The 57,671-nt window shown below is 35.0% G+C and carries 51 protein-coding genes and 1 rRNA gene (1 of these 52 running past the window's edge); 23 read left to right on the top strand and 29 right to left on the bottom strand.

Translation table 11 applies throughout. The annotated features are described in order from the left end of the window. The 4 genes in view from hemE to C8N37_RS08260 are tightly spaced (at most 6 nt apart) and all read right to left on the bottom strand, a layout consistent with a single transcriptional unit that may run on beyond the window. On the bottom strand, positions 1 to 953 hold the 5' portion of the coding sequence (hemE, locus tag C8N37_RS08275; protein WP_108158490.1) for a uroporphyrinogen decarboxylase. 85 nt of this gene lie to the left of the window's left edge; 953 of the gene's 1,038 nt are visible here — the first part of the coding sequence; the start codon lies at positions 951 to 953; the stop codon falls past the left edge of the window. Next, positions 953 to 1,471, bottom strand: coding sequence for a hypothetical protein (locus tag C8N37_RS08270; protein WP_244914370.1), 519 nt, complete (start codon positions 1,469 to 1,471; stop codon positions 953 to 955). Before C8N37_RS08270 ends, hemE begins: the two co-directional genes overlap by 1 nt. Positions 1,472 to 1,477: 6 nt before the next feature. Continuing rightward, the gene (locus C8N37_RS08265; RefSeq protein WP_045754389.1) at positions 1,478 to 2,185 is read right to left on the bottom strand and encodes a response regulator transcription factor; all 708 of its coding nucleotides are present in this window, start codon (positions 2,183 to 2,185) and stop codon (positions 1,478 to 1,480) included. Continuing rightward, positions 2,175 to 3,050, bottom strand: coding sequence for a sensor histidine kinase (locus C8N37_RS08260; RefSeq protein ID WP_108158489.1), 876 nt, complete (start codon positions 3,048 to 3,050; stop codon positions 2,175 to 2,177). Before C8N37_RS08260 ends, C8N37_RS08265 begins: the two co-directional genes overlap by 11 nt. 133 nt (positions 3,051 to 3,183) lie before the next feature. Here C8N37_RS08260 and C8N37_RS08255 point away from each other — a divergent pair, with 133 nt between their 5' ends. Next, entirely contained in the window at positions 3,184 to 3,888 is a 705-nt protein-coding gene (locus tag C8N37_RS08255; protein WP_108158488.1) for a YjjG family noncanonical pyrimidine nucleotidase, read from the top strand. 170 nt (positions 3,889 to 4,058) lie between these two features. Here the strand turns inward: C8N37_RS08255 and C8N37_RS08250 are convergent, their stop codons facing one another. From C8N37_RS08250 to C8N37_RS08240, 3 genes are all read right to left on the bottom strand, one after another. After that, positions 4,059 to 4,865 carry a 3-keto-disaccharide hydrolase gene (locus tag C8N37_RS08250; protein WP_108158487.1) on the bottom strand — a complete coding sequence of 269 codons (807 nt, stop codon included), beginning with the start codon at positions 4,863 to 4,865 and terminating at the stop codon, positions 4,059 to 4,061. 57 nt (positions 4,866 to 4,922) lie between these two features. Beyond that, positions 4,923 to 7,373, bottom strand: coding sequence for a TonB-dependent receptor domain-containing protein (locus tag C8N37_RS08245; protein WP_108158486.1), 2,451 nt, complete (start codon positions 7,371 to 7,373; stop codon positions 4,923 to 4,925). A gap of 105 nt (positions 7,374 to 7,478) precedes the next feature. Further along, positions 7,479 to 7,760 carry an ATP-dependent Clp protease adaptor ClpS gene (locus C8N37_RS08240; RefSeq protein WP_108158485.1) on the bottom strand — a complete coding sequence of 94 codons (282 nt, stop codon included), beginning with the start codon at positions 7,758 to 7,760 and terminating at the stop codon, positions 7,479 to 7,481. Between the two features lie 72 nt (positions 7,761 to 7,832). Here C8N37_RS08240 and C8N37_RS08235 point away from each other — a divergent pair, with 72 nt between their 5' ends. The 4 genes from C8N37_RS08235 to C8N37_RS08220 all read left to right on the top strand — a co-directional run bounded on the left by C8N37_RS08235 (position 7,833) and on the right by C8N37_RS08220 (position 11,680). Beyond that, entirely contained in the window at positions 7,833 to 8,879 is a 1,047-nt protein-coding gene (locus C8N37_RS08235) for a 3-oxoacyl-ACP synthase III family protein (RefSeq protein WP_108158484.1), read from the top strand. Between the two features lie 291 nt (positions 8,880 to 9,170). Then, positions 9,171 to 10,124, top strand: a complete 954-nt coding sequence (locus tag C8N37_RS08230) for a DUF2157 domain-containing protein (RefSeq protein ID WP_108158483.1) — start codon at positions 9,171 to 9,173, stop codon at positions 10,122 to 10,124. After that, on the top strand, positions 10,114 to 11,205 hold the full coding sequence (locus C8N37_RS08225; protein ID WP_108158482.1) for a DUF4401 domain-containing protein: 1,092 nt from the start codon (positions 10,114 to 10,116) through the stop codon (positions 11,203 to 11,205). The genes C8N37_RS08230 and C8N37_RS08225 overlap by 11 nt, the downstream gene beginning before the upstream one ends. Next, positions 11,192 to 11,680, top strand: coding sequence for a GDYXXLXY domain-containing protein (locus tag C8N37_RS08220; RefSeq protein ID WP_108158481.1), 489 nt, complete (start codon positions 11,192 to 11,194; stop codon positions 11,678 to 11,680). Before C8N37_RS08225 ends, C8N37_RS08220 begins: the two co-directional genes overlap by 14 nt. 54 nt (positions 11,681 to 11,734) lie before the next feature. On the opposite strand, the gene atpG is transcribed toward C8N37_RS08220, so the two are convergent. From atpG to C8N37_RS08175, 9 genes are all read right to left on the bottom strand, one after another. Further along, entirely contained in the window at positions 11,735 to 12,628 is an 894-nt protein-coding gene (atpG, locus tag C8N37_RS08215) for an ATP synthase F1 subunit gamma (RefSeq protein WP_108158480.1), read from the bottom strand. A 79-nt stretch (positions 12,629 to 12,707) separates the two neighbouring features. Continuing rightward, positions 12,708 to 14,282 carry a F0F1 ATP synthase subunit alpha gene (gene atpA / locus C8N37_RS08210; RefSeq protein ID WP_021188669.1) on the bottom strand — a complete coding sequence of 525 codons (1,575 nt, stop codon included), beginning with the start codon at positions 14,280 to 14,282 and terminating at the stop codon, positions 12,708 to 12,710. 49 nt (positions 14,283 to 14,331) lie between these two features. Further along, positions 14,332 to 14,877, bottom strand: coding sequence for a F0F1 ATP synthase subunit delta (locus C8N37_RS08205; protein WP_108158479.1), 546 nt, complete (start codon positions 14,875 to 14,877; stop codon positions 14,332 to 14,334). 31 nt (positions 14,878 to 14,908) lie between these two features. After that, positions 14,909 to 15,409: a F0F1 ATP synthase subunit B gene (locus tag C8N37_RS08200; RefSeq protein ID WP_108158477.1), complete on the bottom strand. Its 501-nt coding sequence runs from the start codon at positions 15,407 to 15,409 to the stop codon at positions 14,909 to 14,911. 92 nt (positions 15,410 to 15,501) lie between these two features. Further along, positions 15,502 to 15,690, bottom strand: coding sequence for an ATP synthase F0 subunit C (atpE, locus tag C8N37_RS08195; protein WP_021188666.1), 189 nt, complete (start codon positions 15,688 to 15,690; stop codon positions 15,502 to 15,504). Between the two features lie 36 nt (positions 15,691 to 15,726). Further along, positions 15,727 to 16,884 carry a F0F1 ATP synthase subunit A gene (gene atpB / locus C8N37_RS08190; RefSeq protein ID WP_244914369.1) on the bottom strand — a complete coding sequence of 386 codons (1,158 nt, stop codon included), beginning with the start codon at positions 16,882 to 16,884 and terminating at the stop codon, positions 15,727 to 15,729. A 32-nt stretch (positions 16,885 to 16,916) separates the two neighbouring features. Then, positions 16,917 to 17,321 carry a hypothetical protein gene (locus tag C8N37_RS08185; protein WP_108158476.1) on the bottom strand — a complete coding sequence of 135 codons (405 nt, stop codon included), beginning with the start codon at positions 17,319 to 17,321 and terminating at the stop codon, positions 16,917 to 16,919. Further along, positions 17,314 to 17,535, bottom strand: a complete 222-nt coding sequence (locus C8N37_RS08180) for an AtpZ/AtpI family protein (RefSeq protein ID WP_108158475.1) — start codon at positions 17,533 to 17,535, stop codon at positions 17,314 to 17,316. The genes C8N37_RS08185 and C8N37_RS08180 overlap by 8 nt, the downstream gene beginning before the upstream one ends. A 48-nt stretch (positions 17,536 to 17,583) precedes the next feature. Continuing rightward, complete coding sequence (locus C8N37_RS08175) at positions 17,584 to 19,824, bottom strand: helix-turn-helix domain-containing protein (protein ID WP_108158474.1); 2,241 nt, start codon at positions 19,822 to 19,824, stop codon at positions 17,584 to 17,586. 261 nt (positions 19,825 to 20,085) lie between these two features. Here C8N37_RS08175 and C8N37_RS08170 point away from each other — a divergent pair, with 261 nt between their 5' ends. The 4 genes from C8N37_RS08170 (at position 20,086) to C8N37_RS08155 (ending at position 23,737) form a co-directional block, all read left to right on the top strand. Then, positions 20,086 to 20,583, top strand: coding sequence for a cupin domain-containing protein (locus C8N37_RS08170; protein WP_108158473.1), 498 nt, complete (start codon positions 20,086 to 20,088; stop codon positions 20,581 to 20,583). Positions 20,584 to 20,851: 268 nt separating this feature from the next. After that, positions 20,852 to 21,595, top strand: coding sequence for an OmpH family outer membrane protein (locus tag C8N37_RS08165; protein ID WP_108158472.1), 744 nt, complete (start codon positions 20,852 to 20,854; stop codon positions 21,593 to 21,595). An 11-nt stretch (positions 21,596 to 21,606) separates the two neighbouring features. Then, complete coding sequence (locus C8N37_RS08160; RefSeq protein WP_108158471.1) at positions 21,607 to 22,716, top strand: hypothetical protein; 1,110 nt, start codon at positions 21,607 to 21,609, stop codon at positions 22,714 to 22,716. Between the two features lie 28 nt (positions 22,717 to 22,744). Continuing rightward, entirely contained in the window at positions 22,745 to 23,737 is a 993-nt protein-coding gene (locus tag C8N37_RS08155) for a hypothetical protein (RefSeq protein ID WP_108158470.1), read from the top strand. Between the two features lie 78 nt (positions 23,738 to 23,815). Here the strand turns inward: C8N37_RS08155 and C8N37_RS08150 are convergent, their stop codons facing one another. Both C8N37_RS08150 and C8N37_RS08145 read right to left on the bottom strand, forming a co-directional pair. Beyond that, entirely contained in the window at positions 23,816 to 24,925 is a 1,110-nt protein-coding gene (locus C8N37_RS08150; RefSeq protein WP_108158469.1) for a zinc finger domain-containing protein, read from the bottom strand. A gap of 9 nt (positions 24,926 to 24,934) precedes the next feature. Further along, the gene (locus C8N37_RS08145) at positions 24,935 to 26,065 is read right to left on the bottom strand and encodes an SPFH domain-containing protein (protein ID WP_108158468.1); all 1,131 of its coding nucleotides are present in this window, start codon (positions 26,063 to 26,065) and stop codon (positions 24,935 to 24,937) included. Between the two features lie 203 nt (positions 26,066 to 26,268). Between C8N37_RS08145 and C8N37_RS08140 the strand changes: the two genes are divergently transcribed. Both C8N37_RS08140 and C8N37_RS08135 read left to right on the top strand, forming a co-directional pair. Beyond that, a complete protein-coding gene (locus C8N37_RS08140; RefSeq protein ID WP_108158467.1) occupies positions 26,269 to 28,149 on the top strand; it encodes a DNA topoisomerase IV subunit B in 1,881 nt (626 codons plus the stop codon). Positions 28,150 to 28,387: 238 nt separating this feature from the next. After that, a complete protein-coding gene (locus C8N37_RS08135) occupies positions 28,388 to 30,169 on the top strand; it encodes a hypothetical protein (RefSeq protein WP_108158466.1) in 1,782 nt (593 codons plus the stop codon). Positions 30,170 to 30,256: 87 nt separating this feature from the next. Here the strand turns inward: C8N37_RS08135 and C8N37_RS08130 are convergent, their stop codons facing one another. The 3 genes from C8N37_RS08130 to C8N37_RS08120 are packed head-to-tail and all read right to left on the bottom strand — an operon-like array spanning position 30,257 to position 32,720. Then, on the bottom strand, positions 30,257 to 31,162 hold the full coding sequence (locus tag C8N37_RS08130) for a class I SAM-dependent methyltransferase (protein ID WP_108158465.1): 906 nt from the start codon (positions 31,160 to 31,162) through the stop codon (positions 30,257 to 30,259). Positions 31,163 to 31,216: 54 nt separating this feature from the next. Then, positions 31,217 to 31,969, bottom strand: a complete 753-nt coding sequence (locus tag C8N37_RS08125; protein WP_108158464.1) for an ABC transporter ATP-binding protein — start codon at positions 31,967 to 31,969, stop codon at positions 31,217 to 31,219. Between the two features lie 16 nt (positions 31,970 to 31,985). Beyond that, positions 31,986 to 32,720, bottom strand: a complete 735-nt coding sequence (locus tag C8N37_RS08120; protein WP_108158463.1) for an MlaE family ABC transporter permease — start codon at positions 32,718 to 32,720, stop codon at positions 31,986 to 31,988. Between the two features lie 293 nt (positions 32,721 to 33,013). Between C8N37_RS08120 and C8N37_RS08115 the strand changes: the two genes are divergently transcribed. Together C8N37_RS08115 and ispG are read left to right on the top strand one after the other, a co-directional pair. Next, on the top strand, positions 33,014 to 33,955 hold the full coding sequence (locus tag C8N37_RS08115) for a LiaI-LiaF-like domain-containing protein (protein WP_108158462.1): 942 nt from the start codon (positions 33,014 to 33,016) through the stop codon (positions 33,953 to 33,955). A 46-nt stretch (positions 33,956 to 34,001) separates the two neighbouring features. Beyond that, positions 34,002 to 36,014, top strand: coding sequence for a (E)-4-hydroxy-3-methylbut-2-enyl-diphosphate synthase (gene ispG / locus C8N37_RS08110; RefSeq protein WP_108158461.1), 2,013 nt, complete (start codon positions 34,002 to 34,004; stop codon positions 36,012 to 36,014). A 57-nt stretch (positions 36,015 to 36,071) separates the two neighbouring features. On the opposite strand, the gene C8N37_RS08105 is transcribed toward ispG, so the two are convergent. Continuing rightward, the gene (locus C8N37_RS08105; RefSeq protein WP_108158460.1) at positions 36,072 to 36,521 is read right to left on the bottom strand and encodes a T9SS type A sorting domain-containing protein; all 450 of its coding nucleotides are present in this window, start codon (positions 36,519 to 36,521) and stop codon (positions 36,072 to 36,074) included. A 256-nt stretch (positions 36,522 to 36,777) separates the two neighbouring features. On the opposite strand from C8N37_RS08105, the gene C8N37_RS08100 reads away from it, so the two are divergent. Then, positions 36,778 to 38,724: a KUP/HAK/KT family potassium transporter gene (locus C8N37_RS08100; protein WP_108159035.1), complete on the top strand. Its 1,947-nt coding sequence runs from the start codon at positions 36,778 to 36,780 to the stop codon at positions 38,722 to 38,724. 139 nt (positions 38,725 to 38,863) lie between these two features. After that, positions 38,864 to 39,775: a 23S rRNA (adenine(1618)-N(6))-methyltransferase RlmF gene (gene rlmF / locus C8N37_RS08095; RefSeq protein WP_108158459.1), complete on the top strand. Its 912-nt coding sequence runs from the start codon at positions 38,864 to 38,866 to the stop codon at positions 39,773 to 39,775. Positions 39,776 to 39,834: 59 nt separating this feature from the next. Here rlmF and C8N37_RS08090 read toward each other — a convergent pair whose 3' ends face one another. Further along, on the bottom strand, positions 39,835 to 41,529 hold the full coding sequence (locus C8N37_RS08090) for an amino acid permease (protein ID WP_108158458.1): 1,695 nt from the start codon (positions 41,527 to 41,529) through the stop codon (positions 39,835 to 39,837). Between the two features lie 78 nt (positions 41,530 to 41,607). Beyond that, the gene (locus tag C8N37_RS08085) at positions 41,608 to 42,291 is read right to left on the bottom strand and encodes an ACP phosphodiesterase (RefSeq protein ID WP_108158457.1); all 684 of its coding nucleotides are present in this window, start codon (positions 42,289 to 42,291) and stop codon (positions 41,608 to 41,610) included. 111 nt (positions 42,292 to 42,402) lie between these two features. Here C8N37_RS08085 and tyrS point away from each other — a divergent pair, with 111 nt between their 5' ends. Together tyrS and C8N37_RS08075 are read left to right on the top strand one after the other, a co-directional pair. Continuing rightward, the gene (gene tyrS, locus C8N37_RS08080) at positions 42,403 to 43,686 is read left to right on the top strand and encodes a tyrosine--tRNA ligase (RefSeq protein ID WP_108158456.1); all 1,284 of its coding nucleotides are present in this window, start codon (positions 42,403 to 42,405) and stop codon (positions 43,684 to 43,686) included. A 115-nt stretch (positions 43,687 to 43,801) separates the two neighbouring features. Further along, complete coding sequence (locus tag C8N37_RS08075) at positions 43,802 to 44,794, top strand: energy transducer TonB (protein ID WP_108158455.1); 993 nt, start codon at positions 43,802 to 43,804, stop codon at positions 44,792 to 44,794. A 72-nt stretch (positions 44,795 to 44,866) separates the two neighbouring features. Here the strand turns inward: C8N37_RS08075 and C8N37_RS08070 are convergent, their stop codons facing one another. Next, positions 44,867 to 45,565, bottom strand: coding sequence for a DUF4397 domain-containing protein (locus C8N37_RS08070; RefSeq protein ID WP_108158454.1), 699 nt, complete (start codon positions 45,563 to 45,565; stop codon positions 44,867 to 44,869). A gap of 131 nt (positions 45,566 to 45,696) precedes the next feature. Between C8N37_RS08070 and C8N37_RS08065 the strand changes: the two genes are divergently transcribed. Both C8N37_RS08065 and C8N37_RS08060 read left to right on the top strand, forming a co-directional pair. Continuing rightward, positions 45,697 to 48,405, top strand: coding sequence for an FtsK/SpoIIIE family DNA translocase (locus C8N37_RS08065; RefSeq protein WP_445009328.1), 2,709 nt, complete (start codon positions 45,697 to 45,699; stop codon positions 48,403 to 48,405). A gap of 4 nt (positions 48,406 to 48,409) precedes the next feature. Continuing rightward, the gene (locus C8N37_RS08060; RefSeq protein ID WP_108158452.1) at positions 48,410 to 49,063 is read left to right on the top strand and encodes a LolA family protein; all 654 of its coding nucleotides are present in this window, start codon (positions 48,410 to 48,412) and stop codon (positions 49,061 to 49,063) included. Positions 49,064 to 49,108: 45 nt separating this feature from the next. Here the strand turns inward: C8N37_RS08060 and C8N37_RS08055 are convergent, their stop codons facing one another. Further along, positions 49,109 to 49,915 carry a lytic transglycosylase domain-containing protein gene (locus C8N37_RS08055; protein ID WP_045753247.1) on the bottom strand — a complete coding sequence of 269 codons (807 nt, stop codon included), beginning with the start codon at positions 49,913 to 49,915 and terminating at the stop codon, positions 49,109 to 49,111. A 276-nt stretch (positions 49,916 to 50,191) separates the two neighbouring features. Here C8N37_RS08055 and C8N37_RS23075 point away from each other — a divergent pair, with 276 nt between their 5' ends. From C8N37_RS23075 to C8N37_RS08045, 3 genes are all read left to right on the top strand, one after another. Continuing rightward, positions 50,192 to 51,265 carry a hypothetical protein gene (locus C8N37_RS23075; protein ID WP_244914368.1) on the top strand — a complete coding sequence of 358 codons (1,074 nt, stop codon included), beginning with the start codon at positions 50,192 to 50,194 and terminating at the stop codon, positions 51,263 to 51,265. After that, positions 51,265 to 51,972: a pseudouridine synthase gene (locus C8N37_RS23070; protein ID WP_262508788.1), complete on the top strand. Its 708-nt coding sequence runs from the start codon at positions 51,265 to 51,267 to the stop codon at positions 51,970 to 51,972. Before C8N37_RS23075 ends, C8N37_RS23070 begins: the two co-directional genes overlap by 1 nt. 105 nt (positions 51,973 to 52,077) lie before the next feature. Continuing rightward, positions 52,078 to 52,548 (top strand): pyrophosphohydrolase domain-containing protein, encoded by a 471-nt coding sequence (locus C8N37_RS08045; protein ID WP_108158450.1) that lies wholly within the window; start codon positions 52,078 to 52,080, stop codon positions 52,546 to 52,548. 29 nt (positions 52,549 to 52,577) lie between these two features. Here the strand turns inward: C8N37_RS08045 and C8N37_RS08040 are convergent, their stop codons facing one another. Next, positions 52,578 to 53,525, bottom strand: a complete 948-nt coding sequence (locus C8N37_RS08040) for a TIGR01212 family radical SAM protein (RefSeq protein ID WP_108158449.1) — start codon at positions 53,523 to 53,525, stop codon at positions 52,578 to 52,580. A gap of 114 nt (positions 53,526 to 53,639) precedes the next feature. On the opposite strand from C8N37_RS08040, the gene C8N37_RS08035 reads away from it, so the two are divergent. Next, a complete protein-coding gene (locus tag C8N37_RS08035; RefSeq protein ID WP_108158448.1) occupies positions 53,640 to 54,665 on the top strand; it encodes a LacI family DNA-binding transcriptional regulator in 1,026 nt (341 codons plus the stop codon). A 685-nt stretch (positions 54,666 to 55,350) separates the two neighbouring features. Here the strand turns inward: C8N37_RS08035 and C8N37_RS08025 are convergent. After that, the gene (locus C8N37_RS08025) at positions 55,351 to 56,892 is read right to left on the bottom strand and encodes a sulfatase family protein (protein WP_108158446.1); all 1,542 of its coding nucleotides are present in this window, start codon (positions 56,890 to 56,892) and stop codon (positions 55,351 to 55,353) included. A 692-nt stretch (positions 56,893 to 57,584) separates the two neighbouring features. Beyond that, positions 57,585 to 57,671, bottom strand: a 5S ribosomal RNA gene (gene rrf / locus C8N37_RS08020); the annotation flags it as partial.

Here is a 57,671-nt window from a genome sequence, read left to right as displayed (position 1 = left end):
AAAATAAAACCATTTTCACCACGCATACGTTCAAATAATTGATGGATTTTATCCTTAATCACTTTTTTATCCGCATACAGTACAAACGGATCTAAATTTCCCTGAACTGCTATACCTGCAGATAAAGATTGTTTAATATTTTTCAAATCAGCATTCCAATCGACCGAAATTACATCTGGTTTTGCTTCAGCCATAATAGGCGCAAACACAGAAGAACCTTTACAGAAAGAAATTACAGGAACATCTTTACGGTTCAATCTCGAGATAATCTGGTTGTTATAATAATGAGCAAACTCTTTGTAGTCGTTCCAAGATAATGCCAAAGCCCAACTATCAAATAACTGAACAGCATTTACCCCTGCTGCAATTTGCATATTTAAATATTCAACTGTTACATCAGCGATCTTTTGAAGAATAGTGTGAGCCAATTTTGGTTCATTATTCAACATTAACTTAGTCAGCTTAAAATCTTTTGAAGAAGCTCCTTCTACCAAATAACTTAAAATGGTAAACGGTGCGCCAGCAAAACCAATTAGCGGAATACTTCCATTCAAACGTTGTTGAATAACTTTAATAGCATCAGCAACATATTCCAATTTAGGTAGACAATCCGTCGCTAATTTATCCGCATCGGCAAAAGAACGTACAGGATTTGCAAAACGAGGACCAACCCCTTGTTCAAAACTTAAATCTCCACCCATTGCTTCCGCCGTAACCAAGATATCCGAAAACAAAATTGCAGCATCAATGCCTAATAGATCAACAGGTAACATCGTTACATCCGCCGCAATCTCTGGAGTTTTGCACATTTCCAAAAAGGAATATTTATTTTTTATCGCCCAATACTCAGGCATAAATCTTCCCGCTTGACGCATCATCCATACAGGTGGGCGTTCTGTTTGCTGCGAAAGCGCAGCTCTAATCAATAAATCGTTTTGTAAAGTAGTAATCACTATATATGTTTTGAAATTTCGTTTTGTATTTTGCCAATTATACTTGCTTGACGTTCTGTCAAATTCAATTTTTTAGCAACATCAATATAAGTTTGAGCACGTTCATACTCTTCTTTCCTTAAACTGATATTGGACAAATTGATCAAGATCATTCCTTTTTCATTATCTTTTTTCCACGGTAATCGGGATGCTAACTGAAAATGATATTCTGCCTCATCGATCCGATCCTCATGTAATGAGATAGTGCCCATCATATATTCATAAATATTACGACGTCCTTTTCTCAATCGATCTGGATTCTTCACCTCAGCTAGTAATACTTTTGCTTTTGCATAATTCTGCTTATGAAAAGAATCACTAGCCATCGCAACAGAACTCTCACGTAGATGGCTCCAAACGAGATAACAAACTCCCCCAGCAATTAGGATCGAAGTCTGATAATGTCCCGCATATACACCATAACCAATTAACAATAATGCAATAATAATAACAGCTACGCGAGCCTTAAATGTCATCATAAAGTACTAGTGGTTATTATCCGTAAATTTATATCCAACACCACGAATGGAATGGAAATAAATAGGATGCTTTTGATCAGGCTCAAAATATTTACGGAAAGTCAGTATGAAATTGTCGATTGTACGAGTCGATGGATAAACATCATAATTCCATACCGTTTCTAATATTTGTTCACGAGAAACAGCTTCGTTGCGACGCTCTATTAACAGCTTCAACAACATCGTTTCTTTTTTCGTCAACGATGTAATGGTACCATCTGCATGGTGCAATTCGTATGAATTGAAATAAATGGTCTTATCACCGATTTGATACGAATTAATCTCTTTCAAATCATCGGGTTTCAAACTTCTTCTAACCAAATTACCAACTCTAAGAATCAGTTCTTCTAAATTAAAAGGTTTTATTAAATAATCGTCAGCTCCTTTTTTAAGACCTGTGATACGATCTTCACTACTGTTTTTAGCTGTTAAAAACATAATGGGAACTTCGGTATTTTGAAGTCGAATTGTTTCAGCAACTTGGAATCCATCGATCTCCGGAATCATGACATCCAAGATGATTAAATTAAAACGTTCTTCCTTGAATATTTTCAAAGCCTTTTTTCCGTCTGTAGCTGTTGTCACACGGTAACCTTCTAACTCCAAATTCAACTTGATAGCCTCTAACAAGTGTTCTTCGTCCTCTACGAGTAGTATGCGTTGTTTACTTTGCATTTTTATCAAATGTTACTTCAAAAATACTCCCCGAAGGAGTGTTATCTTTTACCTTAATAGACGCGTTATGCTTTTGCAAAACCGTCTTCACTATATACAACCCCAAACCAGTACCTTTAGTTTTACGTGTCGCTTCACTTCCAACACGATAAAATTTATTAAAGATAAGTTTTTTCTCCGCATCACTGATACCAATTCCATGATCAGCAACAGAAAAAATAATTCCCTGCGGCTCATTTGTTAATTTAACAACAACATTGGCGCATGGAGGAGAGTATTTAATTGCATTTTCGATCAAATTAGTCACCACATTACTAATGGCAAATTTATCCGCATACAACATGATATCAGCATCCAATTTTGGCTTCAGCACTTGTGTTCTACATGCATTTTTTTGAAGACGGTCGACGATCTGCTCTACCAATTCAGTTAAGTTAAACTTCTCCTTAGGCAGATTATAATTACGGCTTTCAAGCTTTGTGGTAATCAATACATTTTCAACTAGATCGTCTAAGCGTTCAATATCCTTTAAAGAATTTGTCAAAAATACCTGTTGTTGTTCTTTATCCAAATCTCTTTTCAAAATGGTTTGAATGTACAATTTCACAGAAGCCAGCGGAGATTTAAGTTCATGAGTGATAGCCAACAAGAAATTTTGCTGCTGTTGCTGCAATTTTTGTTCTCGTACAAAAAGCTTTTTTAACCGCAAAGCCCCCCATAAAAAGATCAGTAAGAAAAATATACCCTCACCAATAATCATCGACTTCCTTTGAGGTTGAAATCGAGCAAGCATAACCCCCCACCATATCAATTGAGAGGTAGCATAGAATACTAGAAAATAAAATAAAACAAGTGCTTTTTTCATACGATATATTGCAACGGAACAAAAATAACGATAATGGGATGTATAAAAAAATGTGTTAGACTTTATGACACTAAGAGGAAAATCGAATTGGTGATATTTCTTGCAATCAGTCCTATTACACTATATTTGTACTATGTTTCAACAAGAAAAAAAAGATATATTCTTCGATTTAGATCATACCATTTGGGATTTTGACAAAAATGCGGAAGAGACATTGGATGAACTCTATTACCACTACCAATTTGATCAACTCTTTCAACAAGAATCCTCTACGACATTTATTAAGACCTATACGATCAATAATCATCGACTATGGGACTTATACCATCACGGTAAAATCGATAAAGCAGAACTGCGCCGTGCGCGATTTGCAGACACCTTCACACAGCTTGGTGTAGACCCTTCCCTTTTCCCAAATGATTTTGAGGAAGAATATTTATTGATCTGTCCGCAAAAGACAAATCTATTTCCTCATGCACATGAAACATTAAGCTATCTGTATAATAATTATAACTTACACTTGATATCAAATGGCTTCAAAGAAGCTTGTGAAGTAAAACTTGCAACAAGTGATCTTCATAAATACTTTAAAAACATATTCATATCGGAAGTGGTGGGAGTCAATAAACCGGATCCCAGAATATTCAATTATGCACTAGATAAAGCCGATGCAAAAACTGATCATTCCATCATGATCGGTGATAATATCGATGCCGATGTTCGCGGAGCTATGCATGTAGGAATGGACGCGATATTCTTCAATCCAACACAAATTGAAAAACCACAGGATATCAACCATATGATCCATAATCTTAAAGAACTACAAGAAATCCTCTAGCAAGGATTGACCGCCTATCACTCGTTTCCGAAAACGGTTATAGCAATCAAAAGAGTGAAATAGCGACCAGCATGGCCAGCCTTACTCGAACTTAATATAGAAACGCGAAGTATATAAAAAGAGAGCGAGCTTAAAATTAAGCTCGCTCTCTTTTTATATCTAAAATGATATTATAGTTTTTTTACGGTTATATTTTTGAACCAAACATCATCACCATGATCTTGGAATCCAATCACACCTGATTTGGTTTTACCACCAACATTTTTCAAGAGCTCATACGCCAAAGGCCATTTGGTCTCACTAAATTTACTTTTCTGCAATAAGTCAATCCAAGATTGATCCCAAAGTGTATAGGTGACCACTTTGACACCATTCTGCCAATGTTCAACTTGACCATTATTAACAACAATTTTCACTTTGTTCCACTCACCAAATGGCTTGCCATTTTGTGGCTTCGCCGGAATCATGTCATACAAAGATGTTGATTTACGATTACCATCCACACCCATCTTCGCATCAGGATGATTTTCATTATCCAACACTTGACATTCAGGGCTTGAAATATAGATCGGTTGACCTTCAATTTCTTTCGCTAAAAAGAAAATACCCGAATTAGCCCCCTTCGCAACTTTCCATTCCAACTCCAATTCGAAATTTTTAAAATCATGAGCGAAAATTAAATCTCCACCTTCATCATTTCCAACATTTGCCTTACTATCAAACTTTATAGCACCTTCATCTACAGTCCATTTTTTAGGAACTAAGGTTTTGTTATAACCTCTCCATCCTGTCATGGAAGTACCGTCGAAAATGATATACGCACCTTGTTTATTTTTTTTAAATTTTTTCAAATCTACCTTTGGTAAATCCAAAACCTTATATGCAGGGACTTCTTTCTTCTGTTGTGCGACAGCAGTACCCACACTTGCAGTACCCGCGAGCATAGTAGCTGCTAAAACGATTGTTCTTAATTTCATATCTAGTATTTATATGGATTAAATTTAAAAAAAAATCATCGGAATCAAGAATATATCTTAATATTCTTCTCCGGATATTTCATTTGTATTGGTCTCCTTTTTCTTAGACTTTGTTAAATCCTGGCCTCCGAATCGATACGAAACTGACAAAGTAACCATCCTTTTCATCCAGCGTCTTTCAAAATTAGAAATCAACTTCGGTGTCTCCGTATACCCTTCCATTTTTCTAGAATTAAATACATCACGTACATTCAGCATAACAGAAGCTTTCTTATTAAAGACGTCTTTTTTCAAAGCTACATCTATACCTTTCATCGCATTCATCTTACCTTGAGCCATTACTCGAGAAGAATTATATTCGCCTCTAACCTGTGCAGAAAATGTTGGTGTCATCCTATAGTTCATGGTTAAATTAGAATTATAAGAAAATCCCTTCCTACTGGGCAACTGGTACAAGTCATTCGCTTTAAAATTGGTATTGATCAAGTTCAGGTTGAATGTAAAATCAAAATCTTTTGTTGCATTTACTTTAGCAATAAATTCAAGACCAGATAAATTACGGCTTGTTAAATTTTCCCATTTACTGTAAGTCACACTATTTGAATCCACAAAGAATACGTAAGGTTGAATCACTTCATTGGTATGGTTAAAATATGCTGAACTGACCAAGTTTACTTTACCAAAAGTTTTTGCATAGCTTAACTCAAAAGCATGTACATCTTCAGGTTTCAGATTTGGATTACCCTGGCGTTGGTTCATATTATCGGTCACATCAGGAAATGGATTGATCTGCCACCCTCTGGCGCGCTGCACTCTTCTAGAATAACTCAACTGCAACTTATTATCACCATTATCATCCAGATCGTACGTCAAGAAAACAGTCGGGTACAAGCGAAAGAAATCCTGATTAGCATTTGTTTCTTTATCAAGTACGTCAGGATCCTTTGAAAAGTAAGTTGATTTTAATTCAAACTGCTCGCCACGTAATCCCAATTGATAACCAATCCTTTTGCTTAATTTATTCTGATAATTCACATATAAAGCATGAACGGTACTTGTAAAGTCAAAATCATTACTGATCTTATAATCGGGCAGATAATCCCCATTACTTACAACCAACGTATCTGAAAACTGCGTATCAAAAGATTTTCTGATCTGCGTCCGGTATCCAGCTTCAAACTTACTGGTCTCAGAAAAAGGTAAAACATAATCAGCTTGTAAGTTGATCACCTTTCCGTTTTCAGAAGTCACATTTTTACGACCACTACCCAGAGTGGGACCACTAAACTCTTGTACGAAATCATTTGTTCCATCCTCTTTATCATTTCCGTAGCTAGCATTAGCCGTCAATTCTTCACCAGATCGCTTAAATTGATGTCTAAAATCAAAATTCAAGTCGTACGCAAAGTCATCTTCAAATTGACGTGAAGTACGATTACTAGTACCTATAAGTGTAGGGTGATTGAAATATTGATAATTCAGATCTTCAGAACGGTCATTATTACGGATGCTCATATTACCAGAAAGCCCCACGGTAGTATGATCCGTTATGTTATAATCCACTCCCGCTTTAACATTATGTCCCTTCCCTTTACGAGAAGACTCAGATTCATTATAGATGCGACTATTATTATCTAATAAAGTGTTATCCACCTTACCGCTACCCACCATATTACGGCGGTTAAAATTATAGCTTCCAAAATAATTAAACTTCTTGTCCCGGTAATTAAGTGTCAGACCAGCCATGTAGTTATCATAAGAACCTGCCGAAGCATTAACAGCACCATTCAGACCCGTCCGTATATTTTTTTTCAAGACAATGTTCACAATGCCCGTCTGTCCTTCGGCATCATATTTAGAAGAAGGATTCGTAATAATCTCCACTTTATCAATGGAATTCGCCGGTAAGCTCTGTAATAAGGCTGTCACATCATTTCCTGCCATGGCAGATTCCTTGCCATCAATTAAAATTTTAACACTCGAACCTCTGAGACTAACCGTACCATCTTGATCAACTTGCAAAGTAGGGACATTGGCCAATAAATCAGTCGCGGTACCTCCAGCACTCACTAAGCTCTCTCCTACATTAAATATCTTGCGATCAATCCCAATTTGCATCGCTGGAACCCTTCCTTCTACAACAACCTCACTCAACAATTCACCAGAAGACTTAAGCATCAATTTGCCAAGATCTAAATTTGAAGCATTTGAAACAATAATATTTGTTTTTATTAAATCAGAGTAGCCAACATAAGTAACACGCAAGGTGAAAGTACCATTCGGAACATCTTGGAAAGTGATAACACCTTTATCATCAGATTGGGTACCTTTTAAATAAGCTTGAGCTGCACCAGTTAGTAAAGAAGCACTTGCATAATTGACAGTAGCACCAGTTTTTTCATCTACAAGTATGGCAGATATTTTACTAGATTGAGCAAAAGTAAATATCGGAAAGAATAAAATTATAATTAAAAAAGCAGAGAAATAGGTGTGATTTTTAGAGAACATAATATAGTTATAAGCTGTAATGTTACAAAAATGTATTTTTTTGTTGAACTAAAACGACTCGTAACCACTTTATTACTTAATATGATCAGGAAATATTGATGACAATTACTCCACAGAAACAGTCAGACCCTCTGCCTTCAAAATTTTCCTGTACACTTCCATTTCAGTCATCGACCCTTCCAGAACAGCGCACTTACCCTCATTATGAACTTTAAATGCAATCCTTTCAGATTCAGGCTCTGAGTATTGCAGATGATGCATCATACAAAAAATAACATGATCGAACGTATTGATATCATCATTCCAGAGAATTAGTCGATTGGACTCTTTAACGGAAGCTAAAATTTCGGATAAGGAATAGGTTTCTTGTGCAGTTTCTGTACTCATGATACAAAAGTACTGTAATTTTCAAAAAATACGTAATTTTACTTAATTTGAACTTAACATAAATATAAGCAAATGTTTCAATCCAAAATTGCAGGTATAGGATACTATGTACCAAAGAATGTATATACCAACCAAGATTTAACTCGTTTTATGGATACGAGCGATGAATGGATTCAAGAAAGGACAGGTATAAAAGAAAGAAGATATGCCGATAGAATTGGCGAAACGACCACAACTATGGCTGTTGAGGCTTCAAAAATAGCGATTGAGCGTGCCAATACAACTGCTGAAGAAATTGATTTCATCATCTTTGCAACATTATCACCGGATTACTACTTTCCTGGTTGCGGGGTTTTACTTCAAAGAGAAATGGGAATGAAAGAAGTCGGTGCTTTGGATATTCGAAATCAATGCTCAGGATTTATATATGCATTATCTGTTGCCGATCAGTTTATTAAAACTGGAATGTATAAAAATATTTTAGTAGTAGGTTCAGAAAAACATTCATTTGCTTTAGATTACTCAACAAGAGGTCGCAACGTATCCGTTATATTTGGAGATGGAGCAGGAGCTGTTGTACTTCAACCGACAGAAGAAGCCAATAAGGGAATATTAAGTACCCATCTACACGCTGATGGTGCCGAGGCTGAAAAATTAGCGATGTATTATCCTGGTGCTTCAGGCGGTATTTGGCTAGATGAAAAACCAAAATGGCCTGAACAAGAACTCGGAGGAATGCTCATAACAGCAGAGATGTTGGAAGATGGAACTGCATTTCCAGTAATGGATGGTCAAGCTGTATTTAAAAAAGCAGTAGTAAAATTTCCGGAAGTAATTGGCGAAGCATTGACTAAAAATAACCTAACTACGCAAGATATTAACTTGTTAGTACCCCATCAAGCAAATTTGAGAATTTCACAGTTCATTCAAAAGACACTTAAACTCAGTGACGATCAAGTATTCAATAATATTCAAAAATATGGAAATACCACCGCTGCATCTGTTCCAATTGCATTATGCGAAGCATGGGAAGCTGGAAAAATAAAAGACGGTGATCTCATTTGTCTAGCAGCATTTGGTGCTGGATTTACTTGGGGGTCGGCTTTGATACGCTGGTAATGTTTTTTGCACACCCCCCCTATAAGTAAGAGCTCGTTTACTATAAAATAGCTGAGCTCTTTTCATTTTAAAGGATATTAACAATCTGCAGGCTTACTTATAGATCGTGTTGATTGTTCAATCATTTGAAATATCCACTTTTCCACATGAGTTATTAACATAATGTTGATAACTCATGTGGAAAACCTAATAGAACATCCTAATTAAGAAAGATTCCCCCTATCCCCTATGATTTAGTAAATCGTAAAAACGATATCTCCTAATTACCACTATTTATTATTAAATTTAATAATGGAAAAAATAGATCGAGAAGACATCGCTATTACGAGTAAACACAGTAATCGGTCAAGAAAACAAATCGAATATCTATTGGAACAGTATGTATATGCCAAACCAAAAGATTGGAAAAAATTTTTAGATCTATTTTTACTCGTCTTAGGGATAGGTTTTGTTGTATCCGGAATTATATTTTTCTTCGCATTCAATTGGGCTGAACTCAACAAATTTATCAAAATAGGCGTTATCCTCTTATTATTGATAATCTGTATAACCTGTTCGTTTCAATTAAAAATAAAGGAAATCTATAAGAAAATGTTAATAACCGCTGCAGCCATGCTGGTTGGGGTATTATTTGCAGTATTTGGCCAAATTTATCAAACGGGAGCTAATGCATATGACTTTTTTCTGGCCTGGACAATATTCATTACAATCTGGGTCATCACAACACATTTCTATCCCTTGTGGTTAATTTACATGGTACTGATCAATACCACGATTATATTGTTCAATGATCAAGTGCAAAATAACCTTAATTCGATAGCACTCTACACACTACTATTTTTCCTTAATGGCATTGTATGCACAGCATTATTAGCACTAACCAAGTATTATAAAACAGATATTCCTTTATGGTTTAGAAATACCTTAGTTCTTACAGTGACTTCAATAGCCACAGTAGGGATTTCCTTGTCGATATTCGATTCAAAATTACAACAAGGATTATTATTAATCATAGGTACTTTAGCTTTCTATGCGTATTGTATGAAATATGCACAAATAAATAAAAGCACATTTTTTATTGGAACCATAGGCTTTAGTTTATTAATCATCGTCAACAGCATCTTGATTCATATTTTTAATGAAGATTTCATATTCTTTTTCATTAGTATTTTTGTTATCATCACCGTGACAGCGCTCATCAAATTCCTATTGAACCTGCAAAGAAAATGGACAAATGAAAAATAGACAAGAAATAGTTGAAAAAATAGAAACGTTAAGCCGCGACAGTGATCCTGCTTTTCAAATTAATACGAATGAGGTATTAGCAACATACCAACATTTAGATGAAAATAGAACCAACATAACCATAAAAATTCTATCTATACTCGGCGTTATCATCAGTGTCTTGAGCTTTTTAGGAGCTTTATTTTCATTAAATCTTCTAGATGATAAGTTGAACTTAATCATATGTGGTAGCCTTTTTCTTATTATCGCCATATACTGTATCAAAAAATACAATAGCATTATCATAGATACGGCTAGTATTACCTCATATATCGTAGGCGGATGGATGTTGATATATGGTATAGATACTGACCATATAAACAATATACTCATCCTATGCCTCGTCATCAATTTATCTACATTAGCTATAGTACAGCGTTATCTTATTTCACTATTAAATATACTGTGTATAATCTACGCGTTGATCGCATTAATCAGTTACAATACCGATCATCTAGTATGGATCGCACTCATGAATATCGTGCTGATGGTGGCGTTAATGTATGTACTAATGCAAGAAGCACTTCTTCTTTCGAAAAGAAATATCATGAGTACAATTTATCAATCTCTAAGAATAGCACTCACCCTTTCAACCATAGCAACGACGGCCTATATTGTCCTATCACATTTCAAGACATATGAAACATATGACAATAATACAGCAATCGCACTGTATACACTATCTGTAGCATATTCAGTTGTAATACTGTACTTGGTCCGCAAAATCATACAAAAATTTGATAATAGAATGGCTAATAAAAGCATTCTAATTTATATACTCGTCATATTGATCCTCGTTTCAACAATTATTAATCCAGGAATATCTGGAGCCATAATCCTTATATTACTTTGCTTTTATTATCAATATAAATTTGGGCTTTCTATCGGCATCATTGCATTGCTGTTTTTTCTATGGCATTTTTACTACAACCTAAACTTTTCGTTATTAACCAAATCCATCTTTTTAATGCTATCTGGATTCGTATTTTTAGCTATTTATTATGTTATAAATTCAAAAAAGATCAACAATGAAAAAATATAAAAACTGGATTATCGCTGCTAATCTGATCGCCATAATTGCTTACTTTAGTTTCACGATAATTCAAAAAGAAAACATCCTTAAAAACGGAAAACTGATCCTTTTAGAATTATCTCCTATAGATCCAAGATCACTTATGCAAGGTGATTACATGCAATTAAGATATAGCATAGCAGATAGCCTTGATACACAAGAGGCTGCATTGAGAGGATATATTGTTGTCAAATTAAATGAAAAGAGCATAGCAAAAGGAGTACGCGTTCAACAGCATACGACACCATTAAATAACAATGAATTTTTAATTAATTATACAAAGTCCAACATCAATAATTTAAATATTGGTGCAGAGTCTTTCTTTTTTCAAGAAGGTCATGCTCAAAGATATGAATCGGCTAAATTTGGAGGAATTAAAGTCGATAATAAAGGAAATAGCTTATTAATTGGACTCTATAATGAAGATGAAAAACTCATTAAATAAAAAAGGCGATGAAAACTAATTCATCGCCTTTTTCTATATTGATATTAATCTTAATTATCCGTTTGATAATGCAGCTGCACCAGAAACAATCTCTGTTAACTCTGTCGTAATAGCAGCCTGACGAGCTTGGTTGTATGAAAGCTTTAATGCTTTTAACAAATCTCCAGCATTATCAGTTGCTTTATCCATTGCAGTCATACGGGCACCATGCTCAGAAGCATGAGAATCCAAAATAGCTTTGTATAATTGAATTTTAATAGCTTTAGGAATTAATTCCTCAATGATCTTCTCTTTCGAAGGTTCGATAATATAATCAACCTCAGCAGTTTTTTCCTTAGTCGAAAGGGTATCTTCCGTAGGAAGTAATGGTAAAATTTGCTCCGAAGTCAAGATTTGTACCGCTGCATTTCTGAATTGGTTATACACCACTTCTACACGGTCAAAGTTACCTTCTTTGAATTGTTCCATTACAAATTCAGTGATTTTTGAAGTATTTTCAAAATTCAAAGCACCGAATAAATCACTATGATTGGCAATAATATTATAAGCAGGCTTTTTAGCATAGAAATCATATCCCTTTTTACCAATGGTGATCATACTCACATCACCTTTACGTAATTGATCAGCATACTTTTCAGCAACTAACTTATTAGCAGTTTTGATTGCATTCGCATTAAAAGCACCAGCCAAACCTCTATTAGAAGAAACAACAATAATCAACACCTTATTTGGTTCACGATCTACCGTATAAGGAGAATTACTTCCTTCTACACTTGCAGATACATCTGCCAAAATTTCACGAAGTTTATTCGCATACGGACGCAATTGAACAATTGCATTAGTAGCACGTTTTAATTTCGCTGCAGATACCATTTTCATCGCCTTAGTAATCTGCTGTGTTGATGTTACCGATGCGATACGGATTCTTACTTCTTTTAAATTTGCCATATTTAATTTGAGATTTGAGTATTGAGTACTGTGTATTGAGTATAACTCGCTATACTCAATACTCTATACTCATATCTAATTAATATTTTGATGCTAAGTCTTTAGCTACTGTTTCTAATACTGAAGTTAACTCATCTGAGAATTTACCTGCTTTAAAAGCATTTAAAACCTCTGGATGACGTTGCTCTAACAACGTTAAGTATTCTTCTTCAAACTCTCTCACTTTATTTACAGGAACAGAACGGAATAAACCTTTAGTACCCGCATAAATAATTGCCACTTGTTTTTCAACAGAAACTGGAGAATATTGAGCTTGTTTCAAAATCTCAACGTTACGGATACCTTTGTCTAAAACTCCTTTAGTTGCTGCATCTAGATCTGAACCAAATTTCGCGAAAGCTTCTAACTCACGGTATTGTGCTTGATCTAATTTTAACGTACCTGCAACCTTTTTCATCGGTTTGATTTGTGCATTACCACCTACACGTGATACAGAGATACCTACGTTGATCGCTGGACGGATACCTGCATTAAACAAGTTAGACTCCAAGAAGATCTGACCATCAGTAATCGAGATTACGTTTGTAGGGATATAGGCAGAAACGTCACCCGCTTGAGTCTCAATAATAGGAAGAGCAGTCAATGAACCACCACCTTTTACTAAGTGTTTGATAGACTCAGGAAGATCATTCATATTTCTAGCAATCTCATCAGAAGCATTGATTTTCGCAGCTCTTTCTAATAAACGGCTATGTAAGTAGAAAACGTCACCTGGATATGCTTCACGTCCCGGAGGTCTTTTCAATAATAATGAAACCTCACGGTAAGCTACCGCTTGTTTTGATAAATCATCATATACGATCAAAGCCGGACGACCTGTATCACGGAAGAATTCACCGATAGCAGCACCCGCCATTGGCGCGTAGAATTGCAATGGAGCTGGATCAGCAGCTGAGGCAGCAACAACAACGGTATAAGCCATTGCACCACGCTCTTCTAAAGTACGAACGATATTCGCAACTGTAGAGTTCTTTTGACCAATTGCAACGTAGATACAAAATACCGGTTGACCTGCATCATAAAATTCCTTTTGGTTTAAGATAGTATCGATACATACAGCAGTCTTACCTGTTTGACGGTCACCGATCACTAACTCACGTTGTCCACGACCTACTGGAATCATGGCATCGATAGCTTTGATACCTGTTTGTAATGGCTCCGTTACCGGCTGACGGAACAATACACCTGGAGCTTTACGCTCGATTGGCATTTCGTATGTCTCACCTGTAATAGGTCCTTTACCATCAATTGGCTGACCTAATGTATTGACAACACGACCACACATACCTTCACCTACTTTAATAGATGCAATACGATTAGTACGTTTGATAGTATCACCTTCTTTTACGATGTCTGAAGGACCTAAAAGTACAACACCAACGTTGTCTTCTTCTAAGTTTAATACAATACCTTGTAATCCGTTATCAAATTCAACCAATTCACCGGACTGAACTTTAGTTAAGCCGTAAATACGAGCAATACCGTCACCAATACTAAGTACGGTACCAACTTCCTCTAGTTCGGCTTCTGATTTAAAGCCCGACAATTGTTCTCTTAAAACTGCCGAAACCTCATCTGGTCTTACCTCTATCATTGTTATTATTATAAGGGGTTCTTGATTTTGTTAAATGTTAAAATCAACACTATACGCGTTGACCTTCAAAATATCTTTCTAATCTATTTAATTTACCGGCAATACTTGCATCATATTGTTTGTCACCAATAGTAATTACAAAACCTCCGATCAAAGATTGATCAACTTTATTTGTAATCAATACCTGCGCATTAATTTGATTAGCAATTGTTGCTTTTAATTCTGATAAATTAGTATCAGAAAGTGGTGCTGCAGATATAACTGTAGCTTTTACAATTCCTTTTACTTCATTGTACTCACGGATAAATTCATGAGCAGCAGCCTCGATCACTTCAGCACGACCTTTTACGATCATGATTTTGAAGAATGATAAAATAGCAGGATTGATTTTATCTTTAAATAATGCCTCTAAGATATTTACTTTCTTATCTAATTTAATAATTGGATTAGACAATACTGCACGTAGCTCAGGATTAGCTTTCAAAACATCGATAAATTGATCCATATCTGTTTTGATAGCGTCCAGACTACCTTGTTCTTTTGCCAAATCAATTAATGATTTGGCGTATCTTGATGCTACTTTAAATACTGACATACTTCTTTAATGATAAAATTTGAATGACCGATTAGTTTACTTTCACGTCTTTAAGCAAATCTGCGATTAACGTTTCTTGCTTATTTTGGTCTTCAAATTCTTTGCTTAATACTTTACGAGCAATATCCAATGCTAAAGTAGAAACTTGATTTTTCACTTCTGCCATTGCTTTATTCTTTTGCTCATTGATTTCAATTGACGCTTGAGCAATCATTTTAGCACCTTCTGTTTGTGCTTGATTTTTAGCTTCAGCAACAATCTTATCTTTCATTTCTTTAGCTTCTTTCAAGATTAGATCACGTTCTACACGAGCTTCCTTCAATAAGGATTCATTTTCATTTGTCAAACGTGCCATCTCCAATTTAGCTTTTTCAGCAGATTCCAAAGCATCAGAAATACCTTGTTCACGTTCTGCTAATGCAGAAATGATCGGTTTCCAAGCAAATTTACCTAATAAAAAGATAATGATTAATAAGATGATGACTTGCCAGAAAAACAAACCAAATGAAAACTGTTCTATTAATTTTTCCATTGATGTATGATAATATTTTTTGTATTTCGTCTAATTGAAAGTATTATTTATGACCAACCGTCATAAATAATACTTTTAAATTCATTGGGTGATTATTTACCTAATAATAACGCACCGAAAGCTAAACCTTCTAATAAGGCTCCGATAATGATCATCGCAGTTTGGATTTTACTAGCTGCTTCTGGTTGGCGAGCGATTGCTTCCATTGCTGAACCACCGATTTTACCTAGACCTAATCCTGCTCCGATAACGATTAAACCTGCTCCAATTAAATTGTACATAATAAATGATTTAAATATAATTAAACAAAAAATTTCTTAGTGATGTGCTTCATTGTGCTCTTCAACAGCCATTCCAATAAATAGCGATGACAACATTGTGAAGATAAATGCTTGCAAAAATGCAACTAATATTTCAATTACCATAAGGAAAGTTGTCAATAACATAGACACTCCGATACTTCCTCCTAATGTTAATTGTTGTTGCAATACATAAACAATTGCAATCAATCCCATAATAACCGTATGTCCTGCTGTGATATTGGCAAATAAACGAACCATTAGCGAGAATGGTTTTGTAAACATTCCTAATACTTCAATTGGTGCTAAGACAAATTTAAAAGGAACCGGCACTCCTGGCATCCAGAAAATATGTTTCCAGTAGTCCTTGTTTGCTTTAAAGTTCACAAATAAGAATGTAAAGATTGCTAAACATATCGTCACTGAAATATTACCCGTCACATTGAATCCCAGCGGTGTTAAACCTAATAGGTTTAATACTAAAATTAAAAAGAAAACAGACAATAAGTATGGCATAAATTCTCTGTAACGATGTCCAATATTTGGAATGGCCATCTCGTCACGTACATATAAAACTAAAGGTTCTAAAACACGACCTGCACCCTTAGGCAAATTATTCGCTCCCTTTTTGTATGTTTTTGCTAAGCCTAAAAATCCCCAGAATAACAAAACAGTTGCCAAAATCAAACCCACAACATTTTTTGTGATTGAAAGGTCTAATGCCTTAACATTTGTTGGGTGATGGTGTTCATCATAATTCAGTGTACCATTAGCATCTGTTTTGTAGATTTTACCATGGTATAATTTATAAAACTGTCCATCTTTTTCAACGGTATTTTTACCAAAATCAAACGCTGAGGACATAAAAACTTTAACACCTCCGTCAATGATAATCACTGGTAAAGGAAATCCATAAGTCTTACCTTCTTTTTTATCTGTATACAAAGAGAAATAATGATCATCTTGTAAGTGGTGATCAATATACTCATCAATCTCCTCACGTTGAGTTTTTGGCTCTTCTGCGTGAGCTGAAATCTCAGCTGTATGAGATTCAGATGCCTTTACTAAAAATGGACTAACAGCAAATAAAATTACTGCAAAAAAAAGAAATGCTTTCTTAACGCTCCCCATGTTCTGTTTTTTATTTTTGCGCAAAAATACAATATTATTTATCATTTTTTGCGATTAATTTGAACTTTTTATTAAAACTACTTATTGACTGATTCCACTTCTTTATTAATGACCTTAAAAGCAACTAATACATCAAAAAACAAGTATAGAAAAAATACGATTAAAAAATTATATTCGAATATATCATCGGATGAATGATTAAGCCCTGACCTAAAAAACACATAACTTAAAGCCGCTTTTAAAGTAATCAGACCTAAAAAAATAAACCCAATATTTTTAGGCATTACGGAGTCTGAAATCAAAATAACAAGGAGTATAACTAATGATGCGATAGATTCAAAAGCATATAAACTATATAACTCAAATCCGGTAAGGCTTTTAAAATCTGTTATTCCAAAAGATGGTAAAGCAAAATAGTGTGCCCCAAAAAGGATAACTGTAGAAATTAGAAGTATTGCAATAAATTTAATGTAATTATTCATCCCTGTTCAATCGATTAGCTTCTCGTATAAAATGGTAAAGTGAGGCGAAAATACCGATAAAAGTGCATATTTTCATGGCAAGACCATTAGAAAAATGGTATTTCTCATCTAGCCAGGTTCCTAACATATACATCAAATAAATAGTGACTCCCATTTGCATTGGCAATGAGATAAAAACCATCCACTTATTTGGGTTTTTATTAGACTTTCCCATGGCTATTTATAGCTAACTTTTACAAACATACACATATTTTGAAACATCTTAATCATGAACTGGATTTTCTAAAACTTTTTGTCCGATTTTAATATGAGGATAATCGATACTGGCACCCAACATCATCTTCAATTCTGAGGAAGATTTATCAGGATGTGCCTTAATGGTATTAACAATCAGATCCAATTTATCTTGCTCAATCAATTCCGTAGCCTCGACTTCTGTACCAACAAAATGAATTAAATGCCCATAAATTGTTCCTGCGACCATACCTCTTTTCACTGCTATTTCTTCAATAGTAGCACCATCCTTATATAAATCTAGAGTTACCTGTTTAGTATCAAGCTTTTTAGCACTTTCTCCCTCCTCATTTTGCACCACTAGATCTTCTTTTTCTTTCGTTTTTGATTGTTCCTGCACCTGCTCCAATGCTTGTTGAAAATCATCCTTCTTTGATAAAGCATCGGCGATAATCAAACATTGCTGAAGTTGTTCGCGCTTACGCTTAAAATCCAAAAACAATTCCTTTGTTTCATCAATGTATTTTTTTGTTCGTTTCTTAATCTGCCAATCTTTGATATGCTGATCCAATGCGTTTATCAGATCTTGATCCATTTTAGGTAAAAACCAGTTGACGGCAGATGTAGTACGTTCGCAGATCAAAGCATAATCCACATGTTGATCTGTTTTCTTCAATAATTCGTATAATTGCGTAATGAATTTATGGGCTACCTTTTCTTGCGTAAGCAAATTTGATTGCATCGTAGACCAAAAAGCCTCCGCTTCTACTTTATTATCAATATTTCGATCCGCCAATGCCACTATTTGTTCTTGACATGAAGCAGTCAGATAGTCCCACCGAAAACACTGGATTAGATTTTGTGCTAAATAAGTTCTTTGGCATTGCTCCAAAATATCTTTGACATCCGTTTGAAAAGAAGAGCGCAAAGCAAATTCGACGACCTGACTATCAGTACGGATAGCATATGCTGGTATAATCGATTTCAATACCAGTCCTTTTAAACTCGTCAATCTACTTAATGCAACATACACTTGTCCTGCAGCAAACGAGGTTCCAGCATCGATAATGGCTTTATCAAATGTCAAACCCTGACTCTTATGAATCGTGATCGCCCACGCTAACCGCAACGGGAATTGAGAAAATGTTCCTAACACCTCTTCCTTGATCTGATCCTGCCCCTTATCATAATTGTATTTGATATTTTCCCATGTTTCACGCTTGGCTGTCACATCTTCACTCCCATCTGGGAATTTGACAACCACTGTCCCCGCCTGCAAATTAATATCCTTCACCGTGCCGATCTTACCATTATAGTATTTTCGATCTTCCCCCGTATCATTACGTATAAACATTACCTGAGCACCAATTTTCAAAGAAAGAATTTCCTCTGCAGGATATGATCCTTGAGCAAAATCATCCTTGACAACAGCTTTTAAATTGAGCATCTTTCCCGACAGATTAGCTAATGCTTTTCCATTGATATCATCAGCATTTCGATTGTGTGAAGTAAGCGTAATAAATTGATCTCCTTCCTTTGGTTCAAAATCAGGTTTATAGTACGTATTCAATTCCTTCAACATCTCGGTATCACAGTTATTATTACGAATGGCATTCAATATGGAAATAAAACCTTCATCCTGTTGCCTATAAATCTTATCCAATTCCAATAAAATTGGAGGATTATCACGAAGTACCTTAGCATTAAAAAAGAACACAGAACTATAATGGTGACGTAGAACTTGCCATTCATGATCACGCACAACGGGTGGCAATTGATATAAATCGCCAATAAAAAGCAATTGCAAACCACCAAAAGGACGCATATCACGACGTACCGATTGCAGGATAACATTAATGGCATCTAATGTATCAGCACGCACCATCGACACCTCATCAATCACTAATAATTCCAATTCCTGAAGAATAGTACGGCGTTGTTTCGTTAATTTAATGGTGCTAAACAGACGGCTTTTATTATAGATATGGCCATCTTGTTCGTCCCATTTCAATTCATAATCTTCTATAAATGTTCCAAAAGGCAACCAAAAAAGGGAATGCAGTGTTGTTCCACCTGCATTCATTGCCGCCACTCCAGTTGGAGCAGTAATCGCCATTTTTTTATAACTATGATCGCGTATATATTTCAGAAATGTCGTTTTTCCGGTCCCAGCCTTTCCCGTAAGAAAAATATGTTGATTTGTTTGATTAACAAAAGCAACAGCTTGCATAAAAGACGTATTTTCACGATCTATTTTTATTTCTGACATACTGATAATTTTAATAAAGAATTACAAAACTAATCAAATATTCTGAGAGGAAATAATGATACTCAGTTTGTAATATGGGGTTTTATCTAGTGACCACCCATACCATTAACATAAACCTCAATGGACATTAAAATATAGGTTTAACACGTCCACCGTTAATAAAAAAATAGCTAAAACGTTTATGCGCTTTTTATTTAAAAGATTTTATTTATATTTATCACTCAAATAAAACGTATATTATACTTACTAAGACACATATTTATGATAACTGATAAATCAACGCTATTTGAGGAATTAGATAAAGCGTTAAAAGAAAAAGGATTTGAAATTGATAAATCAGATCAAACCAGACCTTGGGGCGGTTTCTTTGTTATCAACGAAGATCAAGCACAAAAATTTGCAGATGAATACTTTGACGGACTAGATGTTAAAGATTTAAAAATTTCAGGTAAATTAAGTCCTAAGATCTTAGTTGTTGCTCCACAAAAAAGATTATCATGGCAATATCATCACCGTCGTGCAGAAATTTGGAAAGTAATCCACGGAACTGTTGGGGTTATGGTATCAGATACTGATGATGAGTCTGTTGTTCAAACACTAACAGCAGGTAGCATTATCAAATTACGTCAAGGCCAACGCCACCGTTTAATCGGATTAGATGGTTATGGTATTTTAGCTGAAATATGGCAACATACAGATATTGAAAATCCTTCTAATGAAGACGACATAGTTCGTGTTCAAGATGATTTCGGAAGATAGTATCTGTTATAGCAGCATTTATGTTAAAGCTCGGAAATTAACCTCCGAGCTTTTTTTATATTCTAAATTTTATAATCGACACATTATAAAAAGCGCCATCATATAAAAGCCATTTTATATAAAGAAATAATACTCTAAAATCAGATTAGAAAATCGGTATATAAATGAAAATAGAAATTTCATTTATCAAATTGTTTTAAAATTTAAACAACATGAATCAAGATTGCCATTTTTTGTTATTTTTACTTGACTAAAACTAACACAAATTATGACTGATCAAGAAAATAATAAAAGTTCAAGTATATTGAATAGTCTTAAAAAACTAATTTTTACAGACCATCAGGAGACATCATCTGAAGAAAGATCTCCATCGCCTATCAAACAACAAAACCCTACGCCACCTACAATAACAAAGGAATATACGAACGCCTCAGAAAGAAATCCGATTTCAAATAACCAACTGCCCCCTGCTATTCCGATAACAGCCAATGATGGATCCACTGATATCAAACAAATGAAACTGAAAGTTCTAGGAATATTAGAAAGACTTAATGAACAAGGATTAGATTTTTTTGAGGTTTGGAATGCCGCAGCTGCAATGGGGAAAGTAGATGAAAATACGATAAAAGCAGCCTATACCTCACTCAAATATGTTGATAATACGCTGACCAAAGAAAAATTAAAAACAACTGGCACTAATTATGCTAACAAACTTAAAGAAACCATAGCCAAAGAAACACAACAAAAGGAAGCGGAAAAACAAAAAACAGAACAAGACCGTGAATTTGAAAAGACAACCTTAAACAATGAAATCAAAACATTGACAGATAGCATTTCTAAGCTTCAGGACGACTTACAAAAAAAACAAGTTGCTCTTGCTCAGATTAACACTAAATATGAACCAAAATTAAAAGAGATCGAGCAAAAAATTTCGATTGGAAATGCAGCAGTCAATGAAGTAGTTACCGACATACAAACCACCTTAGCAATTATAGACAGATCAATCTCATAAGTTATACATCAATGGAAAAGAAAGAACAATACATTAATATACCGGCTGAAATAAAATCTCAGTTACCCATTTTTCAAGTATTAGGTGACCATTTGCCAGCTCAAATGCAAACTCCCCAAGCTAAGAAGACGATCTCCAGTATTTTCTTCTGGGCACTAGTTATTGGAGGTGCTTTCGCTTTTTTCAAGTTTCTTCCGATCATGTTGGAATATGCTGCAAAAAGCATTTTATTTGTCATTTTCAGCATCCTATTATTAACACTATTATTATTAGCTCCCAAGATCATTGCCTTATTACATCGATTGGGTACTGTCTTATTATTTAAAGGTGAAAAAGCGATCATCCGCAATAATCCCATAGAGACGTTACAACTTTTATCAAAAGATGCAAAGGACACCCTAAAAAGAGTTAAAGAGAAAATCAGCAATGTAGATGGTGTACGCATTGATATGATCCAAAGTGGTGAAACAGCACAAAAAACAGCTGAAGAAAAGTATATCTATGCAAAGCGCTTCACCGCAGAAGCAGCAAATCTAGACGAAAATGCTCAAAAAGAAACTCAAAATAACAATACTGAAAAAGCAAATGCTTACTTGCGAAATGCAAAAGAAACCCGTACAAAGGCATTTCTCCTAGGTAAAGAAGGAGAATCCGAAGAACAAAATGCACGAAGTTATGTCCAATATGCCAATCAATTTGCTAAAGTTTTGGAAGTATTGAAAGATAATGAAAGTGCCGCCCGTATTTATGTAAGCACCCTAGATAGTAGTATCTCTATTATTTCAAAAAAACTGGAAGCTACTCAAAAAATGAAAAATGCAACAGAAGGACTTGCTGATGTATTTAACATCAAAGATGGCTGGGCTTTTCAAGAAGCAATGAATGCGGCAACAGGTGCAATCAGCCAAAATATTGCTTCTATCAGATCTAATCTTGACTTTTTAGATCAAAACAATAATATTACGGTGGGCGGTGCACCTACACAGGTGGAACTGGAAGAGTTTATCCGCAAAGTTGATGAGCGTAACTTGAAAGTATTGAATGTTAGTCAAATGGCAGATTCAAGCTATGAACTCAAACCGGAAGAAAAAATAGACAAAGGATTTACATTATTAGATTAATCATTTTACAAATTATACTAGAAAAATTATGGAAGAAAAATCAACTTGGGCTAGATTACGCTGGCCAATTAAAGCAATAATTATCGCAATTCCACTTATTGCACTTGGCTACTGGGCTTTTAATTCAGGTAAATTTGATGGCACATCGACATCCACTGCAGACACCACGATCAACAGCACATCTTCAAATCCTGCCAATAAATCATCTGACGATAAAAGAACTTTTAATTACCAACCCGAAAAACCTGTAAACGGTGAATACAAAGGAGTAATAGAAGTAGGTGCTTCGGGCTTCAATTCTTTTGTTGTGAACATAGATAAACAAAATCATTGGGAGATTATCTCCAAAGATTTTGGCAAATCATTCGTATATGAAGGTATGGCCAATACCGAAGATATTCGTAAAGGTCTAAAAGATTATATCGGGACTATGTTTGATAAGGGAGTAAAATCAAAAAACATACACTTTGTGATCAGTTCTGGAGCTCAAAAAGAACCTAAAACAGCGATTATTGTTTCTGAGCTTAAGAAAATGGGATTCGTTGTCAATTTAGTAACAGCCGAACAAGAAGGTAAATTAGCGCTTAAATGTGTATTACCTCCTTCTTATCAGGAGAATTCTTTTGTTGTTGATATTGGCTCAGGTAACACCAAAATTTCTTGGGTTGCAGGACAGACAAGCTCACTGGAGGCTCCAGGTGCAAAATATTATGAAAAAAATCTTAAAGATGAAGATGTTTATAATGAAGTAAAAACATTAACAGCAAAAATTCCATCAGCCAATAGAGAAATTTGTTTTATCATCGGTGGAGTTCCTTTTGAATTAGCACAACAAACACGTACAGGGGAAGAACGTTTTACGGTATTAAATAATCCCGAAACATACAATACAGATAAGGTGAAAATCAAAAGTGGTGTTAACATCTATAAAGCAATAAAAGATGCAACCAACTGTGATACGTTTGTTTTTGATTGGGATGCCAACTTTACAATTGGTTTCTTACTCTCATTAAATAAATAATCTCATTAAAATATTCAATAAAAAATGGTCTTATTGATTACAATAAGACCATTTTTTATTTTTATCAATGCCAGCAATTTATCCCATATTGCTTAATAAAAAGATAATGACAATGATGAGCAATATGAACAAGGTTATTTTCCAAAAACTATAAGGTCGCTGTCCATAAACCTTACCATTAAATGCATTCACCATAATCTGATAACTTTTACCCTTATAGCGATAAGCAGACAACCATACAGGAAGTAAAATATATTTTAACCTGATGTCCTCATATACTGAATCAATATCATCAATTCTTTGGGTATCGCCACCAATATCAGATCGTACAGTATCACTAATTTCATCTTCCATTACCCTTTTCGCTGCATGAATCCCGGCAACGTGATCGATGCTAAAAGTTTCAGCAATAAATCCACTCAAATATTGATCATTAAAAGGTTTTAAATATTCCATATTCCAAGGACCTATTTTAGAAGCAAAATCATTGGGTAAAGATGTTGATGCACTAATCAAAACATCTTTGAAGCGATTCAAAACCTGGCCTGAAGCATAATACCAGCGTGTTTGCTGTTCTTCATAAGTTTCTGACTTACCATCTGCAGTACGACGTGTCCGCGTTACGTAATAATACTCCCCTCTTTGACCTTGATAGGAAGAGGTCGCTTTAGCATCATAACTCCAAAAAGGAATATACACCCCTTTTAACCTATTATTCTGAGCATTAAAAATCCGCTTAAAATCATTCGGAGCAAACCATAATCCCCCAGCCCATTTTTTAAAAAGCGGAAATGCTTTCTTTTCGTCAATAAAAAACGGAATTAAACCATGAGGTTTGACAATTCGTTTCTCTTGATGATCAATAACCAAAGGAGAGGCGCAAAAAGCACATAAATCTGCTGTAACATGAGGATCCAAAGTTGAATTTGCACCACAATTTTTACAGTGTACCACTTCAGCAGTGATCGTAAATCGAGCATCGTGAATATCCTGCATCGCAGTGGTAAATTCATCATAATCGATCGTATGAATAGCAGTTCCAATACCCGCATTTTCCACAATCTGGTTTTCGGTACCGCAATACAAGCATTTCAAATTGGAAGTACCAGGCTGATAGTGTAAAACTGCACCACATCCCTGACACTTCAAATCTTGGCTAATTTCCGTTGTTTTATCCTCAAAACTCATAACAGCGTACTATATTCCAGGAAGTGGTGGAGGTATGGCCTGGAATAAGTTTTTCAATTCCTCAATTTCAGATGCTTCCTTCCAATTTTCCATTCCTGCTTTCCAAGCCAATGTTGAAGAAGTTAGTTTCCCACTTTTAATCTCATTATTCAACTGTTCAATAACAAAAGGTCCCTCTTGCACACCATTAATAGCTAAATAATACTGCACAGATACCGGAATAACAGGCGGTACTGCAGCGGATGAGTTTTCTACAGGATGGTTACCATCAAACTTATTTTGTTGAAATACCCCACTCATTTGACCTGCCATCCCCGCTCCTAGTCCTACACCCAAACCAGCACCCATTATACCACCGCCACTGGGGTTTTCTGCAGCTTTTTCCATGGCATTTGCAGCCTGAAATTGAGCATAAGCGCCTAAATTTCCAACAATCCCCATACTACTTCTTTTATCCAATACTTTTTCAACCTCTTCAGGCAATGAAATATTTTCAATCAAAAATTTGGTCAGACTCAGACCGATTTCTTCAAATTCAGGATTTATTTTTTGTTGCACAAAAACGGATACTTCATCATAATGGGATGCCAAATCTAAAACTGCTATTTTAGACTCAGCAATAGCATCCATACCTCGAGTAACGGCAATATTGCGAAGCTGTTCATTAATGTTTTCAACGGTAAATGTTGGATTGGTTGCAGCAATTTGCTTTAAAAACACCGTAGCATCTTTAACCTGAAAAGCATACGATCCAAAAGCCCTCAATCGTACAGGACCAAATTCAGCATCCCGTAACATAATAGGATTTTTAGTTCCCCATTTTTGATTCGTAAATTGTCTTAAACTGATAAAAAACACATCCGCTTTAAAAGGGCTATTAAAACCATATTTCCATCCTTGCAAGGTGGTCATCACAGGCATATTCTGCGTAGTCAAAACATGTCTGCCTGCAGTAAAAACATCGGCGATCACCCCTTCGTTCATAAACACCGCAACCTGTCCCTCACGTACAGTAAGCTGTGTATTCATTTTTATTTCATTCTGATAACGAGGAAATTTCCATACAATCGTATCAGGACTATCATCAACCCATTCGATGATATCGATAAACTCATTTCTTATTTTATCAAACAATCCCATAATTTATTGCTATAACGTTTTCTAAATTTAAGGAAATAATCAGCAATCTAAAGTAAATATTTGTACAATTTATACACTCCTATCTAAACCAAAGATCGGTTCTAGAATTCTAGTCTTCCAAATAATTGATTTAAGAAATTGACTGCACATATTTAATCTTTATTTTACTATTTTTGCTAAACACCGAAGAATAATTAAAAAACATGAGTACTTATAACGAAGATAGTATACGTTCCCTCGATTGGAAAGAACATATCCGCTTGCGTCCCGGTATGTATATCGGGAAATTAGGAGATGGTTCTGCCTACGACGACGGTATTTATGTCTTATTAAAAGAAGTAGTCGACAACTCTATTGATGAGTTTGTAATGGGCGCTGGTAAAACGATCGATATTACGGTCAATGACAACAAAGTTGCTGTCCGAGATTATGGGCGTGGTATCCCAATTGGTTCAGTCGTAGATGTCGTGTCAAAAATTAATACAGGAGGTAAATACGATAGTAAAGCTTTTCAAAAATCAGTAGGGCTTAATGGTGTCGGTACAAAAGCTGTCAATGCTTTGTCCGGGCAATTTACCGTACAATCTTACCGTGAAAAGGTAACACGTATCGCACAATTTAGTAAAGGAGAGTTACTATCCGATGAGGAGAAAGAAACAACTCAACGTAACGGTACCGCTGTTATATTTTACCCTGATGAAACCATATTCAGAAATTATAAATATCGCTTAGAATTTGTGGAAAACATGATCTGGAATTATGTTTTCTTAAACTCAGGTTTAACAATTAATTTCAATGGACAAAAATTCATCTCTGAAAATGGATTAAAAGATCTTTTAGAACGGAATATCGATACAGAATCCATGCGCTACCCGATCATTCATTTGAGAGGAGAAGATATCGAAATTGCAATAACACACGGCCAGCAATATGGTGAAGAGTATTACTCCTTTGTCAATGGCCAGCACACCACGCAAGGTGGAACGCATCAAGCAGCCTTTCGCGAAGCCTTGGTAAAAACAATACGTGAGTTTTATAAGAAAGAATTTGATGCTTCAGATGTTCGATCTTCTATCATTGGAGCAATTGCAATAAAAGTACAAGAACCTGTTTTTGAATCGCAAACAAAAACAAAACTTGGTTCCCAAAGTATCGGACCAGATGGACCCACGGTCAGAACATTCATCAATGATTTTCTTAAAAAAGCATTAGACGATTATCTCCATAAAAATTCCGATACAGCTGATGCCTTGTTAAAACGTATCCTTCAATCCGAAAGAGAACGTAAAGATATCGCAGGTATAAAAAAACTGGCCAATGAGCGTGCTAAGAAAGCATCATTACATAATCGTAAATTACGCGATTGTAAAGTTCATTTTTCAGACAAAAACGAAAGAAATCAAGAAACGACATTATTCATCACGGAGGGAGACTCTGCATCCGGTTCTATTACTAAATCGAGAGATGTACAGACACAGGCAGTTTTCAGCTTAAAAGGAAAACCATTAAATTCGTATGGTATGTCCAAAAAGATCGTCTACGAAAATGAGGAATTCAACTTGTTGCAACATGCCCTAAATATTGAAGATGGCTTAGACGGTTTACGTTACAACAATATTGTATTTGCTACGGATGCCGATGTTGATGGTATGCACATACGACTATTATTGTTAACATTTTTCTTGCAATTTTTTCCTGATCTTGTTAAAGCAGGTCACGTCTCTATTTTGCAGACACCATTATTCCGTGTGCGTAATAAAAAAGAAACAATCTATTGCTATTCGGATGAGGAAAGACAACGTGCAATTGCTAAATTAGGTAATAAACCAGAGATCACACGATTTAAAGGTCTTGGTGAGATATCCCCTTCCGAATTTGGTCTATTTATCGGAAAAGATATGCGTTTAGATCCGGTATTCTTATCAAAGGATAATAAAATAAAGCAACTTTTAGAGTACTATATGGGGAAAAATACACCCGATAGACAAAAACATATTGTTAATAATCTTCGCGTTGAATTAGATCTGGAAGAAGAGTTGGCCAAAATAGCTAAAGAAGCACAACAAACACAACAAGCGGGTTAATAAACCCCCGCTTGTTTTTCATAAGTAAAACCTTGTACGATTTGGTATAATCGACTGGGTAACTGCTACCTAGATTTCATTTACAATAGGACATCAATACAGGCATTTACTTAGCCTTCTAAAAGGCAAAAAACAGGTTGGCATTCAGCAAAAAGTGATGTATATCATTTTTTAATCATGCGCACATTACTTTTTCATATTCTTTTTATTCGGTATTTCGTATTGAAATAAAACTGATATGACGCACTCATTCCATATTCCCGTTTTGGGATTAGCATTCTCAATAGATTCGCCGTTAAAAGTCGCTAGATTTGGCATTTCATCCGTAATATCCATCGTAGATGATGAGCTAATTGAACGTATACGCGAATACTATTGCCAACTCAATAATAAAGAATATCTTCCTATAAAAAAAACAGATACCGATTTTAGGTCTCATCGAATTTCAAGTTATCTCAACCTAGTTTCTCAATTAGTCCAAGAACAAATTGAGCATATGCGTACCGAATTTTTTGAAAAAGGATCTGAAATTGATCGTTATTTTCAGCTTATACCAGAATCACATCCTGCAAAAAAGATTTACCAGGATATGCTTTCTGAAACCGATATCGTGGAGAAAGCGAAAAAGAAGCAAAATCTTAGAACCTTTATCAAAGCTGGAGATATTGATGTCAATATCATGTCTAAAGTAGATAAAATTAATTATGATAAAAACGGAAATGCATTAGAGGATACCTTTTCAGATGCACTAGCAGCATTAAGAGGGTATGCTAATTCACAATTACAATCTTCCGTAATTCTTTCTGCAGGTATGAACCCAAAGCTGTATGCATACGTAGCAGAATTACCTGCTTTCTGGCAAAAAGAAGATGGGAGCTTTGATAAAAAGATAACCCTAAAGGTTAGTGACTTCAGGTCTGCACTAATACAAGCAAAATATTTAGCAAAAAAAGGTGTCTGGGTCTCTGAGTTTCGTGTTGAGTCTGGCCTCAACTGTGGAGGGCATGCATTCGCAACAGACGGTTTTTTATTAGGTCCTATTTTAGCTGAATTCAAAAATAAAAAACTAGAATTACAACAAGAGCTATTCCATATCTATCAACAATATTGGAACCAACAAGACAAAAATTTCCAACAAGCTCCTCCGATTAAATATACCGTACAGGGCGGCGTAGGAACAGCTAGTGAACATCAATTTTTACTCCAATATTATGAATTTGACGCCGTGGGTTGGGGATCTCCATTCTTACTAGTACCTGAAGCCACAACCGTAGATGAAGAAACTTTGAAAGCCCTTACCACCTCAGAAGAGCATGACTTTTACATCAGTGAAGCTTCACCGCTCGGAGTACCTTTCAATAATTTTAGAAAAAGCTCTGCAGAACGTTTACGTATAAAAAGAATACAAGAAGGAAGACCAGGAAGTCCCTGTAAAAAGAAATACCTCGTATCCAATATAGATTTTGGTTCTGAGCCCCTGTGCACCGCATCTCGTGCTTATCAACACAAAAAAATTCAAGAATTAAAAGCAAAGTCATTGGAACAAAAGGATTATGACAAAGAATTTGCGAGAATTACTGAAAAAACATGTCTTTGCGATGGACTTGCAGTGCCTGCATATTTAAAATACGATATTTTAAAACCAAAAGAACAGAAAGCCGTATCCATTTGTCCTGGTCCAAATACTGTATGGTTTAAAAATAAATACTCACTGGACCAAATGATCAACCACATCTACGGAAAATATGATTTGATTCAAAATGATAACCGTCCATTTCTATTTATTAGCGAACTACAACTCTATGTAGCGCACATTAAAAAATATGTAGAAATGAATGCAGATACAGTCAATGATAAGAAAATAAAATATTTAGAAAAATTTAAAAATCAGCTTTTGGAAGGAATAGCCTATTACAACAGATTAAAAAATGATTTGAAAGGTTTTTCTAGTCATGTAATAGACAACATACCCGAACAACTTAAGAATGCAGAAATCGAGCTCGCTGAGGTAAAATTTTAATAGACACGTGTACCTGAATATAATGTCTAAAAATAATAAAGGAGTAACTAGATTGGTTACTCCTTTATTATTCTATATTTGATATATTTATTTAGCCACTTTTCTAAATTTCCCAAATACTCCCAAAGGTAATTTAGGTCCTGCTGTAGCTTGTAAATAAAGTTCTCCAACTTCTAGATTTTCCACTTTAGGAAATGCTGTACGAATTAAATTCTCTACGATCACTGATGAAAAACCTAAAGAATACGTATTTAAGATCAAGAAATGTTCTTTAGGATCTAATAATTGTACAACATCATGCATCATTTCCATGATATGATCCTCCAATTTCCATTTCTCCCCTTTCGGACCATGTCCATAGGCTGGCGGATCCAATATAATACCATTGTATTTATTTCCACGCTTTACTTCACGTTTTACAAATTTCAGAGCATCCTCTACAACCCAACGAATATTGTCAATTTCTGATAATTCTTGGTTTTCATTCGCCCAAGTAACCACTTGTTTGATAGAGTCTACGTGAGTGGTATCGGCACCTGCAGCACGAGCAATCAAAGATGCTCCACCTGTATAGGCAAATAAATTTAAAACTTTAGGTTTATCCGTTTCAAATGCGCGCACAGACTGTGAGATATAATCCCAGTTGACAGCTTGTTCCGGAAAAATGCCGACATGTTTGAAAGAGGTCAATCCCAGACGAAACTTAATCGCAACATCATTATTTTTATATTGTATATGCCAGCGATCTTGGACTTTAGGATTTTTTTTCATCCACTCACCAGAAGTAGCAGAACGACCTTTAAATTTAATATCATGGCGTTTATTCCATTCCGCCTCTGACCATGTTTTTGGCCATACAGCCTGTGGTTCAGGACGAATTAAAACTAAGTCGCCAAAACGTTCTAATTTTTCGAAATCACCACAATCGATTAACTCGTAATCTTTCCAATGTTGTGGTGTTAATAATTGTATATCTGTAGTAGTCAAAATCAATAATTTGGCGCAAAGATACGTAAATCTAAAAACAAATAAGCAAAGATCAACAGATTACATCGTTTCTTTTGCGCGCTTCATTAATGGACTTGCGAACACAAAATCGTTCAACTCCTTCACATCAGATCGCATCATATCCTGATTTGAACCTTCCCAAAACTTCTGTCCCTTATAGAGATAAAGAATATATTCACCAATACCCATTACAGAGTTCATGTCATGCGTCACCACAATAGTGGTTGCATTATATTCTTGTGTCAATTCTAATATGAGTTCATCAATCAATATTGAAGTTTCTGGATCTAAGCCAGAATTGGGTTCATCACAAAAAAGATATTTCGGGCTCATAGCTATAGCACGGGCTATGCCAACACGCTTTTTCATCCCTCCTGAGAGTTCTGAAGGATAAAGTTGATTTCTCCCCTTTAAATTTACTCTTTCTAAACAAAAATTAGCACGATCCAATTTTTCAGATTTAGACATGTCTGTAAACATATCCAAAGAAAAAATAATATTCTGTTCAACAGTCATGGAATCAAAAAGCGCCGAATTTTGAAATAACATGCCGATCTCTTTTCGGACAGGAATACGATCTTCAAAACTTAATTTTGAAAAATCTTGACCATTAAAAAGAACTCGGCCTTGATCTGGTTCGTGCAAACCAACCATACATTTTAATAAAGTACTTTTTCCAGATCCTGAACCACCAATAATTAAACTCACTTTACCCGGTTCAAAAGTAGCATCAATACCTTTCAGTACCTCGTTACTTCCGAAGGATTTATAAATATGCTCTATTTGTATCATAATTTTTTAAAAGAAATTAAAGCATCAACGCCGTTATCAAATAATCAGCTGCCAAGATGGTTATACAACCAATGACAACCGCTTTTGTACTTGCTTGACCAACTTCAAGAGCACCACCACTTACGGTAAAACCTTTATATGCAGATATGGAAGTAATAATAAAGCCAAAGACAAAAGCTTTCACCAATGCCACAGTAACAGTGAAGCCATTAAATCCCTCTTGAATACCCATAATGTAATCAGATGGTGTCACAGCTCCCGAAAGCGCTCCGCCGATAAGACCTCCAACGATAGAGCAAAAAATTGCTATAGTCACTAAAACAGGTACCATCGTGATACCTGCAAGTATCTTAGGCAAGATCAAATATCCTGGAGCATTAATTCCCATGATTTCTAAAGCATCTATTTGTTCGGTGACGCGCATAGAACCTATTTGTGAGGAAATCGATGAACCCACACTTCCCATAAGAACTAAGGCTGAAATAGTAGGTCCCAATTCCAAAATATTGGAATCTCGATTAATGGAGCCAATAATTGAATTTGGAATTAGATCAGAAACCAATTGGAAAGCAATTTGCATCGTCATAACCGCTCCAATAAAGGTGGAAATAATAACAATAAGCCCAAGGGATCCAAGACCTATTTCGTTCATAGCATGCATAGTCTCTTTCCAGTAAATCTTTCCCTTCTCTGGTTTCTTCAAAACCGAGCGTAGCAGTAGCAAATAAGAACCTATATGGTGAAATATCATATATTTTTACAGTGTTTTTTCTTCATTAAAATCTAAGATACTATTATAACACCATAAAATACAAATTGGTTTTTTATAATGCCATGATAAAATATACTTTGTCTCAAAGATAGCCAATACTTCTAAATAACGCATTAATACCTATTCCTTAGAAATACCACAACTCAATTACCGATGAAATGATATATTTTACCGAGATTAGTACATGAATAACCTAATTTATAAAATCAAAAATTTATTTTTAGTTTACATTTGTGATGTAGTTTAAAAATAAAAGAATAAACGATTATATTATGGACGCAAAGAGAATCACAACAGGTATTATATTTTTATTCATTGGAATCATACTTCTTTTAAGTAAGATGGACATTATTGATTTCAATTGGTTTGAGGTTTTTCGCTACTGGCCACTACTGATTATATTAGTAGGAGTAAATATTCTAGTTCCAAAAAAAGATATTGGTTATATCATATCTATCGGAACCACATGTGTTATTTTATCCATATTTACTTATATCGGTATAACGACACCCAATCAAAGTTTTTTATCCCGCATCATGGAAAACAACCACGTAGATATCGATATGGATGAAGAAGACTTTAAAGGAACGTCAAACTTTGTATCCAGTAAAAATAGTGGAAATACCACCCATGCAACAGCAAACATTGATTTGGGAGCGACCCAAATCAAATTAAAAGACACCACTGAATCTAATTTATTTGAAGCAACAAATAATTCCAATAAATATTTTCTTTCACTAAATTCTGATTCAAAAGAAGGGCAACCTACCACACTGAATTTAAGCGGAAAAACAAAAAAAGGGATAAACTCAAAAGGCAATACCACGCTAATCAAACTCAATAAGAATATCATTTGGGATCTGAACTTAGATGTAGGTGCAGCAGATATTCAAGGGGATTTGTCAAACTTCAAACTTAGAAATTTGACAATTGACGCGGGCGCAAGTAATTTAGACTTAAAGTTAGGGTATCCACAGATAAATTCAAACATCAATATTGATGCTGGAGCATCTTCGATCCAAATTGCCATTCCGAGAGATGCGGCTTGTCAGATTATAACAGAAATGGCATTGTCCTCCGTAAATGCTGATGATAGTTTTATAAAGGGTAATGAAAAAGGAACATTGACTAGTCCTAATTTTGATAAAGCAAAAAATAAGTTTCAGATTGCTATTGATGGGGGTATTACTTCTGTATCGATAACTCGCTATTAAAAGAGCTTAAATAAATGCTGTAGAATACATAACTTTGCAATTAGATATGGACACAAGTAAACTTTTGACATTGCCTGATATTTATTGCAACTCGCAAACCACGTATTCAAGATGGAAAACAAGAGAAGTGCAGATTGGGGATGTACCGATGGGTGGGGACAATCCGATACGTATTCAGAGCATGACAACAATCGACACCATGGATACCTTAGGTTCTGTGGAGCAAACTATAAAAATGGTAGATGCCGGTTGTGAATATGTGAGGATCACAGCACCTTCGATAAAAGAAGCAAATAATCTGGCCAATATAAAAAAAGAATTGCGCCTTAGAGGATATCAGGTACCATTAGTCGCTGACATTCATTTCACACCCAATGCAGCAGAAGTTGCTGCGAGGATTGTTGAAAAAGTCCGCGTCAATCCAGGTAACTATGCCGACAAGAAAAAATTTGATCAACTTAGTTATACAGACAGCGAGTATCAAGCAGAATTAGATCGGATATATAAAAAGTTCAAACCCTTAGTCAATATCTGTAAAGAGTACGGAACGGCTATGCGTATAGGAACCAATCATGGTTCCCTTTCAGATCGAATCATGAGCCATTATGGTGATACTCCCGAAGGAATGGTTGAATCGGCCATGGAATTTATCCGAATTTGTGAAGACTTAAATTACTATAATTTATGCATATCCATGAAATCGAGCAATCCACAGGTAATGGTTCGTGCTTATAGGCTTTTAGTCGAAAAAATGGTTTCTGAAAACATGAATTATCCTTTACACTTAGGCGTTACTGAAGCCGGAGATGGAGAGGATGGTCGAGTCAAGTCAGCCGTAGGAATTGGAACATTATTAGAAGATGGATTAGGTGATACGGTGCGAGTATCCTTGACTGAGGAACCGGAAAAAGAAGCTCCAGTTGCGATTGCTTTAGTTAATCGATATACAAAAAGGCAGCATGATTTCAATACGTCTGTGATTCCTCCAATCTTAAAATTAACAGATAATAATATAGCTACACCATATATCTCCAAAGAAGTTAATACTTTTATTGGAGGATCATTAGTTCCACGTGTAGTTGTTGACATATCTACGCAAAATTTGAAAGATGCCAATTTTTTAGCACAAGCAGGCTATCGCTATGATATGCTATTGGACAAATACCATATGGGTGAACAATCTGTTGATTTTGTATATTTAGCTGATCAATTGCCTTCATTCAATATGCCGGCAAATCTAAAACAACTCTATAATTACAAAACGTGGAAAAACATACAAAACAAAGCTAATATCCACCCCTTATTTACATTAGAAGAATTCAATCAAGCAACAGAAAAAGATCAAGTACTCAACCTGATCAAAATAAAAAATACGGATTTAGCGACAAGTTTATTTGAAACTCTACAACTTGATAAAACTATTGTGTTCCTTTTAGAAACTACAGCAGTTCATGGAATGGCAGAACAAAGACAATTTTTTAAAAATCTACAAGAAATTGGTTTAGAAAATCCTGTGATTATTAAAAGAACTTACGATCCTGCCGAATTTTCAGGACCTGTTGGCGATATTATGAATCCCGAAGAGCCCATTTCAAAACTTCAGTTATATGCAGCGACCGATTTAGGAGCACTTTTAATTGATGGCTTTGGATCAGGTGTTTGGATTGATTCACCTGCAACACCTTTGGACAAAATAGTATCCTTATCATTTGGAATCCTCCAAGCCACCAGATCACGAATTTCCAAAACAGAATACATTTCTTGCCCAAGCTGCGGTAGAACACTTTTTGACCTCCAAGAAACAACGCAAATGATCAGAAATAGGACAAATCACCTGAAAGGATTAAAGATTGGAATCATGGGCTGTATTGTCAATGGACCTGGTGAAATGGCTGATGCCGATTATGGTTACGTAGGCGCTGGTCCAGACAAAATAACGCTTTACCGTGGACAGGAAGTCGTTAAGAAAAACGTGAGCTCTGCCCATGCACTGGACGAGCTCATCAATATTATCAAATCTGATGGTTTGTGGATAGAAGAAAATGAAATGCCCAATTAAAGAAAAAGGCTTAAATGATATCATTTAAGCCTTTCTTATATCTAGCGTTTCGCTAATTTATTTACGAACAGAAAACCTCTTTACAACAGTTTCTGAACCAGAAACCACTCGGATAAAATAAAATCCAGAATTAAGTTTTCCACTTGGATCAAAAGATAAATTTTGATTACCCGCATCTAAACTCCCATTCATTAACTGAACCACCTCATTACCCAAAGCATCCATGACTTTAATGGCAACAGAACTTTGCTTATTCAATTTAAAAGATAAGCTGATCTGTTCTGAAATAGGATTATAAAAAACTTTAACATTATTGATTAACTTATCAACATCTTTAGCATTCTCAGGATTAGCTGCAAATCCTATAATATCAGCTTGATGATTAGCTCTATCCAAATTTTTGGTGGAAGAAGAAGCGTGCAATACAGAAGCATAGCCTAAGCTTCCTGGCAACGTAACCACGCAGAGCAGACATAAATAAGCTATTTTCTTAAAATTAATATTCATTTGTATATACGACTTCTTAGATTGGTTATAGTTTAATCAAATATAATATATCTAAACCAATATATCAACAACAAAAGTAGGTTATTTGTTTAGATATTATTAACTTATATCGAATAAAAATTTGTCTTTTAACAATTTTTAACAAGATTTGGCGTTGTCAAACAAATTGCTAAAATTTGGCACGAGTTTTTCAATTGCAACGAACCTTCGTATTCGTGTTAAAATGAAGGTTTTTTTACTTAAATCAAATAAAAAAATGACGACAAGTCATCAAAGTACCGCACAAAAGGTAAGCCTTGCAGGTCTCCTAATTAGTTTAGGGATTATTTTTGGAGATATTGGTACCTCTCCGCTCTATGTTTTTAAGGCCATCATGAATAAGGGGGTCATCGACAAAGACCTTGTTCTAGGTGGATTATCGTGTGTGTTTTGGACAGTTACTTTACAAACAACTGTAAAATATGTACTGATTACACTCCAAGCTGACAATAAAGGAGAAGGAGGTATCCTATCACTTTTTTCATTAGTTCGCAAAAGGGCACCATGGTTGATTTTCCCGGCAATGATTGGAGCAGCAACGCTTCTTGCCGACGGCATGATTACACCAGCCATTACGATCTCTTCTGCGATTGAAGGTCTGGACATTAAGTATCCTGGTTTACCAACAATTCCAATTGTTGTGACCATCATCACACTTTTATTTGCCATCCAACGATTTGGTACATCGGTAGTCGGTAAAATATTTGGGCCACTGATGTTTATTTGGTTTTCAACTATTGGAGTTTTAGGACTTAGCAATATTCACCTTGAATATGAAGTACTCAAAGCTCTTAACCCGTATTATGCCATTAAATTATTAATTGCTTATCCCAATGCACTTTTTATCATTGGGGCAGTATTTCTATGTACGACAGGAGCCGAGGCACTGTATTCAGATATGGGACACTGCGGTAAAGATAATATTCGTATCAGCTGGATATTCGTAAAACTAACACTTGTTCTTAATTATTTCGGTCAAGGTGCCTGGTTATTAACCCAAGAAGGAAAAGTCTTAGGTGAAAATAATCCGTTTTATGCGATCATGCCCCATTGGTTTCTTGGTTATGGTATTGCGATTGCCACCATGGCTGCCGTTATTGCTAGTCAAGCGATGATTTCAGGTTCATACACCCTGATATCTGAAGCCGTACGTTTAAATATTTGGCCTAAGGTTGCCATTCGCTATCCCAGTGATCATAAAGGACAATTATATGTTCCTTCAATCAATTTGATCCTATGGGCGGGATGTATGTTAATTATTAAAATTTTTGGAGAATCCAGCAACATGGAAGCAGCTTACGGTTTGGCTATCAATTTGACATTCTTAACAACAACAGTTTTGATGGCATTCTTTCTTGCTTCTAAAAAAATTAATAAATATCTTATTGCTTTATTTACAGGGTTTTATTTAATATTAGAATTGATATTTTTAGTCGGAAATGGCGTTAAAATTGCACATGGCGGATGGCTCACATTACTCTTAGCTTCCCTTCTATTTCTGATTATGTATGCTTGGTGGAGTGCCAGACGTATTAAAAATAGATTTGTTAACTTCATTAATATCGATAAATATTATCCCATTATTTCGGAACTGAGTGAGGACAAGTCCGTACCACCGTACGCATCGCATTTAGTGTATTTAACAAGTGCCAACTTTAAGTCAGAGATCGAATCCAAAATCATTTATTCTATATTGAATAAGAAACCAAAACGTGCTGATGTCTATTGGTTAGTACACGTGGATGTCATGGATCACCCTCATACAAGGGAGTATACCATCGATCAATTGATTCCAGGAAAGCTAATTCGTATAGATTTCAAACTTGGATTTAGAGAAGAACAACGCATCAGTTTACTATTCAGAAAAGTAGTAGAAGATATGGTTCAAAAAGGTGAAATCGATATTACAAGCCAATACGACACCTTAAAAAAACACAAAATCCCTGGAGATTTTAAATTTGTTGTATTAGAAAAAGTACTTTCAAAGGGTAATCAATTGAGCTGGTCAGAGCGTATCATTATGGAGATATATGGTTATCTTAAAAAACTAAGTCTTTCCGAAGAAAAAGGATTTGGATTGGATGCTAGTTTTGTAACTATTGAACGTGTCCCGTTAAGTTTACCCCAAACAACTACCATAGATTTAAAGCGGAAAAACAACTGATAGGATCCTGTTTATACCCTAAAACCTCCAAGAAGTTAAATACAACTTGGAGGTTTTTTTATTGACCTTTTAGCACAACCTACTTTTATTTCAGCGATCTCTTAAAATAAAAGCTTATTTTTGCATCAAATACAACATTATGGCAGGAACAGCAACAACTCCAACAAAAAAACTTCACCCTAGAAATAAACATCTTGATGCATACGATTTTGTTAAATTAGTCAAAGTCGTTCCTGAACTCAAACCATTCATTTTTGTTAACGATTACAGTACCAAAACAATAGATTTTACAAATCCCGAAGCAGTAAGACTTTTAAATAAAGCATTACTTCAACAATATTATAACATTCAATATTGGGATATTCCTAAGGAAAACCTTTGTCCTCCTATTCCAGGACGTGCAGACTACATTCATTACGTTGCTGATATATTAGCTAAAAGCAACAACAATGAAATTCCGAAAGGAAAACAAGTTAAGATCCTTGATGTCGGAGTTGGAGCAAATTGTATCTACCCAATTGTGGGTCATCATGAATACGGCTGGTCATTTGTAGGTTCAGAAATTGTAAAGAAAGCATACAAAAATGCCATTGAAATCGTTCGGTTAAATCCAGAACTTAAAAATAATGTACAGATCAGATTACAGAATAATCCCAAAGCCATCTTCAAGGATATCATTCTTGAAAATGAAAAATATGATATGGTGATCTGTAATCCTCCATTCTTCTCCTCTCAATTAGAAGCATTGGCACAAGCAGACCGTAAAATAAAAAGCTTAAAGCCAGCTGAGCAAGAGAACATCGTTCAAAGTTTTGCTGGTCAAGGAAGCGAACTGTGGTGCGATGGTGGTGAAAAGGCTTTTATCGGACGAATGATTTTTGAAAGTCAGTTTTACAAAGATCAAGTAAAATGGTTTTCGACACTGGTAGCACACCGGGAAGATATCAGAGGTTTACAACATAAGTTAAAAAAACTCAATGTCGTCGAAATGGAAGTCATCCGCATGGAACAAGGAAATAAAGTTGGTAGAATACTTCTTTGGAGATTCTAATCTATATAAAAAAAGCTCTAAACATAGTTTAGAGCTTTTTTTATATAGCCGTACGTCACTTAAGAAATACTTTCCTTATTTAGTTTTGAATGTTTATACCCATACAAAAAGTATATAACGAGCCCTCCAATTAACCATATAATAAATATAATCCAATTACTAGCCCCTAATTCGGTCATCAAATATAGGTTGATTAAAATTCCAGTAACAGGTAATAATGAAAAATTCATCTTAAAGCTATAGATACTTAATCCCAACCAGGTCAACCAAAAAATAATAACCAGTACCTTATGCTCTACGATCTCCATAAAGGTTAAATTCTTCCATTCCACTAAAATTGACTGACCGTATATCCCGATCAAAATTATTGCAGTCAATAAACCAATACCGACAAGATATTTACCATTTAAGTAGGGAACCCTAAATTTCGACTTTTCAGATAAACCCGAATAATCCATATAAAGTACACCAGCACATACCATAATAAAGGCAAAGAATGTCCCAACACTAGTTAAATCGACGAAAAAATCCATTTTGAAAAATAGGGAAGGTACGCCAACAACAATTCCTGTTACGATTGTTGCATAAGAAGGTGTTTTATATTTTGGGTGAATGCGAGCAAAGCGCTTAGACATCAGCCCATCCCGGCTCATCGTCATCCAAATTCTCGGTTGTGCCAATTGATAAACCAGTAGCGCACTTGTAATTGCGATTACTGAAGTAACCGATATAATACCAGCCATATAGTCAAATCCAACATATTTGAACACAAAAGCTAAAGGATCTTTGACGTTCAACTCTGTATAGTTAACCATCCCCGTTAATATCAACGTAATAGCGACATATAGCACCGTACAGATTACCAGACACCAAATCATGGCTTTGGGCAGATCACGCTGTGGATTTTTACACTCTTCAGCTGTTGTTGAAATCGAATCAAAACCGATAAAGGCAAAAAAGACAGCCGCTACACTTCCCATGACTCCATGCATGCCATTTGGAGCGAATGGTGTCCAATTTTCCGGCTTTACATAAAACATCCCGCCAAAGATAACGGCCAAGATAATTCCAACTTTAATCATGACCATAATGGCACTGGCACGTTGCGACTCTTTAATTCCAATATATACTAAGGCAGTGACTAAAACAGTGATAATACCAGCTGGAAGGTCAAATATAACGGGCATCCCTCCTATTCGAGGAGCACTCAAATACGCCTCCAGTCCGTGTTTATCTGCCGCAGTTAAGGCTGCTGCTCCATGTTTAGCAAGCTTTTCAGATGCATCTAAAGCATAACCAGGAGCCATGGATAGCCATGCCGGTATATGGATTCCAAACCCTTCAAGCATGGACGCAAAATATTGTGACCACGAAATGGCAATAACCGTATTAGAAACAGCATACTCCAAGACCAATGCCCAACCAATGATCCAAGCAAACAATTCTCCAAAAGCAACATAAGCATAAGTATAAGCACTCCCTGAAACTGGAACCGTACTAGCAAACTGGGCATAGGACAAAGCTGTAAAAACACATGCAAAGGCTGTAAAAATAAATAAAAGTGAAACCGCTGGTCCCCCTTCATAGCTTGCCAGTCCAATTGTACTGAAAATCCCAGCACCTACTATAGCAGCGATACCAAGTGAAACCAAATCCCTTACACCTAGTACTTTTGCAAGCCCAGAACCCTCACCATGCTGAGAGTCGTATATAATTTGATCAACACTTTTCTTGCGAAAAAGTCTTTTAAACATGTAGTTTTTGTTAATAAGTTAAGTAATTGGTTACGAAAATAAAAAAAATAGATGGATAGTAAGCATGCAACATACATACTATTCAAAATCTATCATTTCATAATGGATATAATGATAGATATCATGGAAATCAGTCAAATTTTGATTCATATAACCTATTAATTTACTGGTTAACGATAAAACCCGCTCTTCCTCTACATCAAAAGACCATAAACGTTTACAAATCTGAAATAAGGCTCGAGTCAGTTGTTTCATATCGGCATATTCATAAAGGTACTGTGAGGACTGAAATCGATCAAAAAAAGCATCAAATTTGGCCATATCTTTTAATTCACTGATGGCTAAGAACGATTTTAAAGAACCACGATCCACTTTTTCCAATGCACTATAAAATTTAGGGATAGAAATCGCTTTATCCACGATTAAAAGATGATCTAAGAGCAATTCTAGTGCGATGTGGGCAAAAAATGAAGGACGAATAGGCAAGCCAGCTAACTCATCCCTGACTGATTCTTTAATTTCATGTGTATGATGAAAAAAATAATCCGAATTATGAAATAAACGGTCCACTTCGACATGTCCATTCCATCCTTTTAGCAAATCCAGATGTAAAGGATTCACACGGAGTTTATCTTCAAAATTATTGGGTCTGAGTACAAAGTTTTTATCTGCATTTTTCAATAGATCAGGTAACAAACTACCGACAACTCTTTCTGGAGTAGTTGCAAAACGTTCGAAATAAAAGTGTGACAAAAAATTCATAACATCATTTTTATACCCGTCGCAGTCATTTAACGATAAATATTGACTCAATATACAGCTTAATCTCTTATATTTGTGGCTTATATTAAAATTTTTAATCCATTTTACACAATGAGCTTTGTAGAAGAATTACGCTGGAGAGGCATGCTTCAAGACATTATGCCAGGAACTGAAGACTTACTAAATAAAGAAAAAGTATCTGGTTATATTGGTTTTGATCCAACGGGTGACTCTTTACACGTAGGTCACTTGACACAAATCATGACATTGATACACTTCCAAAATGCAGGACATAAGCCTGTCGCTTTGGTTGGTGGTGCAACGGGAATGATTGGAGACCCTTCTTTCAAATCTGCAGAACGTAACCTATTAGACGAACACACATTAAATCATAATGTGAACTGTTTGAAAAATCAGTTAGGGAAATTTCTGGCATTTGGAGAAGGTGAAAACGACGCTAAAATGGTTAACAATTACGACTGGTTCAAAGATTTTAAATTTTTGGATTTTATTCGTGATGTAGGTAAATTGATTACTGTTAACTATATGATGTCTAAAGATTCTGTAAAAAAACGTCTGGAAGGTGAAAACGGCCTTTCATTTACAGAATTTTCGTACCAACTGATTCAAGGATATGACTTCTATTATCTCTGGAAACATCACAATTGTAAAGTACAAATGGGCGGTTCAGATCAATGGGGAAATATCGTAACAGGTACTGAATTTATTCGTCGCCAAGATCAAGGAACTGCTTTCGCGATTACAACACAGTTAATAAAAAAAGCAGACGGTCAAAAATTTGGTAAGACAGAATCAGGAGCAGTATGGTTAGATCCAAAGAAAACTTCCCCTTATAAATATTACCAATTTTGGTTAAATACTTCAGATGATGATGCTAAAAACTGGATTAAGATATTCACCTTAAAATCAAAAGAAGAACTTGACGCTATCATAGCTGAGCATGATGCTGCTCCACATACAAGGGCAGTACAAAAGGCTTTAGCAAAAGATATTACCATTCGTACGCATTCGGAAGAAGCGTATGAAACGGCAATCAAAACATCAGATTTCTTATTTGGCAATGGTACGCTTGAATTCTTAAATGGTTTGGACCATGAAGCTATTTTAGATGTATTCGAAGGGATTCCGCAATTTAGTATTTCAAAGGAATTGCTAAGCAGCGGGATCAATATTTTAGATCTGCTAGCGGTCAATACGCAGGTATTCCCTTCTAAAGGTGAAGCACGCAAAATGCTACAAGGTGGTGGTGTATCGATCAACCGCGAGAAAGCGACAGATATCGAACAAGTAATCAACACATCTCAATTGATCAATAATCAATACATCATTGCACAAAGAGGTAAGAAAAATTACTATTTAATTATTGCTGAGTAAGTTTTTTTAAATTTATAAAATAAAAATGACCGATTTGATCGGTCATTTTTATTTTATAAACTTTTGCTATCTTTACGATTTATAAAATTACATTTATATCAAAATTTTAAACTTAATGAGAAAGATTTCGCTAATTATCTTTTTATTCCTACTTACATGCACCGGTTACGGACAAGTTAGCTTCCAAACCTTATATACAAAAAATAACAAGGCAACCAAAGACTTAGAAAAAGCACATTATGCACGAATTGTTACCATTCCAGATCAAAATACTAAAGATACGATCGTTGAAGAATATTTTCTTGCAAATAATGCGCCCAAGCTTCAAGGAAAAGTAACCGATATTTTTGCAACAAAATTTAAAGGTAAAAAATATGAACTGTTTGAAAATGGAAACCTGAAATCTGAAGTCATGTACTCGAACCATTCTGAACAGATCGATACCGCTTTTTACTATCATCAAAATGGTAAAATTAAATCAATCCTCTATTATCCATATAAAATAGATAGGAAAGGAAAATATAAAATTGACGAACCACTCTTTCTAGCATATGTCGATTCAACCGGTAAAATATTATTGAAAAATGGAAATGGATTTGCAGTTGAAGTTGCAGATAATTCGTATACCTATGAAGAGGGAAATTATGTAAACCATAAAAAAGAAGGTGAATGGAGAGGACACTTTAATGGGAAGCGATATACTTTTGTAGAAACTTTCATAGCAGGTAAGCTGATTTCTGGCATTACAACAGATTCATTAGGTCAGCAAACACCCTACGATTCGATTAGCGTAGGTAAGCAACCTGACTATCCAGGGGGAATTTCATCTTTGATGCAATATATCAGCAGAAATTATGATTTTCCCAGACAGGCATTGACCGAAGGTGTAAATGGAACAGTGGAAGTCGAATTCGTCATAGATAAAAGTGGGGAACCAAGAGATTTTAAAATCAAAAGAGATCTTGGATATGGCACCGGAGAAGCAGCTCTCCGAGTAACAAAAAAAATGAAAAAATGGACACCTGGACGCCAAAGAGGTATACCTGTGAGTGTCAGCTATATTTTACCGATTCGATTAAATACAAGTACTTCTATGAATCAATTTTAGAAAAAAAAAAGAACCTGTTCTGGAAAGAACAGGTCTTCTTATTATAATCAACCAAAATTATAACGGGAATTTTTATTTATGCTTAATAATTTGAAAACCATATTTTTTGTTGGCATCACTACTCGAGGTTAAGCCCGAAGCATAAATTGTATACACCTCTTTCTCTTCAGGTTTAAAATCTCCCAACAGCTCTGCTACACCAACACCATTGATCTTGAGCTTATATACCTCAGAAACTTTTATATTTCTAAAATTATCCAAATCTTTATATGCTTTATCTTTGACAGATAAACTATCCGTATCATTTAAAGTTAAGGTAAGCTTGGGTGCTTCAGGGCTTAAGTTCATAAACCTAAATTTTGCATATCCAGGGTTTAATGTACCAAAATTATCCTCAGTAGCCAGCACATCCAGTTTATCTTTGCCAATGACATATAAGCTATAGAATTTACCCGGCGTAAAGCTGACCTTTTTACTGACCAATGCAGTATCCCCAGAGTTGGATCTCGGATCAAACACCCGTACTAATCGATTTCCAGGGTAAGCATTTTTATAAAATAGATATCGATTATAAGAAAAGACACTTTCCCAGTTATTATTCAATTTATTCTGATCCAGACCAATATCCAATCCGGCAGAACCAGGTACAACATTCACTGCAGACACAGCAGAGATTTCCACATACGTGAAATCATCATCTAGTTTATTGCATGAATTTAATGTCAGCATAAAAACTATTATACTGAATCCAAAAAATAATGCTTTCTTCATTTTTATTTTTTTATTTTTCAACAAATTCAACGATCGTCTGTATAAAAAACGTTTGTTATAAATAAAATGCTACAACAAAAAATAAAAGGTTTATAAGCCAATTAAATTTCCTTCTAAATACCTAAGTTTGTATGAAGGATAACTGTGAAACATTCATGTCAAATAAAGGAAATACATTTAGACCATCTAGCGCTAATACATCATTTAAGAGGAGTACAAAAAAAGAAACTCCAAAGAATAAGAAAGTAGAAGATAAAGAGGCATCTCCAGCTAGGGACTTATCAGAAATGCAGCAAAAATTAGTGAAAATTTTAGGCGCATTTCTCATACTATGTGCAGTCCTATTGGGAATTGCATTTGTCTCCTATTTATTCACCTGGTCAGAAGATCAAAGTTACATCGCTACGAATAATGGTGGTTGGGGTGTTGTGATGAATACAGCAGAAGAAATTGACAATCCAGATATAGAATTGCCTGTCGTAGAAAATAGACTAGGAAAATATGGCGCATTATTCGCAAATCAATTTATCTACAATTGGTTCGGAATCGCATCTTTCCTGTTTATACTTGTATTTTTTGTGATTGGATATAAATTACTGTACAAAAAATCGATCTTACCAGTATATCGTACCATTATCTATTCCTTTATCGCTATTGTCTTCATATCCGTTACGTTAGGATTTTTACATAGTTTTTTTGCTAAAGTTCCTCATATCTTAGAAGGAAAGTTTGGTTTTTGGACCAATAAGCTATTAGAGGCGCAGATCGGTACCGTAGGTGTAGCCGGAATATTAATCTTTGCGTATTTAACGACTTTGATTCTGGTATACAATCTGGATCTTAAGTTTAGTATTTTTGATTCCCGTAAAAACAACGAAGAAGAGGAAGCATCAGATCTAGAGGAAGAAGAGAATTATAGCAACACCATTAGATCATCAGAACCCATTCCATCTGAGCCTTTAATCAATAGAAGAGAGACATATACTCCTGCCCCTAGCCTCAACGATAAATTTCAATCTCATAGAAATGGAGATATTCGATTAAATGAAGATCTTACTCCTCCCCATAAAGAGATTGTTTTACCCATATCGGAGATCAAACCCGAAAATAAAGTTGTTATTCCATTTGAGATTGAAGAACCAACTCGTGAAATTAAGGAAGAAACGGATGTTGTTTCGGATAATAGCATTTCATTTACGGTAGACGATCCTATAGAATTAGATCCAGTTATCGAGGACGCACCTGAATCGGATCATGAATTAGAAGTAGAATCCCTTAAAGAAGAAAAAACAATTACGGCTAATGACTTAGTTGCACAGTTTGGTCAATATGATCCAAAGTTAGATTTATCGGGGTATCAACATCCAACATTAGATCTACTGCGTGATTATGGAACGGGAAAAATCACCATTAACCAACAAGAATTAGAAGTCAATAAAAATAAAATTGTTGACACTTTAAGAAATTATAACATTGAGATTGAACATATCAAGGCTACCATTGGACCAACTGTAACCTTATATGAAATCATCCCTAAGCCAGGTGTGCGTATTTCAAAAATTAAAAACTTGGAAGACGATATCGCCTTAAGTTTAGCAGCTTTAGGTATTCGTATTATTGCTCCGATGCCAGGAAAGGGCACGATTGGGATCGAGGTACCGAATAGCAATCCAGAGATGGTTTCCATGAAGTCCGTAATTGCAACAGAGAAATTCCAAAAAACAGATATGGATCTTCCGATTGCTTTAGGAAAGACAATCTCGAATGAAGTCTATATAGCAGATTTGGCCAAAATGCCCCACTTATTAGTTGCCGGTGCAACAGGACAAGGTAAATCTGTAGGTATCAATGCTATTTTGACTTCCCTACTGTATAAGAAACATCCAGCAGAATTAAAATTTGTATTAGTCGATCCAAAAAAAGTAGAACTTTCATTATTCAAAAAAATAGAACGTCACTTTTTAGCTAAACTACCAGGAGAAGAAGACGCCATTATTACAGATACAAAGAAGGTTATCAATACTTTAAATTCACTTTGTATTGAAATGGATCAACGTTATGACTTGTTAAAAAATGGACAAGTACGTAATTTAAAAGAATATAATGCAAAATTTGTCAATCGCAGATTAAACCCTGAGGAGGGTCATCGATTCTTACCCTTTATAGTTCTTATAGTAGATGAGTTTGCCGACTTGATGATGACCGCTGGTAAAGAGGTTGAAACACCCATCGCACGTTTAGCGCAGCTAGCACGTGCAGTAGGTATTCACTTAGTAATTGCCACTCAACGTCCATCAGTAAACATTATTACAGGTACGATTAAAGCCAATTTCCCGGCACGTCTGGCATTCCGAGTATTATCTAAAGTAGATTCACGAACTATTTTAGATTCTGGAGGTGCTGATCAATTAATTGGTCGAGGAGATATGTTATTATCGACAGGTAGTGATTTGATTCGTATTCAGTGTGCATTTGTAGACACACCAGAGGTAGAAATGATTTCTGACTTTATTGGTGGTCAACGTGGATATCCATCCGCATTTATGCTGCCTGAATATGTGGACGAAAGTGGCGATGGATCTGGTTCAACAGATTTTGATTTCTCCGATAGAGATCAATTATTTGAAGAGGCAGCACGCCTGATTGTCATGCACCAACAGGGATCAACATCTTTAATCCAACGTAAGTTAAAGTTGGGATACAATAGAGCTGGGAGGATAATTGATCAGTTGGAGTCCGCAGGAATTGTTGGACCTTTTGAAGGCAGCAAAGCCCGTGAAGTACTCTATCCAGATGAATATTCTTTAGAACAGTTTTTAGAAACATTAAGGAAGGATTAAAAAAATGAAAAAAACAATGTACGTACTACTAAGTGTCATCACACTAGTAGGCGCGATGCCAGCATTTGCACAGCAAGATGCTGCAAAAAAATTATTAGCCGAAGTGAGTAAAAAATATGATAGTTATCAAACTATCCAAGCAAACTTCTCTTTTTCAGCTATTCAAGCTGCCAACAAAGGACGTTATTCGGATGTCGGTACTCTTTATTTAGATAAAAAAAATAATAAATATCAAATTACGATGAACAATCAAGATTTGATATCGGACAGCAAAAATTTGCACACAATCTTGAAAGATGAAAAAGAAGTTCAAATAGCCGAAATAGAGAACAATGCAGATGCTATAGATCCCAGCAATATTTTCAGCTTTTATAAAACAGGTTTCAAATATACCTTAGTCGGTAATGAGAAATCAGGCACGACATTGCTCGATGTTGTCCAGTTAACACCAACAGATACAAAAAAGAATTATACGAAGATTAAGCTTCGTATCAATAAGTCAACAAAGCTGATTCACGACGCTACAATTTATGATAAAAATGGTGGTCAGTACAATTATACGATAAAAAGTCAAACTCCAAATAAGAAGTTAGACAATAGTCTATTTACTTTTAATAAGAGCAAATATAGCGGGTATGAAATCGTAGATTTAAGATAAGTATGGTTATAAAAAAAGGGCTTGAAAAATTTTCAAGCCCTTTTTTTATAGCATGTTTTTGTTTGGATCTTCCTCGTCGACTCGGTTTGCATAACGCTTATAACCATGCTTTTGTGGATTCTCTATAATTTCTTTCATAGAAATCAATTTATAAACATACGATCCAGTTTCATTATTCAATTTCAAATTGTAATAACTATCCTCTTTCTGACGTCTGATGGAGCCCTTAAGACTACCACCACCTACATTATATGCAGCTGCTACAAGAGTCCAATTTCCAAACTGTTTGTAAAGTGATTTAATGTATTTAGCTGCGGCATGAGTTGATTTGACTAAGTCACGTCTCTCGTCCACATTTCCATTTACTTTCAACCCATAAAGTCTTGCAGTTGCAGGCATAAATTGCCAATAACCACCAGCGCCTTTAGTTGAAACTACTCCTCTGTCCAATCCACTTTCTACTAATGGAACGTACTTAAAGTCTTCAGGAATACCATAGGATGCTAAAATCTTTTCAATCTGCGGCAGATAGGTCTCTGCTTTTTTATGAAGACTGTAAGAGCCTCTCTTACTGAAAGAGAAGTTTTTAAAATATCGTAACAATTTACTTTCAACATGTGGCCGATCGATCGGTAATGTATCATTAGCAAATGTCAATGAACTTAAATAATGATTATTTTCTTCATTATCGTTCTTTTCCTTTTCATCTTCCTTATGAGCAAGATTACTTGGCGCTTTCATAGCAATGATCTGATCATCACCTGTAGCAATTGTGTTTGGATTTGAGTATAACTTTGACAACACTAACGCCGACAAAATCAGACTACAACATAATACTTTTTTTCTAAACATTCACTCCCTTAATGCTATCCTATCCACGATAAAATCGATCAAAAAATAGCTTGGTACAAATTCAAGGCTACAAAGATAAAGACTATTTACTTAAAAAACAAACACTTACCATTTTCAAGGTTTAAACCCATTTTAAGCTTGATTATTTTGTAATTTTATATCCACAAAAAAATAATTGCATTAAAACCTAGAAAAAAAGAATATTATAGCTAACTTTGCCATTCACATTATTTTATAGTAATAAGATGCCATTCAGCAATAAAAGGAACAGTCGTGATGACAACTCCAAAAACTCAAGAAGTACCTCAGAAAACTTCAAACCAAGAGGTGATCGTTCAAAAGATGATAGATCATCTAATTTCAAAGATAGTAAAAGACCGAGAAGTTCATCATTCGGCAATAAAGATAACACAGACAGACCATACAGTAGCGACAAAAAATCTTTTGGAGGTGATAGACCTTTCAAAAAATTTGATGGAGAAAGCTCAGATAGAAAAAGAAGTTTTGACAAACCTTTTAATAAAGAAGGTAAATCTTTTGGAGGCGATAGACCTTTCAAAAGAGATGGTGAAAGCTCAGATAGAAAAAGAAGTTTTGACAAACCTTTTAATAAAGAAGGCAGATCTTTTGGAGGCGATAGACCTTTCAAAAGAGATGGTGAAAGCTCAGATAGAAAAAGAAGTTTTGACAAACCTTTCAATAAAGAAGGCAGATCTTTTGGAGGCGATAAACCTTTCAAAAGAGATGGTGAAAGCTCAGATAGAAAAAGAAGTTTTGACAAACCTTTCAATAAAGAAGGCAGATCTTTTGGAGGCGATAGACCTTTCAAAAGAGATGGTGAAAGTTCAGATAGAAAAAGAAGTTTTGACAAACCTTTCAATAAAGAAGGCAGATCTTTTGGAGGCGATAGACCTTTCAAAAGAGATGGTGAAAGTTCAGATAGAAAAAGAAGTTTTGACAAACCTTTCAATAAAGAAGGCAGATCTTTTGGAGGCGATAGACCTTTCAAAAGAGATGGTGAAAGTTCAGATAGAAAAAGAAGTTTTGACAAACCTTTCAATAAAGAAGGTAAATCTTTTGGAGGTGATAGACCTTTCAAAAGAGATGGTGAAAGCTCAGATAGAAAAAGAAGTTTTGACAAACCTTTTAATAAAGAAGGTAGATCTTTCCAAAAATCTGAAGGAGAACAAACAGACTTTAAACGTCCTGCTAGAGAAAAATCAGATAGACAATACAAATCTTCTTATAAAAAATTCAATAGTGAAGAAGATCGTAAAGAAGGATCTACAGAAAGAAGAAGCTCAGAAAGACCTCAACGTTCTAAATCTTCATCTCAAAATGATGGCTTAATTCGCTTAAATCGCTACATCGCTAACTCTGGAGTATGTTCTAGAAGAAAAGCAGATGAATTGATCGCTGCAGGTGTAGTTAGCGTGAATGGAGAAGCTGTCACTGAATTAGGGGCTAAAGTAGATCCAGCAAAAGACGACATCAAATATAATGGTGAACGTTTGAAACGCGAGAAAATGGTTTATGTTTTATTAAATAAACCAAAAGATTACATCACTACGACTGATGATCCGCAAGAACGTCACACAGTAATGGAATTAGTTTCAAAAGCAACAAAAGAACGTATTTATCCGGTTGGTCGTTTAGATAGAAATACAACAGGTTTATTGTTGATGACAAATGATGGTAATTTAGCCGAAAAGCTTTCTCATCCTCGTAATAATATCAGCAAGATCTATAACGTAGAATTAAATAAAAGCTTAACTCAAGGTGACTTCAATAAAATCGTATTCGGTCTTGAGCTGGAAGATGGTTTTGTAAAACCTGATGATTTGAGTTACGTAATAGGTGGAAGTAAAAAAGAAGTAGGCGTACAGATCCATAGTGGTAAAAATCGTATTGTAAGACGTATTTTTGAATCATTAGGCTATGAAGTCGTAAAACTAGATCGCGTTGTTTATGCCAATTTGACTAAAAAGGATTTACCTAGAGGTCGTTGGAGATATATTGAAGAGCGCGAGTTAGTACAATTGAAGCATTTAATTTAATTATTACTCCTTTATACAGAAAGCAGCTTCCTAGCTGCTTTTTTTATGATACCTAATTTTTAAATTAGATAATATTACATAATTTAGCAGTAAATAAAAAATAACATGACTGATCCAAAAACATTAACATCCGTAGCTGAATTTCATAAAGTTTTCCAACATCCTATATTAGAAAAACCGACAATTCCGAATGAAAAACGCAGTGCATTACGTGTATCTCTGATTGCAGAAGAATTGAAAGAATTGGAAGAAGCGATTCAAAATAACGATCTAGTTGAAGTAGCCGATGCATTATGTGATATCCAGTATGTATTAGCAGGTGCCGTTCTAGAATTTGGTCTAAAAGACAAGTTTAATGAGTTATTTGAAGAAGTTCAACGCTCCAATATGAGTAAAGCATGTCAATCTATAGAAGAAGCAGAAGCAACTATAAGCCACTATAAAAATACAAAAGATGTAGACAGCTATTACAAAGAAGTGGATGGCTTGTTTTTAGTATTCAGAACAGAGGATAATAAAACATTAAAATCAATCAATTATTCGCCAGCAGATTTAAAATCAATCATAGAAAAATAAAAAAAGGGTTGCAAATAGCAACCCTTTTTTTATCCTTTATATTGAGAACCTTGTATGGCCTCTTTTCGTTCAAGTGCTTTATCAATATACGACTGAATCGCTGATTTCTTCATGCCCCAATTTGGAGCAATCAATAAGTCTTGATCAGCTAACCCAAATAACCTTTGAATGACAATATCTGGACGTAATAATGGAATAAACTCCGCTAAAAAATCACAGTATTCATCAATAGAAAAAACATGGAAAGGTTCACGTTTATATTGTACACCCATAATGGATCCCTCTACAATATGTAAATGATGCAATTTGACAAATTTGATTTGAGGATGTTTATTAATTTCATCAGCATATTTCAACATCATCTCTTTTGATTCCCAAGGAAAACCAAAAATAGTATGTACACAAATTTCTAAGGGACTGTTTTCTACTAATTTCAAAGCCGTTTGCAATTCTTCATGTGAACAACCACGATTGATTCTATCCAAAGTTTCATCGTAAATTGATTCCATCCCCATTTCCAAATCGACATCATAACGATCACAGTAACTTTCCAAAAGAGCCACTTTTTCAAAATCTATACAATCAGGACGTGTACCTACAGATAAACCTACTGTATCCTCTGGACAAACTGCCAATGCCTCATCGTACATCGCCTTTAAAAAATGTGCTGGAGCATAAGTATTCGTATTGGGCTGAAAATATATAATAAACTTATCAGCACGATACCCTTCCCTAGCCCGCTTAATACCCTCTTCTACCTGTTCACGGATAGTTGGCAATTTACGAGCTGATTCGGGAGTAAATGAATCCACATTACAATACGAACATCCACCATATCCCTTACTGCCATCACGATTAGGGCAAGTAAAATTGCCATCTACAATGACTTTATACACACGCTGACCATCATATTTCTTTTTTAAATAAGATCCATAATGATGATATGGTTTTTGTCCTATGTCTAATAATGTACTCATAAATGCAAAGATAGAAAGAATTCATAGGTTTTAATTATTTCAATTATAATATATAGCTCCTAATAGACGAATCTTTACACAATTTGCTATCTTTATAAGTTACATTAGGAAATTATGAAAAGATTAACTCTTAAAGATATTGCAAAAGCGCTAAACTTATCAGTTCCCACGATTTCCAAAGCGCTCTCCGATAGCCACGAGATTAACAAAGAAACAAAAGAGAAAATAGTCGCTTACTCACATGAACATAATTATCAATATAATGCACTAGCAAGAAGCTTAAAAACGGGCAAAACAAATATCATTGGTGTCATCGTTTCAACAATAAGCAATTCCTTCTTTTCCCAAATTTTAGAAGGAATTGAAGAATCATCACTCTTTCAACAGTATAATATCATTATTATGCAAAGCAGGGAAAATCCCGCAATAGAAAAAAAATGTATTGACATTCTTTATTCCAAAGGTGTAGATGGTATATTGATTTCGCCAGTATCTGATCGAGCCAACTTAAATTACTTAGAGCAGTTACATCATAGTGATTGCCCAATTGTTATATTTGACCGGATTAATAATAGTGTAAATACTTTCAAGATTGGTATAGACAACAAGAAAGCCGCCAAAAGAGCAACACAGGAACTTATTGATCGAAACTATCGTAATATTTTACATATTACAGGACTTGCTAATGGAGTTACCAATGAAAGACTCACCGGCTTTCAAGAAGCCTTAAAACAGAACAAAATAATTTTCGATGAAACTCTCCTTTTACGCTGTGATCTATCCCAGATTCAAATTGTAGAACAGCAAATTTTATCTAAATTAAAAGAATTAGAAAAAGAACAACATCGTCCTGACGCAATTTTTACCGCTACCGATCTATTGACAAATCGCACAATAGGGTTATTAGCGCAACAGAAAATTAAAATTCCTGAACAAATTGCCCTGATTGGATTTTCAAATACCAATTATGCATTTTCATTCAACCCACCACTTACTTGTGTCTCTCAACCTGCAAAAAATATTGGGAAACTCGCTTTCGAAAAAATGATCTATATTTTAGAATGCCGACTAAAAAAGAGAGAGATTGTCTATGAAACGATCGAATTAGATGCGGACATTACCATACGAGAATCTATTTAATCAATTATCCGAATCATCAATTGATCGCTATAGATCATACTTTAAAAGACTCTTATAAAAATCATTAGGCTTCAGAGTAATAATTAACCAATAAAGTAATCCAATAGGATACTGAAAAGAGATCAAAAAAGGCGACCATAAAACTATGATCGCCCAACAATTAATGTCTCCCTCGATGTTTACCGTGTCCCTTATTATGCCTCTTGTGTTCTTTTTTATAATGCTTATTATGCCCCTTCTTATGGTGTCCGTGTGGATGCCTAGGTCCATGATCGTGATAATATCCAACACAAGAACTAGCCGATATTAACAATATTAATCCTCCCAAAAAAAATGCAAATTTTGCTTTCATAAATAAAATATTCTTTCATCTATTTAGCCAAATACTATACCAAAACAAATAAAAAAACGGTTCATAAGCATATTAGTATATAAAGCACTCGTTATAAAGTAGTTTATACCATAGCATAATATGAATATTACAACAGTTTAATTATCATGTGTCGTCCTTCTTTCCAGTTGTTGTAATGATGAATAATCAAATTCGCTCTAATTTTATTAAAAAATATAAATAAGAAATATACCTAATCCTCCATAAACACCACATTCAATACAGCAAATTGGAACCCTATTCATAAGACTGTTTTTAAATTTTACATACATTACGTTATGCATGTGGCTATACTTATTTCTGAATAATTTGAGTCGCTAAATCATCCTTATATTCTAGAACTGATACTTTTAAATCCTCTTTTAACTTTTTGACTAGTTTACTATTTTCAAACTGTTTATAAATATTATTTAATTCCTGTGGATCCTGTTCTAGATTATAAAGTTCCCAAAAATTTTGATCACCGTAAAAGCGTACCAATTTATATTTAGAAGTTCTAATACCAAAATGCGGCATGACACGATGAGGTTGAGGATATTCATAATAATGATAATAGACATGATCCCGCCAATTAATCATTTTATTTTGTAATAGACCAGAAAATGATTTACCTTGGATTTCCTGTGGCACCGAAACACCAGCCATCTCTAATAAAGTCGGAGCCCAATCAATATTTAAAAGCGATTGTTCAATGACTGTTCCAGGCTTGATAAGACCAGGATATCGAATCATAAAAGGAGTCCTTAAAGATTCTTCATATATAAATCTCTTATCAAACCAACCATGTTCGCCTAAATAGAATCCTTGATCAGAACCATAAATAACAATCGTATTCTCCGCCAATCCATTCTCATCTAGGAAATCTAATATTTTTCCAATATTGCGATCTAATGCATTAGCAGTCGCAAAATAATCACGCATATACCGTTGAAATTTCCATTCTGTTAAAGCTTTACCTTTCAGATTTTTCTCATTGAACTCTTTACTTAAGTAATCCCCATAATAAGTACGATAAGCAGCACGCTGTTCTTTATCTAATCTACTATAGATCCAATCCGAGTCATAATCTACATTTACCTTTAAATCGAAGCCTAACTGCATGGTTTCAGAAATTGACATATCCTGATGAGCTGCGGCTATACGATTATGATAATTGTCATAAAAGCTCGGCGGAATAGGAAAATCAATATCATCATAGGATCCCAAATCTTCTACAGCTCGCAACCATTCACGATGTGTAGCCTTCTCACCTATCATCAATAAAAAAGGTTTATCCTGATCTCTATTTCTTATCCAATCCTTTGAAAGATCCGTAATAATGTCCGTCACATATCCTTTATAAGTCACTGTATCATTACTTTGAGTTATAAAATTTGGATTGAAATAATGTCCTTGATTAGGAAGAATAGTCCAGTAATTAAATGCATCTTGAGGTAAAGTTTCTAGATGCCATTTTCCTATCCACGCAGTTTGATATCCAGAATCTTCTAAAGATCGAGAGAAAATAAATTGGTCGATATTAAACTTCTTATCATTTGAAATAAAACCATTTACATGACTATACTTGCCCGTTAATAATGCAGCACGACTAGGTCCACATATGGAATTGGTTACAAAAAAATTATTGAATAGAGCACCTTCCTTAGCGATACGATCTATATGAGGAGTCTTTGCCAATTTATTGCCATATATACCGATAGCCTTATTGGTATGATCATCTGATAATATAAAGATAATATTAGGTTTTGTATTCTTTACTTTTTTAGCTGGAGGAGAAAAAGAACTCAAAACGGGCAGAAGTAGAAATAATAATTTTCGAAAAATAGGTTTCAGCATAAGGGTCAAGATTATTATTAAAGATAAGATATTCCTGATAAAAAATTAAATCATTAGAGAACTACTCCAGAAGTACAATATTAAAGTCTCAAATAAGATCACGAAAATTAAAAAATATATCTTTAAGAATTTATCAACGAAATTTATTCCCATAAGAAGTGAGGAAAGATCTATAACAAGGTATATTTTGAGTATAAATCTGAAGTTATTGAGATAATAATAACTCAGATTACCATCCATAAAGAATATTATAGGCAAGATCGATCAGCTATACTATTGCATAAAAAGCGACCAAAGCTACATAGAGCTAAAAGACAGTTTAAGTATTTAATCGATAAAGAAGTTGATAAGGAGGAAAGTATTTTCTAGGGAGTATTTCAACAATAATATGATCAGATCAATACAGCACAAATCTGCTAGATGCGTTTAATAAATTGATGTCAATCTCATCCTTTACAATACAGTAGCTAAACCGATCCTATTACAAGTCAAGTTCATCGGAAACAGATCCACATACAGAATCATGGAGATCCTAGGAAAAGGATATTGCGGTGCATGGCATCATTGCGGCAGCAGTGGGATGGATATCCGAAAGCAGTGAGATGGGGGTATCTGCAGCCTAAAGACAGTACAGAAAAAAAAGTTTAGCGCACAAAAAAGCCCCTGCTGTTTAGCAAGGGCTTCTGTATAAAAAAAGGCACCGACCTACTCTCCCACCTGTTACGGCAATACCATCGGCTCTGGCGGGCTTGACTGCTCTGTTCGGAATGGGAAGAGGT

Origin of the sequence: Sphingobacterium faecium, assembly GCF_003054045.1 — a bacterium.
GTDB lineage: Bacteria > Bacteroidota > Bacteroidia > Sphingobacteriales > Sphingobacteriaceae > Sphingobacterium > Sphingobacterium faecium.
This window is presented reverse-complemented; position numbering and strand designations above follow the sequence as displayed.

Excerpts from the sequence above, each read along its gene's own strand:
- C8N37_RS08270 (WP_244914370.1), bottom strand. The coding sequence starts at position 1,471 with ATGATGACATTTAAGGCTCGCGTAGCTGTTATTATTATTGCATTATTG.
- C8N37_RS08265 (WP_045754389.1), bottom strand. The coding sequence starts at position 2,185 with ATGCAAAGTAAACAACGCATACTACTCGTAGAGGACGAAGAACACTTG.
- C8N37_RS08260 (WP_108158489.1), bottom strand. The coding sequence starts at position 3,050 with ATGAAAAAAGCACTTGTTTTATTTTATTTTCTAGTATTCTATGCTACC.
- C8N37_RS08255 (WP_108158488.1), top strand. The coding sequence starts at position 3,184 with ATGTTTCAACAAGAAAAAAAAGATATATTCTTCGATTTAGATCATACC.
- C8N37_RS08250 (WP_108158487.1), bottom strand. The coding sequence starts at position 4,865 with ATGAAATTAAGAACAATCGTTTTAGCAGCTACTATGCTCGCGGGTACT.
- C8N37_RS08245 (WP_108158486.1), bottom strand. The coding sequence starts at position 7,373 with ATGTTCTCTAAAAATCACACCTATTTCTCTGCTTTTTTAATTATAATT.
- C8N37_RS08240 (WP_108158485.1), bottom strand. The coding sequence starts at position 7,760 with ATGAGTACAGAAACTGCACAAGAAACCTATTCCTTATCCGAAATTTTA.
- C8N37_RS08235 (WP_108158484.1), top strand. The coding sequence starts at position 7,833 with ATGTTTCAATCCAAAATTGCAGGTATAGGATACTATGTACCAAAGAAT.
- C8N37_RS08230 (WP_108158483.1), top strand. The coding sequence starts at position 9,171 with ATGGAAAAAATAGATCGAGAAGACATCGCTATTACGAGTAAACACAGT.
- C8N37_RS08225 (WP_108158482.1), top strand. The coding sequence starts at position 10,114 with ATGAAAAATAGACAAGAAATAGTTGAAAAAATAGAAACGTTAAGCCGC.
- C8N37_RS08220 (WP_108158481.1), top strand. The coding sequence starts at position 11,192 with ATGAAAAAATATAAAAACTGGATTATCGCTGCTAATCTGATCGCCATA.
- atpG (WP_108158480.1), bottom strand. The coding sequence starts at position 12,628 with ATGGCAAATTTAAAAGAAGTAAGAATCCGTATCGCATCGGTAACATCA.
- atpA (WP_021188669.1), bottom strand. The coding sequence starts at position 14,282 with ATGATAGAGGTAAGACCAGATGAGGTTTCGGCAGTTTTAAGAGAACAA.
- C8N37_RS08205 (WP_108158479.1), bottom strand. The coding sequence starts at position 14,877 with ATGTCAGTATTTAAAGTAGCATCAAGATACGCCAAATCATTAATTGAT.
- C8N37_RS08200 (WP_108158477.1), bottom strand. The coding sequence starts at position 15,409 with ATGGAAAAATTAATAGAACAGTTTTCATTTGGTTTGTTTTTCTGGCAA.
- atpE (WP_021188666.1), bottom strand. The coding sequence starts at position 15,690 with ATGTACAATTTAATTGGAGCAGGTTTAATCGTTATCGGAGCAGGATTA.
- atpB (WP_244914369.1), bottom strand. The coding sequence starts at position 16,884 with ATGATAAATAATATTGTATTTTTGCGCAAAAATAAAAAACAGAACATG.
- C8N37_RS08185 (WP_108158476.1), bottom strand. The coding sequence starts at position 17,321 with ATGAATAATTACATTAAATTTATTGCAATACTTCTAATTTCTACAGTT.
- C8N37_RS08180 (WP_108158475.1), bottom strand. The coding sequence starts at position 17,535 with ATGGGAAAGTCTAATAAAAACCCAAATAAGTGGATGGTTTTTATCTCA.
- C8N37_RS08175 (WP_108158474.1), bottom strand. The coding sequence starts at position 19,824 with ATGTCAGAAATAAAAATAGATCGTGAAAATACGTCTTTTATGCAAGCT.
- C8N37_RS08170 (WP_108158473.1), top strand. The coding sequence starts at position 20,086 with ATGATAACTGATAAATCAACGCTATTTGAGGAATTAGATAAAGCGTTA.
- C8N37_RS08165 (WP_108158472.1), top strand. The coding sequence starts at position 20,852 with ATGACTGATCAAGAAAATAATAAAAGTTCAAGTATATTGAATAGTCTT.
- C8N37_RS08160 (WP_108158471.1), top strand. The coding sequence starts at position 21,607 with ATGGAAAAGAAAGAACAATACATTAATATACCGGCTGAAATAAAATCT.
- C8N37_RS08155 (WP_108158470.1), top strand. The coding sequence starts at position 22,745 with ATGGAAGAAAAATCAACTTGGGCTAGATTACGCTGGCCAATTAAAGCA.
- C8N37_RS08150 (WP_108158469.1), bottom strand. The coding sequence starts at position 24,925 with ATGAGTTTTGAGGATAAAACAACGGAAATTAGCCAAGATTTGAAGTGT.
- C8N37_RS08145 (WP_108158468.1), bottom strand. The coding sequence starts at position 26,065 with ATGGGATTGTTTGATAAAATAAGAAATGAGTTTATCGATATCATCGAA.
- C8N37_RS08140 (WP_108158467.1), top strand. The coding sequence starts at position 26,269 with ATGAGTACTTATAACGAAGATAGTATACGTTCCCTCGATTGGAAAGAA.
- C8N37_RS08135 (WP_108158466.1), top strand. The coding sequence starts at position 28,388 with ATGACGCACTCATTCCATATTCCCGTTTTGGGATTAGCATTCTCAATA.
- C8N37_RS08125 (WP_108158464.1), bottom strand. The coding sequence starts at position 31,969 with ATGATACAAATAGAGCATATTTATAAATCCTTCGGAAGTAACGAGGTA.
- C8N37_RS08120 (WP_108158463.1), bottom strand. The coding sequence starts at position 32,720 with ATGATATTTCACCATATAGGTTCTTATTTGCTACTGCTACGCTCGGTT.
- C8N37_RS08115 (WP_108158462.1), top strand. The coding sequence starts at position 33,014 with ATGGACGCAAAGAGAATCACAACAGGTATTATATTTTTATTCATTGGA.
- ispG (WP_108158461.1), top strand. The coding sequence starts at position 34,002 with ATGGACACAAGTAAACTTTTGACATTGCCTGATATTTATTGCAACTCG.
- C8N37_RS08105 (WP_108158460.1), bottom strand. The coding sequence starts at position 36,521 with ATGAATATTAATTTTAAGAAAATAGCTTATTTATGTCTGCTCTGCGTG.
- C8N37_RS08100 (WP_108159035.1), top strand. The coding sequence starts at position 36,778 with ATGACGACAAGTCATCAAAGTACCGCACAAAAGGTAAGCCTTGCAGGT.
- rlmF (WP_108158459.1), top strand. The coding sequence starts at position 38,864 with ATGGCAGGAACAGCAACAACTCCAACAAAAAAACTTCACCCTAGAAAT.
- C8N37_RS08090 (WP_108158458.1), bottom strand. The coding sequence starts at position 41,529 with ATGTTTAAAAGACTTTTTCGCAAGAAAAGTGTTGATCAAATTATATAC.
- C8N37_RS08085 (WP_108158457.1), bottom strand. The coding sequence starts at position 42,291 with ATGAATTTTTTGTCACACTTTTATTTCGAACGTTTTGCAACTACTCCA.
- tyrS (WP_108158456.1), top strand. The coding sequence starts at position 42,403 with ATGAGCTTTGTAGAAGAATTACGCTGGAGAGGCATGCTTCAAGACATT.
- C8N37_RS08075 (WP_108158455.1), top strand. The coding sequence starts at position 43,802 with ATGAGAAAGATTTCGCTAATTATCTTTTTATTCCTACTTACATGCACC.
- C8N37_RS08070 (WP_108158454.1), bottom strand. The coding sequence starts at position 45,565 with ATGAAGAAAGCATTATTTTTTGGATTCAGTATAATAGTTTTTATGCTG.
- C8N37_RS08065 (WP_445009328.1), top strand. The coding sequence starts at position 45,697 with ATGAAGGATAACTGTGAAACATTCATGTCAAATAAAGGAAATACATTT.
- C8N37_RS08060 (WP_108158452.1), top strand. The coding sequence starts at position 48,410 with ATGAAAAAAACAATGTACGTACTACTAAGTGTCATCACACTAGTAGGC.
- C8N37_RS08055 (WP_045753247.1), bottom strand. The coding sequence starts at position 49,915 with ATGTTTAGAAAAAAAGTATTATGTTGTAGTCTGATTTTGTCGGCGTTA.
- C8N37_RS23075 (WP_244914368.1), top strand. The coding sequence starts at position 50,192 with ATGACAACTCCAAAAACTCAAGAAGTACCTCAGAAAACTTCAAACCAA.
- C8N37_RS08045 (WP_108158450.1), top strand. The coding sequence starts at position 52,078 with ATGACTGATCCAAAAACATTAACATCCGTAGCTGAATTTCATAAAGTT.
- C8N37_RS08040 (WP_108158449.1), bottom strand. The coding sequence starts at position 53,525 with ATGAGTACATTATTAGACATAGGACAAAAACCATATCATCATTATGGA.
- C8N37_RS08035 (WP_108158448.1), top strand. The coding sequence starts at position 53,640 with ATGAAAAGATTAACTCTTAAAGATATTGCAAAAGCGCTAAACTTATCA.
- C8N37_RS08025 (WP_108158446.1), bottom strand. The coding sequence starts at position 56,892 with ATGCTGAAACCTATTTTTCGAAAATTATTATTTCTACTTCTGCCCGTT.